General features: G+C 65.9%; 54 protein-coding genes and 1 riboswitch (1 of these 55 running past the window's edge). Of the genes, 28 read left to right on the top strand and 26 right to left on the bottom strand.

The genetic code is table 11. The features are described from left to right. The 7 genes from trkA to G474_RS0109525 all read left to right on the top strand — a co-directional run. A protein-coding gene (trkA, locus tag G474_RS0109555; RefSeq protein WP_026686772.1) for a Trk system potassium transporter TrkA crosses the window boundary here: on the top strand, positions 1-446 show its end. Its footprint begins 988 nt before the window's first position; the window shows 446 of its 1,434 coding nt (coding positions 989-1,434); its start codon lies off the left edge, out of view; it ends in the stop codon at positions 444-446. Positions 447-452: 6 nt separating this feature from the next. Next, positions 453-1,907: a TrkH family potassium uptake protein gene (locus tag G474_RS0109550; RefSeq protein WP_026686771.1), complete on the top strand. Its 1,455-nt coding sequence runs from the start codon at positions 453-455 to the stop codon at positions 1,905-1,907. Positions 1,908-2,162: 255 nt separating this feature from the next. Then, complete coding sequence (locus G474_RS0109545) at positions 2,163-2,570, top strand: bacteriohemerythrin (protein ID WP_026686770.1); 408 nt, start codon at positions 2,163-2,165, stop codon at positions 2,568-2,570. Between the two features lie 199 nt (positions 2,571-2,769). Further along, positions 2,770-6,072 (top strand): hybrid sensor histidine kinase/response regulator, encoded by a 3,303-nt coding sequence (locus G474_RS22070; RefSeq protein WP_156919219.1) that lies wholly within the window; start codon positions 2,770-2,772, stop codon positions 6,070-6,072. Then, the gene (locus tag G474_RS0109535) at positions 6,069-7,214 is read left to right on the top strand and encodes a response regulator (RefSeq protein WP_026686769.1); all 1,146 of its coding nucleotides are present in this window, start codon (positions 6,069-6,071) and stop codon (positions 7,212-7,214) included. The genes G474_RS22070 and G474_RS0109535 overlap by 4 nt, the downstream gene beginning before the upstream one ends. 132 nt (positions 7,215-7,346) lie before the next feature. Then, a complete protein-coding gene (gene hemE / locus G474_RS0109530; protein ID WP_026686768.1) occupies positions 7,347-8,402 on the top strand; it encodes a uroporphyrinogen decarboxylase in 1,056 nt (351 codons plus the stop codon). A gap of 311 nt (positions 8,403-8,713) precedes the next feature. Beyond that, on the top strand, positions 8,714-10,702 hold the full coding sequence (locus G474_RS0109525) for a primosomal protein N' (protein WP_026686767.1): 1,989 nt from the start codon (positions 8,714-8,716) through the stop codon (positions 10,700-10,702). 14 nt (positions 10,703-10,716) lie between these two features. On the opposite strand, the gene G474_RS0109520 is transcribed toward G474_RS0109525, so the two are convergent. Continuing rightward, entirely contained in the window at positions 10,717-12,348 is a 1,632-nt protein-coding gene (locus tag G474_RS0109520; RefSeq protein WP_084513693.1) for a methyl-accepting chemotaxis protein, read from the bottom strand. Between the two features lie 352 nt (positions 12,349-12,700). Between G474_RS0109520 and G474_RS0109515 the strand changes: the two genes are divergently transcribed. Beyond that, entirely contained in the window at positions 12,701-13,093 is a 393-nt protein-coding gene (locus tag G474_RS0109515; protein ID WP_026686765.1) for a VOC family protein, read from the top strand. 10 nt (positions 13,094-13,103) lie between these two features. Then, the gene (locus tag G474_RS0109510) at positions 13,104-13,850 is read left to right on the top strand and encodes a hypothetical protein (RefSeq protein WP_026686764.1); all 747 of its coding nucleotides are present in this window, start codon (positions 13,104-13,106) and stop codon (positions 13,848-13,850) included. Here G474_RS0109510 and G474_RS0109505 read toward each other — a convergent pair. Then, complete coding sequence (locus G474_RS0109505) at positions 13,847-14,752, bottom strand: ROK family protein (RefSeq protein WP_026686763.1); 906 nt, start codon at positions 14,750-14,752, stop codon at positions 13,847-13,849. The two genes, G474_RS0109510 and G474_RS0109505, sit on opposite strands and share 4 nt — an antisense overlap. A 3-nt stretch (positions 14,753-14,755) precedes the next feature. Continuing rightward, positions 14,756-15,403 carry a class I SAM-dependent methyltransferase gene (locus tag G474_RS0109500; RefSeq protein ID WP_043463931.1) on the bottom strand — a complete coding sequence of 216 codons (648 nt, stop codon included), beginning with the start codon at positions 15,401-15,403 and terminating at the stop codon, positions 14,756-14,758. A 96-nt stretch (positions 15,404-15,499) separates the two neighbouring features. On the opposite strand from G474_RS0109500, the gene G474_RS0109495 reads away from it, so the two are divergent. Beyond that, positions 15,500-15,853: a DUF1840 domain-containing protein gene (locus tag G474_RS0109495; RefSeq protein WP_026686761.1), complete on the top strand. Its 354-nt coding sequence runs from the start codon at positions 15,500-15,502 to the stop codon at positions 15,851-15,853. A 27-nt stretch (positions 15,854-15,880) separates the two neighbouring features. Here G474_RS0109495 and G474_RS0109490 read toward each other — a convergent pair whose 3' ends face one another. From G474_RS0109490 to G474_RS0109465, 6 genes are all read right to left on the bottom strand, one after another. Next, on the bottom strand, positions 15,881-16,756 hold the full coding sequence (locus tag G474_RS0109490) for an Hpt domain-containing protein (RefSeq protein WP_026686760.1): 876 nt from the start codon (positions 16,754-16,756) through the stop codon (positions 15,881-15,883). Beyond that, positions 16,753-17,877 carry a response regulator gene (locus G474_RS0109485; RefSeq protein WP_026686759.1) on the bottom strand — a complete coding sequence of 375 codons (1,125 nt, stop codon included), beginning with the start codon at positions 17,875-17,877 and terminating at the stop codon, positions 16,753-16,755. Before G474_RS0109485 ends, G474_RS0109490 begins: the two co-directional genes overlap by 4 nt. Continuing rightward, complete coding sequence (locus tag G474_RS0109480) at positions 17,874-18,245, bottom strand: cupin domain-containing protein (RefSeq protein WP_026686758.1); 372 nt, start codon at positions 18,243-18,245, stop codon at positions 17,874-17,876. Before G474_RS0109480 ends, G474_RS0109485 begins: the two co-directional genes overlap by 4 nt. Then, positions 18,242-20,002 carry a M61 family metallopeptidase gene (locus tag G474_RS0109475; RefSeq protein ID WP_051282191.1) on the bottom strand — a complete coding sequence of 587 codons (1,761 nt, stop codon included), beginning with the start codon at positions 20,000-20,002 and terminating at the stop codon, positions 18,242-18,244. Before G474_RS0109475 ends, G474_RS0109480 begins: the two co-directional genes overlap by 4 nt. A 99-nt stretch (positions 20,003-20,101) precedes the next feature. Beyond that, complete coding sequence (locus G474_RS0109470) at positions 20,102-20,749, bottom strand: hypothetical protein (protein WP_026686756.1); 648 nt, start codon at positions 20,747-20,749, stop codon at positions 20,102-20,104. Beyond that, positions 20,713-21,918, bottom strand: coding sequence for an HD-GYP domain-containing protein (locus tag G474_RS0109465; RefSeq protein WP_026686755.1), 1,206 nt, complete (start codon positions 21,916-21,918; stop codon positions 20,713-20,715). Before G474_RS0109465 ends, G474_RS0109470 begins: the two co-directional genes overlap by 37 nt. Before the next feature lie 96 nt (positions 21,919-22,014). Here G474_RS0109465 and G474_RS0109460 point away from each other — a divergent pair, with 96 nt between their 5' ends. Further along, a complete protein-coding gene (locus G474_RS0109460) occupies positions 22,015-23,928 on the top strand; it encodes an ATP-binding cassette domain-containing protein (RefSeq protein WP_026686754.1) in 1,914 nt (637 codons plus the stop codon). A gap of 34 nt (positions 23,929-23,962) precedes the next feature. Here G474_RS0109460 and G474_RS0109455 read toward each other — a convergent pair whose 3' ends face one another. Then, positions 23,963-24,193 carry a YqaE/Pmp3 family membrane protein gene (locus tag G474_RS0109455; protein ID WP_211228093.1) on the bottom strand — a complete coding sequence of 77 codons (231 nt, stop codon included), beginning with the start codon at positions 24,191-24,193 and terminating at the stop codon, positions 23,963-23,965. Positions 24,194-24,301: 108 nt separating this feature from the next. Between G474_RS0109455 and thrH the strand changes: the two genes are divergently transcribed. Both thrH and purU read left to right on the top strand, forming a co-directional pair. Then, positions 24,302-24,910: a bifunctional phosphoserine phosphatase/homoserine phosphotransferase ThrH gene (gene thrH, locus G474_RS0109450; protein ID WP_026686752.1), complete on the top strand. Its 609-nt coding sequence runs from the start codon at positions 24,302-24,304 to the stop codon at positions 24,908-24,910. A 77-nt stretch (positions 24,911-24,987) separates the two neighbouring features. Continuing rightward, positions 24,988-25,851, top strand: a complete 864-nt coding sequence (purU, locus tag G474_RS0109445; protein WP_026686751.1) for a formyltetrahydrofolate deformylase — start codon at positions 24,988-24,990, stop codon at positions 25,849-25,851. Between the two features lie 46 nt (positions 25,852-25,897). Here purU and G474_RS0109440 read toward each other — a convergent pair whose 3' ends face one another. The 3 genes from G474_RS0109440 to glnK all read right to left on the bottom strand — a co-directional run bounded on the left by G474_RS0109440 (position 25,898) and on the right by glnK (position 28,591). After that, complete coding sequence (locus G474_RS0109440) at positions 25,898-26,662, bottom strand: metallophosphoesterase (RefSeq protein ID WP_026686750.1); 765 nt, start codon at positions 26,660-26,662, stop codon at positions 25,898-25,900. A gap of 74 nt (positions 26,663-26,736) precedes the next feature. Next, a complete protein-coding gene (locus tag G474_RS0109435; RefSeq protein WP_026686749.1) occupies positions 26,737-28,239 on the bottom strand; it encodes an ammonium transporter in 1,503 nt (500 codons plus the stop codon). A 13-nt stretch (positions 28,240-28,252) separates the two neighbouring features. Next, positions 28,253-28,591, bottom strand: coding sequence for a P-II family nitrogen regulator (glnK, locus tag G474_RS0109430; protein ID WP_026686748.1), 339 nt, complete (start codon positions 28,589-28,591; stop codon positions 28,253-28,255). 345 nt (positions 28,592-28,936) lie between these two features. Between glnK and G474_RS0109425 the strand changes: the two genes are divergently transcribed. Genes G474_RS0109425 through G474_RS0109415 form a run of 3 tightly spaced genes read left to right on the top strand, consistent with a single transcriptional unit; the run spans position 28,937 to position 31,896 of the window. Further along, entirely contained in the window at positions 28,937-29,179 is a 243-nt protein-coding gene (locus G474_RS0109425; protein WP_026686747.1) for an accessory factor UbiK family protein, read from the top strand. A gap of 6 nt (positions 29,180-29,185) precedes the next feature. Next, positions 29,186-30,694, top strand: a complete 1,509-nt coding sequence (locus G474_RS0109420; protein ID WP_026686746.1) for a YifB family Mg chelatase-like AAA ATPase — start codon at positions 29,186-29,188, stop codon at positions 30,692-30,694. Continuing rightward, positions 30,691-31,896 carry a multidrug effflux MFS transporter gene (locus G474_RS0109415; RefSeq protein ID WP_043463928.1) on the top strand — a complete coding sequence of 402 codons (1,206 nt, stop codon included), beginning with the start codon at positions 30,691-30,693 and terminating at the stop codon, positions 31,894-31,896. Before G474_RS0109420 ends, G474_RS0109415 begins: the two co-directional genes overlap by 4 nt. A 13-nt stretch (positions 31,897-31,909) precedes the next feature. Here G474_RS0109415 and G474_RS0109410 read toward each other — a convergent pair whose 3' ends face one another. Further along, complete coding sequence (locus G474_RS0109410) at positions 31,910-32,302, bottom strand: rhodanese-like domain-containing protein (RefSeq protein ID WP_026686744.1); 393 nt, start codon at positions 32,300-32,302, stop codon at positions 31,910-31,912. Positions 32,303-32,443: 141 nt separating this feature from the next. After that, positions 32,444-32,524, top strand: a riboswitch (S-adenosyl-L-homocysteine riboswitch). 70 nt (positions 32,525-32,594) lie between these two features. Here G474_RS0109410 and metH point away from each other — a divergent pair. Then, on the top strand, positions 32,595-36,272 hold the full coding sequence (metH, locus tag G474_RS0109405) for a methionine synthase (protein ID WP_026686743.1): 3,678 nt from the start codon (positions 32,595-32,597) through the stop codon (positions 36,270-36,272). Positions 36,273-36,351: 79 nt separating this feature from the next. Here metH and G474_RS0109400 read toward each other — a convergent pair whose 3' ends face one another. Beyond that, positions 36,352-37,227: a pirin family protein gene (locus G474_RS0109400; RefSeq protein ID WP_026686742.1), complete on the bottom strand. Its 876-nt coding sequence runs from the start codon at positions 37,225-37,227 to the stop codon at positions 36,352-36,354. Positions 37,228-37,248: 21 nt separating this feature from the next. After that, positions 37,249-37,845 (bottom strand): FMN-dependent NADH-azoreductase, encoded by a 597-nt coding sequence (locus G474_RS0109395; protein WP_026686741.1) that lies wholly within the window; start codon positions 37,843-37,845, stop codon positions 37,249-37,251. 93 nt (positions 37,846-37,938) lie between these two features. Here G474_RS0109395 and G474_RS0109390 point away from each other — a divergent pair, with 93 nt between their 5' ends. Continuing rightward, positions 37,939-38,862, top strand: coding sequence for a LysR family transcriptional regulator (locus G474_RS0109390; RefSeq protein ID WP_026686740.1), 924 nt, complete (start codon positions 37,939-37,941; stop codon positions 38,860-38,862). 93 nt (positions 38,863-38,955) lie between these two features. Here the strand turns inward: G474_RS0109390 and G474_RS22065 are convergent, their stop codons facing one another. Further along, positions 38,956-40,572: a methyl-accepting chemotaxis protein gene (locus G474_RS22065; protein ID WP_169729514.1), complete on the bottom strand. Its 1,617-nt coding sequence runs from the start codon at positions 40,570-40,572 to the stop codon at positions 38,956-38,958. Positions 40,573-40,808: 236 nt separating this feature from the next. After that, positions 40,809-41,195, bottom strand: coding sequence for a DUF2721 domain-containing protein (locus tag G474_RS0109380; protein ID WP_026686738.1), 387 nt, complete (start codon positions 41,193-41,195; stop codon positions 40,809-40,811). Positions 41,196-41,342: 147 nt separating this feature from the next. Between G474_RS0109380 and argC the strand changes: the two genes are divergently transcribed. Both argC and G474_RS0109370 read left to right on the top strand, forming a co-directional pair. Continuing rightward, on the top strand, positions 41,343-42,302 hold the full coding sequence (gene argC, locus G474_RS0109375; RefSeq protein ID WP_026686737.1) for an N-acetyl-gamma-glutamyl-phosphate reductase: 960 nt from the start codon (positions 41,343-41,345) through the stop codon (positions 42,300-42,302). 245 nt (positions 42,303-42,547) lie between these two features. Further along, entirely contained in the window at positions 42,548-42,907 is a 360-nt protein-coding gene (locus tag G474_RS0109370; protein WP_043463925.1) for a hypothetical protein, read from the top strand. A 268-nt stretch (positions 42,908-43,175) separates the two neighbouring features. On the opposite strand, the gene G474_RS0109365 is transcribed toward G474_RS0109370, so the two are convergent. The 4 genes from G474_RS0109365 to G474_RS0109350 are packed head-to-tail and all read right to left on the bottom strand — an operon-like array spanning position 43,176 to position 46,601. Beyond that, positions 43,176-44,384, bottom strand: coding sequence for an exo-beta-N-acetylmuramidase NamZ family protein (locus G474_RS0109365; protein WP_026686735.1), 1,209 nt, complete (start codon positions 44,382-44,384; stop codon positions 43,176-43,178). 22 nt (positions 44,385-44,406) lie between these two features. Beyond that, positions 44,407-44,994, bottom strand: coding sequence for a DOMON-like domain-containing protein (locus G474_RS0109360; protein ID WP_051282190.1), 588 nt, complete (start codon positions 44,992-44,994; stop codon positions 44,407-44,409). 9 nt (positions 44,995-45,003) lie between these two features. Continuing rightward, positions 45,004-46,011 (bottom strand): LLM class flavin-dependent oxidoreductase, encoded by a 1,008-nt coding sequence (locus G474_RS0109355; protein ID WP_043463922.1) that lies wholly within the window; start codon positions 46,009-46,011, stop codon positions 45,004-45,006. Then, a complete protein-coding gene (locus tag G474_RS0109350) occupies positions 46,008-46,601 on the bottom strand; it encodes a class I SAM-dependent methyltransferase (RefSeq protein ID WP_211228092.1) in 594 nt (197 codons plus the stop codon). The genes G474_RS0109355 and G474_RS0109350 overlap by 4 nt, the downstream gene beginning before the upstream one ends. A gap of 354 nt (positions 46,602-46,955) precedes the next feature. On the opposite strand from G474_RS0109350, the gene G474_RS20320 reads away from it, so the two are divergent. From G474_RS20320 to murB, 4 genes are read left to right on the top strand one after another with little or no spacing between them, the layout of a single operon-like run. Beyond that, complete coding sequence (locus G474_RS20320) at positions 46,956-47,354, top strand: hypothetical protein (RefSeq protein ID WP_043463919.1); 399 nt, start codon at positions 46,956-46,958, stop codon at positions 47,352-47,354. 36 nt (positions 47,355-47,390) lie between these two features. Beyond that, positions 47,391-48,290 (top strand): radical SAM protein, encoded by a 900-nt coding sequence (locus tag G474_RS0109340; protein WP_026686731.1) that lies wholly within the window; start codon positions 47,391-47,393, stop codon positions 48,288-48,290. A 57-nt stretch (positions 48,291-48,347) separates the two neighbouring features. Further along, positions 48,348-48,788, top strand: a complete 441-nt coding sequence (locus G474_RS0109335) for a PACE efflux transporter (protein ID WP_026686730.1) — start codon at positions 48,348-48,350, stop codon at positions 48,786-48,788. A 1-nt stretch (position 48,789) separates the two neighbouring features. Continuing rightward, positions 48,790-49,824: a UDP-N-acetylmuramate dehydrogenase gene (gene murB / locus G474_RS0109330; RefSeq protein ID WP_026686729.1), complete on the top strand. Its 1,035-nt coding sequence runs from the start codon at positions 48,790-48,792 to the stop codon at positions 49,822-49,824. Here the strand turns inward: murB and G474_RS0109325 are convergent. Continuing rightward, a complete protein-coding gene (locus G474_RS0109325) occupies positions 49,821-50,396 on the bottom strand; it encodes a hypothetical protein (RefSeq protein ID WP_026686728.1) in 576 nt (191 codons plus the stop codon). The two genes, murB and G474_RS0109325, sit on opposite strands and share 4 nt — an antisense overlap. 179 nt (positions 50,397-50,575) lie before the next feature. On the opposite strand from G474_RS0109325, the gene G474_RS23350 reads away from it, so the two are divergent. Then, on the top strand, positions 50,576-50,746 hold the full coding sequence (locus tag G474_RS23350; RefSeq protein ID WP_156919218.1) for a hypothetical protein: 171 nt from the start codon (positions 50,576-50,578) through the stop codon (positions 50,744-50,746). A gap of 136 nt (positions 50,747-50,882) precedes the next feature. Here the strand turns inward: G474_RS23350 and G474_RS0109315 are convergent, their stop codons facing one another. The 3 genes from G474_RS0109315 to G474_RS23915 all read right to left on the bottom strand — a co-directional run bounded on the left by G474_RS0109315 (position 50,883) and on the right by G474_RS23915 (position 52,550). Further along, complete coding sequence (locus tag G474_RS0109315) at positions 50,883-51,422, bottom strand: GNAT family N-acetyltransferase (RefSeq protein ID WP_026686727.1); 540 nt, start codon at positions 51,420-51,422, stop codon at positions 50,883-50,885. Between the two features lie 161 nt (positions 51,423-51,583). After that, a complete protein-coding gene (locus tag G474_RS24580) occupies positions 51,584-51,793 on the bottom strand; it encodes a tyrosine-type recombinase/integrase (protein WP_211228099.1) in 210 nt (69 codons plus the stop codon). A gap of 25 nt (positions 51,794-51,818) precedes the next feature. Beyond that, positions 51,819-52,550: an integron integrase gene (locus tag G474_RS23915; protein WP_211228091.1), complete on the bottom strand. Its 732-nt coding sequence runs from the start codon at positions 52,548-52,550 to the stop codon at positions 51,819-51,821. A 333-nt stretch (positions 52,551-52,883) separates the two neighbouring features. On the opposite strand from G474_RS23915, the gene G474_RS0109305 reads away from it, so the two are divergent. The 3 genes from G474_RS0109305 to G474_RS0109295 all read left to right on the top strand — a co-directional run bounded on the left by G474_RS0109305 (position 52,884) and on the right by G474_RS0109295 (position 55,046). Beyond that, entirely contained in the window at positions 52,884-54,068 is a 1,185-nt protein-coding gene (locus tag G474_RS0109305; protein ID WP_026686726.1) for a hypothetical protein, read from the top strand. A 104-nt stretch (positions 54,069-54,172) separates the two neighbouring features. Continuing rightward, positions 54,173-54,529, top strand: coding sequence for a hypothetical protein (locus G474_RS0109300; protein ID WP_026686725.1), 357 nt, complete (start codon positions 54,173-54,175; stop codon positions 54,527-54,529). A gap of 145 nt (positions 54,530-54,674) precedes the next feature. Next, entirely contained in the window at positions 54,675-55,046 is a 372-nt protein-coding gene (locus tag G474_RS0109295; protein WP_026686724.1) for a DUF6869 domain-containing protein, read from the top strand. Positions 55,047-55,364 lie beyond the last annotated feature (318 nt).

The following is a 55,364-nucleotide window of genomic DNA, read 5'->3' as shown; positions in this document are numbered from 1 at the left end:
TCAACCGGCGCGCCTACGCCGACATGGTGCAGGGCGGCCCCATCGACATCGGCATCTCCCCCGCCCACGTCTCCATCGGCACCCTGCTGGCCCATGTGCGCCGGGGCGACGTGGCCGCCGTGCACTCCCTGCGCCGAGGGGCCGCCGAGGCCCTGGAACTGGTGGCCCACGGCGATGCCGGCAGCTCCAAGGTGGTGGGCAAACGCATTGCCGACATTCCCTGGCCCAAGGGGGTCACCGTGGCCGCCCTGGTGCGGGATTTCGATTTCGTCGAGTCGGTGCACGTGCGCGACGACGGCACCGTGGACCGGCGCTCGGGACGGGTGGAAATCGCCCACGGGGATTCGGTAATCCAGTCCGGCGACCACGTGGTGGTGTTCTGCGTCCAGAAAAAACTGGTGCGCAAGGTGGAACAGCTGTTCCAGGTCGGCTTCCACTTCTTCTGAGTTCCCATGGACCGTTTCCTTCCCGTCTTCCGGGCCCTGGGGATGCTGCTCTCCCTGTTCTCCCTGACCCTCCTGGTGCCCCTGACCTACTCCCACCTGATCGGCGACGGGGCGGAGGCCGCCTATGACCTGGCCTTCTTCGCCACCCTGGGCAGCGGCGCCCTGCTCTGGGGCCTGACCCACAGCTACAAGCGGGAACTGCACGTGCGGGACGGCTTCCTGCTGGTGGTGCTGGCCTGGTCGGTGCTGCCCGTGTACGCCAGCATCCCCCTCTACACCCAGCTCGACATCGGCTTCACCCAGGCCTATTTCGAGGCGGTATCCGGCCTCACGGCCACCGGGGCCACGGTCCTCGCCAACCTGGACAGCCTGCCCCAGTCCATCAACCTGTGGCGCCACCTGATCATCTGGCTGGGGGGCATGGGCCTGATCGTGCTGGCGGTGGCCATTCTCCCCATGCTGGGCATCGGCGGCCGGCAGATGTTCAAGGCCGAGATTCCCAGCCCCATGAAGGACACCAAGCTCACCCCCCGCATCGCCCAGACCGCCAAGGGCCTGTGGCTGGTCTACGTGGGCATCACCAGCACCTGCGCCCTGGCCTACCGCTGGGCCGGCATGAGCGGCTTCGACGCCATCTGCCACGCCTTTTCCACCGTGGCCCTGGGAGGCTTCTCCACCCACGACGCCAGCTTCGCCTACTGGAACTCGCCCCTAATCGAGGGCATCGCCATCTTCTTCATGCTGGTGGCCGGCATGAACTTCGCCACCCATTACGTGGCCATCACCGGCCGGGACCTGCGCACCTACCTGCGCGACCCGGAAATCCTCTGGTTCCTGGTGGTGCTGCTGGGCAGCGTGCTGCTGCTCACCTTCTTCCTCTGGGGCCACCACGCCTACCCCAGCTCCAGCGAAGCCCTGCGCCACGCCGCCTTCAACACCATCTCCGTCGCCACCACGGCGGGGTTCGCCACCACCGATTACAGCCTCTGGCCCTTCTTCGCCCCCCTGTGGATGCTGTTCCTGTGCAGCTTCATCTCCTGCTCCGGCTCCACCGGCGGCGGCATCAAGATGATGCGCGCCGTGCTGCTCTACAAGCAGGTGTACCGGGAACTGCTGCGGGCCATGCATCCCAATGCCGTGTACCCGGTCAAACTGGGCGGCCATTCAGTGCCCCAGAACATGCTGTTCGCGGTGCTGGCCTTCGGCTTCATCTACATGGTCACCCTGGTCACCCTGACCCTGGTGCTCAGCTTTTCCGGCCTGGAAATCATCACCGCCTTCTCCGCCGCCGTGGCCTCCCTCAACAACACCGGCCCCGGCCTGGGCAGCGTCGGCCCCGCCGGCAACTACGCCGGCCTCAACAATTTCCAGACCTGGGCCTGCACCTTCGCCATGCTCCTGGGCCGCCTGGAAATCTTCACCCTGCTGGTGGTCCTCACCCCGGCGTTCTGGAAGAAATAGCCTCCCCTCCCGGCCGCTCCCCGGCCAGCTGCTGAAGCGGCCGCTCCCTGCGGCGGCAGGCCGGGCCTTCCCGACGCACGCACCTGCCACCCGCAAACTTGCCATTTGCATATTCAAACGGAATCAACTAGGCTGCGCAGGCTGCGTTGCCGGCCCCTGCCCATCGGGTGCCGGGTCGGCACCGGCAATCCTCCCCGCCCATGACGGAGATGTGGCGGGTCATCTGTGCAACATACGTTCAAAAAAGGAAAATTCATGTCCCTGATCACCTGGACCCAAGAGAAATTCGGTACGTCCGTCAGCAAGCATGACGAGGAACACCAGCACCTCTTCAACCTGCTCAACAAGCTGCACGAAAGTGTCGGCCAGGGCGAACGCGGCACCATCGGCAAGAACCTGGACAGCCTGATTGCCTTCGTGGCCGAGCATTTCGCTTCCGAAGAAAAGAACATGAGTGCCGTGGGCTACCCCTCCCTGGCCCAGCACAAGCAGGAACATGACACCCTGGTGCAGACCTGCGTGGACCTGCAGAAGAAGTTCCATGCCGGCAGCGCCGAGATCACCGAACAGACCACCGCCTTCCTGCGCGACTGGCTGATCAAGCACATTCCCCAGATCGACTTCATGTACGCCCCCGCCCTCAAGGCCGGCGGCATCCAGTAAGACCCGGCAAGCCGGCCGGCCGTCCCCGGGGCGGCCGGCCAGGAGACCAGACAGCTCGGATAAAGCCGGGCGTCCGCCCCCCTTCCACTCCACCGGCCAAAGCCGGGCATATCGTTGTTTTCCCAGTTACTTTACGTTAAGGTTGATCGGGTTCAGGGCCGGTATCCCGCCGCTCCTGCCGGACGAGGACGAGCATGCCATGAGCCCGGAGCTTCCCAAGCCTGCGCCACGGGGAACCCCCTTCCGGCTCGCTGAACTGGCGAGTCTGGTGGGCATGCTGGGCTTTGCCCTGGTGGTGAGCTACAGCCTGCTGCAGGAAAAGCACAGCCTGGAAACCCACGCCCGGGTGGAGACCGATAACATGGCCCGCGTCATGGAGGCCCATGCCCTGGCTACCGTTGCCAAAGTGGACCTGCTGCTGCAGGACGTACAAGGGCATGTGCAGGGAACGGAACAGGGAAAAAAGCCAGCGGCAACGGCGCTGGATGCACTGCTGGCGGCGCGCCTGCCCAGGGTGCCGGAGGCTTCAGCCCTGTACATCGTGGATAGGGGCGGCCATGTCCTGCACAGCAGCGTAAGCCCGGAGCTGCCCCCAGGATTACAGGTGCCGCAGGAGGCCCCGGAACAGCTGCCCGGGCTGAGTATTTCCGAACCCCGGCAGGCCGGACCGGCGGGAGGCTGGGTCATCACCCTGAGCCGCCCGGTATTCCACCGCGATGGGCGCTGGGCTGGGCAGGTCCTGGCCGTGGTCCGGCTGGAAGTGTTCGACCGCTTCTACGCCACCTTGAATCTGGGACCCCACGGCGCCGTGCTGCTGCGCGACGAAAAAATGCGCCTGCTGGCCCGCTATCCCCGTCTGGAAACCAACATGGGGGTGGCCCTGCCCCAGCATCCGGTACTAAAGCGGATGGCTGCGGGAGAGCAGCAGGGCAGTTACAACGAAGTGAGCCCGGCGGACCAGACCAAACGCATCTACAGCTTTCGCCGGGTGGGGCAGCTGCCCCTGTTCGTACTGGCCGCCATCGCGGAACAGGACTACCTGAGCGACTGGCATCGACACATCCGCTGGTACGGACTGTCCGGGCTCGGAATCGGCGGCATCCTCCTGGGCATAGCCGCCGTTTCCCGCCAGCGGCTGCGCCGGCAGCTGCAGGCGGAGGAGGACCTGGCCCGCTACCACGACCATCTGGAGCACCTGGTCCAGGAGCGCACCCGGGAGCTGGAGCAGGCCCGCCAGGTGGCCGATGCCGCGAATCAGGCCAAGAGCGCCTTCCTGGCCAACATGAGCCACGAGATCCGCACCCCCATGAATGCGGTCATCGGACTGACCCGCCTAGCCCTGGACACCCCCCTCAGTGAACAGCAGCGGGACTACCTGGATAAGGTGCTGGGCTCATCCCGGGCGCTGCTGGCCCTGTTGAACGACATCCTGGACTACTCGAAAGTGGAAGCCGGCCGGATGTATCTCGAACAGACCGAGTTCGTCCTGGAGGACGTGCTGCGCGCCACCGCCGACCTGTTTTCCGCCCGCGCCGACGAGAAGGGCCTGGAGCTCTTTGTGGACCTGGACCCCCAGGTGCCGGCGGTATTGACCGGGGACCCGCTGCGCCTGGGCCAGGTGATCAACAACCTGGTGGGCAATGCGCTCAAGTTCACCCAGCAGGGAGAGGTGCACGTGCGGGCAGAGCTGCTGGAGCAGAGCGGGCAGAGCGTGTGCCTGCGGGTCTCGGTACGGGACACCGGGGTGGGCATGACCCCGGAACAGCAGGAGCGCCTGTTCCAGCCCTTCGTGCAAGGGGATGCCAGCATCACCCGCAAGTTCGGCGGCACCGGCCTGGGCCTGACCATCAGCAAACATCTGGTGGACCTGATGGGGGGCGAAATAAGCGTACACAGCCAGGCCGGGACAGGCAGCACCTTTGCGTTCACCGCCTGCCTGGGGCTGCCGGCGGCAGAGCACACCCGGGCCAGGCCCAGCCTGCCGAAGCCGGAGGTGATGCGGGCCCTGGTGATCGACGATCAGGAAACCTCCCTCAACATCCTGCGCCATCTGCTGGAGAACTGGCACCTGGAAGTCAGCACGGCCAGCTCCGGGGCCCAGGGCATCGCCCGTTTCAACGGGGCGCTGGCCGCCGGCGCCCCCTTCAACCTAGTGCTGGTGGACTGGCGCATGCCGGGCATGAGCGGGGTAGAGACGGCCCAGGCCATGCAGCAGGCCGCCATGGCCATGGCCTTGCCGCTGACGGTGATCATGGTCAGCGCCAGTGCCCGGGAGGAGGTGCTGAAAGCCGCCCGGGGACTGCAGCTGAGCGCCATCCTGACCAAACCCGTGACCCCCTCCGCCCTGCTCGACACCCTGGTTCAGGCCCAGGGCCAGGGGCCCCGGCTCACCGCACCGCTGCTGCACCCCCTGGATGCCTGCTGGAACGCCTTGCAGCAGCTGCGGGGCGCCCATGTCCTGCTGGTGGAGGACAACGAGCTCAACCAGCAGGTGGCCCGGGAATTCCTCACCAAAGGCGGCCTCACGGTCAGCGTGGCCCAGAACGGGCAGGAGGCCGTGGACCAGGTGCGCCAGCATCACTTCGATGCAGTACTGATGGACATGCACATGCCGGTGATGGACGGCCTGGAAGCCACGCGCCAGATCCGGGCCCTGCCTGATGGCGGCGCTATTCCCATCATCGCCATGACCGCCGCCGCCATGGAAATGGACAAGGCTTCCTGCGCGGCGGCAGGCATGAATGCCCACATTGCCAAGCCCATCGACCCCCTGGCCCTGGCCGACACCCTGCGCCAGTGGATTCAAGCCCGGGAAGAGCCTGGCCATGCGGCCGATCTTCCCAACCCCGCCCTGCAGCCCCTTGATGATCAGGCGCTCGCACAGCTGGCATTGGCCCTGCCCGGTGTGGACGTGGGCGGCGCCCTGGTCCGGGTGATGGGCAACCTGCCCCTGTACCGTAAGCTGCTGGCGGCTTTTGCCCAACGGCACCAGGGCAGTTCCGCGCTGCTGCAGAACCTCTGGCAATCCGGCGAGCGGGAGGCCCTGTACATGGAGGCCCACAACCTCAAGGGCGAGGCGAACAACCTGGGTTGCACGGCCCTGGCCCTGGCCGCCGAAGCCCTCTGCCAGGCCGCGCGCAGCCAGGACCCCGGGCTTCTGCCCGAAACCCTTGGCGCTCTGGACCAGGAACTTTCGACTATGCTGAATTTACTAGGCAGACTGGAGCCCGAGCCGCCGGCAACTCCAGTCGAGCAAAGCGCAGCAGGGCCCGCAGCACTGGATCTGACCCGGCTGCTGCCCTTGCTGGATACGCTGGAAGCGCAACTGCAGGCCAGAAGTTTTGCGGCAAGAAGGCTGGTCCAGGATATTCAGTTGCTGCTCCAGGGCAGCCCCGGAGCCCGGACTTTTGCGATCGTGGCCGATGCCACCCAACAACTGCGCTTTGACCAGGCGCTGGCAGCTCTCCAGGAGCTGAGGGAAGAACAGAGGTGGAACCCATGAGCACTGAGCGCAAAGAAAAAGTGCTGGTGGTGGATGATTCACTGACCAACATCGAAATGCTGGCCGCCGTTCTGGAATCGGAGTACGACCTCTGTTTCGCCACCAGCGGCGCCGAGGCCCTGAGCCTGATGCGCAGCTATCCCATCAGCCTGATCCTGCTGGATGTGGTCATGCCCGGCATAGACGGCTTCGAGGTCTGCCGGCAGCTCAAGGCCAGCCCGGCCACCCGGGACGTGCCGGTGATCTTCCTCACCAGCCTGGAAAGCGCGATAGACGAAGAGCGGGGCCTGTCCCTGGGGGCCGAGGATTTTGTGCACAAGCCCGTATCGCCGCCCGTAGTCCTGGCCCGGGTGCGCACCCATCTGCAGCTTGCCAATGCAAAACGGGAGTTGCGCCGTCACAACGAGGAGCTGGAGGCCCTGGTCGAGGAGCGCACCCGGGAGCTCAGCCGTCGGGACCAGAAGCTGATTGCCTCCCAGAGCGCCACCATCGCCGCCTTCTGCGCCCTGGCCGAAGCCCGGGACAACGAGACCGGCAACCACATCCGCCGCACCCAGAACTACGTGCGGATACTGGCCGAAGAACTCCGGGACCATCCCCGTTTCCGCCACGCGCTGACCCCGGCCTTCATCCAGATCATGTTCAAGTCGGCCCCCCTGCACGACGTGGGCAAGGTCGCCATTCCCGACTCCATCCTGCTCAAGCCCGGCAAGCTCACCCCCGAGGAATGGGTGGTCATGAAACGCCACTGCGAATACGGTCACCGCGCCATCGTCGCCGCGGCCCGGGAGCTCATCGACGACGACGGCTCGTTTCTCGGATGCGCGGCCGACATCGCCTACGGACACCACGAGCGCTGGGACGGGCGGGGCTATCCCCGGGGTGTGACGGGGGATGACATCCCCATCAGCGCCCGGCTGATGGCAGTGGCCGATGTCTATGACGCCCTGACCACCCGGCGGGTCTACAAGCAGGCCTTCGATCATGACGAATCCCTCCAGTCCATGCTGGCCGAGCGGGCCACCCATTTCGATCCGGACGTGATCGACGCCCTGAGTGGGGTGGCCGACGAATTTGCCGGCATCGCCCAGCACTATGCCGACGGGGCCAGGGAAGGCGAGGCATTGACCCCCCATACCTGAGAACCCGGCCGCCCGTATTTCCCCCTGCCCTCCTGGCCATCTCCCGATGCGCCGGACTTCCTCCGTCCCGCCCTCGACGCCCGCCCCTCCGGTCGGGGATAATCCCGGCTTTGTCCTTTCCGGAGCGCCCTCGTGACCCGACCCAAGAACGACAACTTCCTCAGGGCCCTGCTCAAGGAACCCACCGACCGTACCCCCCTGTGGCTGATGCGCCAGGCGGGCCGCTACCTGCCCGAGTACTGCGAAACCCGCAAGCGGGCCGGGGACTTCCTTTCCCTGTGCAAGGCCCCCGACCTGGCCTGCGAAGTCACCCTGCAGCCCCTGGCCCGTTACGATCTGGACGCGGCCATCCTGTTCTCCGACATCCTCACGGTGCCCGACGCCATGGGCCTGGGCCTCTATTTCGAAGCCGGCGAAGGCCCCCGCTTCGAACGCCCCCTGCGGGAGGAATGGGCCATCAACAACCTGACGGCGCCGGACCCCCATGAACACCTGGGCTACGTGATGGACGCGGTGCGCACGATCAGGAAGGCCCTGGACAATTCCGTGCCCCTGATCGGCTTCTCCGGCAGCCCCTACACCCTGGCCTGCTACATGGTGGAAGGCGGCGGCTCCAAGGATTTCCGCCACATCAAGGCCATGCTCTACAGCCGGCCCGACCTGCTGCACCGCATCCTCTCGGTCACCGCCGATGCCGTCACCGCCTACCTGAACGCCCAGATCGAGTGCGGCGCCCAGGCCGTGATGATTTTCGACACCTGGGGCGGCTCCCTCTCCAACGCCGCCTACCAGGAATTCTCCCTGGCCTACATGCAAAAGATCGTGGCCGGCCTGCACCAGACCTGGGAAGGGCAGAAGATTCCCTCCATCGTGTTCACCAAGGGCGGCGGCCTGTGGCTGGAAAAGATCGCCGCCATCGGCTGTGACGGGGTGGGCCTGGACTGGACCGTGGACATCGGCGACGCCCGCCGCCGGGTGGGTGACCAGGTGGCTCTGCAAGGCAACCTGGACCCCAACGTGCTGTTCGCCACGCCGGAGAAAATTGCAGCGGAAGCCACCAAGGTGCTGGACGCCTACGGGCCCGGCAACACCGGCCATGTGTTCAACCTGGGCCACGGCATTTCCCAGTTCACGCCCCCCGAGCACGTGGTGGCCCTGGTGGAAACGGTGCACGGCTACCGCCGCTGAACGCCCGAAAAGAGTGCATAAGTCGGGTATCAGACTTGACTTATGCACAACTTGCAGGGTGGAGCGAAAAAACGCCCGCCACCCTCTTGACAGTCTGTAACATCACTCATGTTGTTGTTTTAAAAGGATTTTGCCTAAGCCCTGTTTTTAGGCAGGGCAAGAAAAGTCCTTACGGGCGGGGCATTTAGCGTTTTCCTCCAGCCTCTATCCACAAAGTTATCCACAGCTTTTGGGGACAACTCAAAAAGTCCTGATACCCCCGATAGTTACAGGGGTTTTCCAAGAAGCCACTGGAAAGAAATTCGCTAAGCATGGCTATTGCCCGCGTCGCCCTGGACCTGCCCCTGCACCGCCTGTTCGACTACCTGGTCGAGGACGGGGAGCCCCTGGAGCCGGGCCTGCGCCTTCGGGTCCCCTTCGGCCGGGGCGAGAAGATCGGCATCCTGGTGGCCCTGCCGGACAGCAGCGAACTGCCTCCGGAGCAGTTGAAACCCGCCCTGGAGGTACTGCGCGACACCCCGCCCCTGCCCCCGGAGTTCTTCCGCCTGTGCGAGTTCGCCAGCAATTACTACCAGGCCCCCCAGGGGGAAGTGATGCTGCAGGCCCTGCCGCCCGGCCTGAAGAAACCCCGGGCCGCCAGGCGGCGCCAGCTGAAACCGAAAACCGGCAAGCCCGCCGCCGCACCGGCGCTGCCCGCGCTCAACCCGGAACAGGCCCAGGCCGTCGCCGCCGTATGCGCCAGCCAGGGTTACGCCCCCTTCCTGCTGCACGGGGTCACCGGCAGCGGCAAGACCGAGGTCTATCTGCGCCTCATCGCCGCCGCCCTGGAACAGGGGCGCCAGGCCCTGCTGCTGGTGCCGGAAATCAACCTCACCCCGCAGCTGGAAGCCCGCATCCGCAACCGTTTTCCCGGAGTGGCCGTGGCCATGCTGCACAGCGAGCTGGCCGAGGCGGCCCGGGAGCGGGAATGGAAGGCCGCCTTCCTGGGAGAAGCACGGATCGTGGTGGGCACCCGCCTGGCGGTGTTCACTCCCCTGCCGGAGCTGGGCCTGATCGTCATCGACGAGGAACACGACCCCTCCTACAAGCAGCAGGACGGCATGCGCTATTCGGCCCGGGACCTGGCCATCTACCGGGCCAGCAGCAGCCGCCTGCCCATCGTCCTGGGCTCCGCCACCCCCAGCCTGGAATCCTGGGCCCACGCCCAGAGCGGCCGCTACACCCTGCTGCGCCTGCAGGAGCGGGCCGTGACGGCCGCCCGCCTGCCCACCATCCGGCTGGTGGATACCCGGCGCATGAACCTGGACGGGGGGCTCAGCCCGCAACTGCTGGAAGCCATCAGGAAACGCCTGGAAGCCGGCGAACAGAGCCTGATCTTCCTCAACCGGCGGGGCTATGCCCCGGTGCTCTCCTGCACCGCCTGCGGCTGGGTCTCCCGTTGCAGCCGCTGCGCCGCCAACATGGTGGTGCACCTCAAGGACCAGCGCCTGCGCTGCCACCACTGCGGCTTCGAAGTCCGCATTCCCCGGGCCTGCCCCACCTGCGGCAACCAGGACATCCACCCCTTCGGCCGGGGCACCCAGCGCCTGGAAGCCTGGCTGGCGGAAACCTTTCCCCAGGCCCGCATCCTGCGGGTGGACCGGGACTCGGCCAAGAGCAGGAAGCAGTGGGAAGCCCTGCTGGAACAGATCCACGGGGGCGCGGCCGACATCCTGGTGGGCACCCAGATGCTGGCCAAGGGCCACGATTTTCCCCGGCTCACCCTGGTGGGTGCCGTGGGCGCCGACGCCGCCCTGTTCGCCGCCGACTGGCGCGCGCCGGAACGGCTGTTCGCCCAGCTGATGCAGGTGGCCGGCCGGGCCGGCCGGGCCGACCTGCCCGGGGAAGTGATCATCCAGACCGAATACCCGGACCAGCCCCTCTACGGCGCCCTGCAGGCCCACGACTACCCCCGCTACGCCGCCACCCTGCTCGAACAGCGGCGCCAGGCCGGCTTTCCCCCCTACACCTTCCAGGCCATGCTGCGTGCCGAAGCCCCCCACATGGCAGACGCCATCGCCTTCCTCCAGGCCGCCAGCGGACTCCTGCCCCCGGAACACTACCCGGATGTGCTGCTCTACGACCCGGTGCCCATGCGCCTGTCCCGCCTGTGGAGCCTGGAACGGGCCCAACTGCTGGTGGAATCCCCGGCCCGGCCCCAGCTGCAGGCCTTCCTCAGTGCCTGGCGCCCGGGCCTGGAAAGCATCAAGGGCCCCAGCCGCCTGCGCTGGCACCTGGAAGTGGACCCGCTGGAGTTCTGAGGGGGAAACCTCCCTCAGCAGCGGAAACGGCGCACCATGGCGCTCAGCTCCGCCGAAATCTTTTCCAGCTCCGTGGCCGTATCGGCGGTGGACTGCATGGCCGCGGTGGTTTCATCCACCATCGTGGCAATCGCCTCGACCTCCTGGGCGATGGCGTTGCTGGACTGGCTCTGCTCGGTCGTGGCCTCGGCCACTTCCCGCACACTGAGCAGCGTCGATTGGGCGCCATCCTTGATCTGCTGCAGGGACTCGGCAGCCTCCCCGGCGGCACGCACCCCAGCCTCGATCTGGGGCAGGACCGCGCCCATGACCCCCACCACCTCCACCGTGTCGTTCTGGATGCCGGTAATCATCTGCTCGATCTCTATCGTCGCCGCCGAGGTCCGCTCGGCCAGCTTGCGCACTTCATCCGCCACCACCGCAAAACCCCGGCCCTGCTCACCGGCCCGCGCCGCCTCGATGGCCGCATTGAGGGCCAGCAGATTGGTCTGGCCGGCGATGTCCTTGATCACGCTGGCGATGGAAGAGATCCGGTTGGCCCCATCCTCCAGTTTTCCGATCCGGTCCGAGGCATCGCTGACGGTCCGGGCGATGGCGTTGATTCCCTGACTGGCCGCCTGAATCCGGGCAAAGCCCTCCTCCGACAAGGCGACCGAGCTGGAGGAACTGGCCTGGGTATCCCGGGCACGATCGGAAATGTGATTGATGCTGACGGTCATCTCTTCAATCGCGGCCGCCATCGACGAGGTGGCTTCAGACTGCCGCTGGGAGGCGATGGCCACCTCCCGGGAGGCATTGCCGATCTGTTCCGCCCCCGAGGCAAGCCGCAGCGAGCCCTGGCCGATTTCCCCCACCATCTGCCGGATCGAGCCGAGCATGGCTGCGGCGGAATCCATGATGCTGCCCTTGGCCGTGGATTGCACATCCACGGTCAGGTCCCCGGCAGCGGCCCGGGACATGAGCGCTATGGCCGTGGCCGGCTCGCCCCCCAGCTGCATGACGATGCTGCGCGACACCATGACCAGAACCGCCGCCACCACCGCCAGTATCAGGAACGACAGCAAGCCGTAGCGTAGTGCGGCCTGCTTCACCATCTCATCAACGTCATCGACGTAAACCCCGGTGCCGATGATCCATTGCCACTCGGGAACGCTCAGGAGATAGGCCCGCTTCGGCTTGGGCTCGGTCTGCCCGGCCCGGGGAAACCAGTAATCCGTGTAGCCCTGGCCCGGCCCCTTGCCGATCTCGACAAACCGGTCCCAGAGCTTGAAGCCCTTCTTGTCGGTATTGCCGAGCATCACCTGGCCTTCGATCTTGGGCGCCCCCGCCACCATCAGGGCCCGCCCCTCGTAGTCGTAGATGAAGAAGTAGTCATCCGCCCCGAAGCGGGGGCTGCGCAGCGCCTCCCGGGCCTGGAGCTGGGCTTCTTCCCGGGAGAGCTTCTGCCCGGCTTCCAGTTTCTGATAGTGGGCGACGATGCCTCTGGAGACCTCGACGAGGTTCCTGATCCGCACATCATGGGCCGCCAGTGCATCCGTGCGGATCTGCCACAGGGTGTAGCCGGCACTCAAGACCAGCCCTAGAAGAACGATGAGTCCTGACACCACCAGCCTGGTACGGACCCGCATCTGAGCAAAAGAGGGCATCGTCAATCTCCTGAAAAACGGACTTTTCCTTGGAAGGCGAAGGGCACGGACGAGAAAATATCCTGCTGCGGCGGCAGCCAGAAATATTCTATTGGCAAGTTTAGGACCGAAGCGCCGGAATTGGTATCAGGGAATCCTGATTTGCAGCTGGACGGCAGACAGACCCGGCCCCCACTGACCCCACTGGCAGGCGCCTCAATCCCCAACCCCGAGCGCCTGCGCCAGGAAGGAGCAGCGCAGAAACGCTGGCGGAACCGCCCCGGCGGACCGGCCCGATACAGGCCCGATGCCAGCTTGATATGCCCCACGATACGCGGCAGGATGCCAGTCTCCATCACCCGCGGCTGACACCATGCAATTCGGTTACACCATCATCTACGTGGAGGATGTCCGGGAATCCCTGGCGTTCTTCGAACAGGCCTTCGGCCTGCAGGCCAGGTTCATCGACCCCACCGGCTGTTACGGCGAGCTGGATACCGGCGCCACCGCCCTGGCCTTTGCCGCCCACTCCCTGATGGCGGACCTGCTTCCAGAAGGCTATCGCGCCGCTCGGGAAGGGTCGCAACCCCTGGGTGTGGAAATCGGTCTGTTCACCGACGATGTGGAAGGGGCCTACCGCCGGGCCCTGGCCTGCGGCGCCATCGGGCTGACCGCCCCCCGGGACACGCCCTGGGGCCAGCGGGTCTCCTTCATCCGCTGCCCGGATGGCACCCTGGTAGAAATCTGCACCACCACCAAACGCTGAGTTCCCCACCATGCCTGCGTTCAATAGCAAATCCCGGCCGCGCCGCCTGCTTTCCCTCCTGATCCTGGCCGTCGGCCTGCTGGGCCTGAACGGCCCGGGCCTGGCCCGGGAAGAGCTGCAACAGGTGGGGGAATGGATGGCCCATTACTACGAGCACCCGGACCCCGGGAAGCTGCCCGCCTGGGTGAAGGACGCGGCGGCAGCAGGCGCCTTCGACAAGCCCTCGGCCCGCTTCCCGCTGATGATCTTCATCTCCCGCCTGATCCAGGACAACCCGGAGCGGGGTCTGCCCTGGTGCCGGGAGCTGTCTGCCCTGCCCTCCGCCCACAAGGCCTACCTGGGCTGGGCCTTCCGCAACGCCGGGAGCCCGGTCCAGGAGGAATGCATAGGGAAGATCCTGGGCCTGGACGAAGCGGACAGGCAGAAGGTCCTGGGCGCCAGGCTCCATGATCCCCTGGCCCGCAACCCCGAGCACCCGGGCGACCTGGACATGCTCTGGGCCACCTTCATGGCCACCGGTGCCGAGCTGCCGGTCGAACGCATCATCGGAGTCCTGGGCCTGCCCGACCCGGAGCGGGGGGCCCCGGATAGCGTCCGCATCCTGCTGTTGAAGGGCGCCGCCAGGTGGTCCCTGAGCGCCAACATCCGCCAGCATCGGCGCGTGGCCGAGATCGCCGAGGCCCGCCGGACACAGGCTTCGGGGCAGCTGCGCCAGACGCTGGACGAAATCCTGGCCGAAACCGGGAACCCGCCCTAGCCGGCCCCCCCAGGCCCGTCAGGCCCCCACAGCCAGGCGGCGCCCCGGACCCCGGAGGAATCCCCGTGCCGGGGCGGCACCAGACGGGTGCTGACGCTGTCGGAAAAGACCGCCGCCCCCCACAGACGGGGCACCCGTTCGTAGAGCCGGGCCAGCCGGGAGAGGCCGCCGCCCAGGACGATCACGTCCGGGTCCACGATGTTGATGACCCCGGCCAGGGCCCGGGCCAGACGCGCCTCGTAGCGCTGCAGGGTGGCTTCGCAGGCCGGGTGGCCCGCGGCGGCACCGGCCACGATCTGCTCCGGGCTCAGGGCTGGATTGCCGGCCCGCTGATGGTCCGCCGCCAGACCGGGGCCGCTCAGCCAGGTTTCGACGCAGCCCCGGCGGCCGCAGTAGCAGGGCGGCGCCTCCGTTTCCCCCGGCAGGGGGTTGTGCCCCCACTCGCCGGCAATGGCGTTGGCACCCGGCCAGACTTGCCCGTTCCAGACCAGGCCGCCCCCGACGCCGGTGCCCAGGATCACCCCGAACACCAGCCGCGCTCCCGCCGCCGCCCCATCTGCGGCTTCGGACAGGGTGAAGCAGTTGGCGTCGTTGGCCAGCCGCACGGGGCGCTCCAGGCAGTTTTCCAGGTCCTGCTGCAGGGGCTTGCCGATCAGGCAGACGGAGTTGGCATTCTTGACGAGGCCGGTGGCCAGTGACAGGGCGCCGGGTATGCCCACCCCCACCGAACCCCGGCAGCCCAGCTCCCCTTCCGCCTGCCGCACCAGGGTGGTGATGGCGCCCAGGGTGGCCGGGTAATCCCCCTGGGGGGTGGCGATCCGGCGGCGCAGCAGCTCCCTGCCGTCGGCGCCCAGGGCCAGCACCTCGATCTTGGTGCCGCCCAGGTCTATGCCCAGGCGCATGGTTCAGACCCGCACGGCCACGCTCTTGACGGTGCCGTGGGTGGAGGTGAAGCTGCGCAGCACGCTGCCGCCGGCTTCGAACAGCAGGGTCACCAGGTTGCGTTCGGTATAGAGACAGACGGGGCCGTCGATGTTGTAACAGCGGGCCTGGGCCGGTGCCAGATGGGCGAAGCGCTGCTCCACCTCCTGCTCGTAGTCCGCGTAGCCCTCGCCCAGGGCGGAGTGCAGGCCGTAGGCGGAGATGAAGAGCTTGCCGCCGATGCGCAGGGAACGGAGCAGGGCGCGCACCACCTGGCGGGCTTCCGGGTAGGGCAGGCGGTGAATACCGTGATGGCAGAACACCAGGTCGAAGGGTCCTTCCGGCAGACGCCCGCCGCCCAGTTCGCAGGCCAGGAAATCCACCTGGTCTGCCAGCCCCTCGGCCAGGGCCCGGCCGCGCACGCTGGCCTCCCGCCCGGCCTGATCCGCAGCCAGCACCTGGGCCCCCAGGCGGGCCATGGCCGCCGCGTGGCGGCCATCCCCGGCGGGCAGGTCCAGGACCTGCGGCGCAGCACTGACCCGCACCCGCCGGGCAATCTCCTGCAGGATCAATTGCTCCAGCTCATCGGCGACCACGGGTACGAAATTATTATTGAAATGTGGATCCATCATGCCTCCCCCCAAGCATAGTGGGCCATTCTGCATCAGGGTCCGGCAAGCTTCAAGGGAATCACCTACACTCACATGCTTACTTCAGGAGGGCAGACCATGTTGGTGAAATTCATATCCAGCGAGACCGGGGAAATGGTGATGATGGCCGACGTGGCCCGTCCCCTGCTCCAGGCCATGGGCAAGGAATGCCTGGCCCGGGGCGTGATCACCCAGGGGGAAATGCTGCTGGCGGCACAAGCCCTGGAACGTCACGTGGAACAGGGCAGCGCCGGGGAACAGCTGCCCGATGAGGAAGAAGAAGCGGAGATTCCGCCCATGGCCCGCCCGGTGGGCCTGAAGCAGCGGGCCTGGCCCCTGATCAACATGCTGCGGCGCACGGCCGCCGCCCGGAAGGAAAGCCGCATCCTCTGGGAAGCCGCCGCCGATTTCGCAACCGATCCCCGGGCCTGAACGGCGGCAAACCCCGCCAGGCCAGACTCAGAACAGTTCCACCTCGGCCCGGCCGTCGTTGCCGGTCCGGGTCAGCACGGTGTCCTTGTAGTGGGCCACGGCCTCGGCCACGGACATGCCCCCCATCACCGAAGCGAACATGATGCGCTCCTCCTCGGTGGTGTAACGGCTGCGGATTTCCTCCTGCAGCGCCTCCCAGGCCTGGAGCGCACCCCGCTGCCCGGCATCGGCCAACAGGGCCGCCAGGTGGTCCAGGCCGTGTTCCACGTGTTCCAGCCGCTGCGCCAGGCGGTCGTAGAACTGCAGGGCCACCAGGGCTTCGTCCATGGCGCTGCTCACCTGATGCATTTCCGCCCCCAGGGCCTCGTCCCCGGCACTGGCCTGGAGCCGGGATTCCAGCCGCTGCAGCCGCTCCGCCATGGTGCCGAAGGCCCCCATCAGGGCTTCCACGGACAGGTTGCTGTCACGCATGGCCACATGTATCTGGGCTGCCGCCAGTTCCAGCATCTGCACGGTCTGACGCACCTGGCACCAGGGTTCCCCGGTGCAGCAGGGCGCCAGCTGCCGGCCCAGATGGGCGTCGATGGCGGCAAAGGTCTGCTCCAGGGTCTGGACGAAGGCCGCCAGGGGCGCCTCGCCCGGGTCTCCCGCGCCAGCCAGCTGCTCCAGCTCCCGGGCCGCGGCGGCCAACCGTACGGCCCCCAGGGAAGCCGCCACGCCGGCCAGCCGGTGCCCGATCTGGAGCAGTCCGGGCCAGTCGGCCTCCGCCCGGGCCGTCAGGGCCAGGGTGCCGGCCTGGCGATGGGGCTCGGCCTGCTCCAGCAGGCGGCGGTACAGGTCGGTCTTGCCGCGAATGCGGCCCAGGGCGGCTTCCGTATCCAGCAGGGGCAGGGCTTCGTTCATGGGGCGCTCCGGGCCAGGGTTTCCAGTTTTTCCACCACATCGGACAGGTCCGCCTCAATGTCCTCGGCTTCGTCGAACAGTTCCAGGGCCTCGCTGGTGGCCAGCTGCACCTTCTCGGCGATCATGGCCTCCTGCTCCGGGGTCAGGCCCAGGACCGCAAAGGCGTGTTCCAGCTGGGCCATGAGATCGAGCATGATGCTGCGGGTCTGTTCCCGGTTGCGGCCGAGAAAGCGGGTGAGCTGCTGGGCCGAGTCGCGGATGCCCCCCAGCACGTGCTCGATGCCATGCTGCTGCCGGTTGAGGGTCGCCGCAGCATCGAGGCCGGCCACCCGGGCATCGGCCGCTTCCACCAGCAGAGCCAGGTGGTCGCGCAGGCGCCCCACCTTGTCCGGGTCGTCCAGGGGCAGGTTCTGCACCAGCAGGGAGGCATGTTCGTAGTTGAGCACGGCCCGGGAGCGGAACTCCACGATGCGGCCCATGTGGCGCATGTTTTCCAGGATGGAGACTTCCAGGGGCCGCCCGGGCTCCCCGTCGTTGGTGAGGCTGACGCAGCCCGCCGCCCCCCGCACCTGCACGCCGCCCCGCAGGCCGTAGGCCCCCATGGACTGGATCAGGGCCCGGGCCAGGCTGTCATAGTCGTTGCAGGCAAAGCTGGCGCGCATGAATTCCAGCACCGCGCCCAGCTCCCCCATGGTGGACATGGCGGAAAAGGCGGCTTGCTGGGCAGCGCTGGACATGGCCGCCAGGTCCTGCTGACGCCGCTGCTGGCGCAGGATCAGCTCCACCTTGTGACGCAGCTCGTCATCGGCCACCGGCTTCAACAGAAAATCGTCGCCCCCGGCCTTGTAGGCGGCAATGCGGGCTTCCGGGGTGTCGTGGATGGAGACGAACATCACCGGCACGTCGGCGTGCTCGAACCCGGCCCGCAGGCGGCGGCAGGTCTCGTAGCCATCCAGTCCCGGCATCTCGATGTCGAGCAGCACCAGATCCCAGGGCCCCGGGGCTGCCAGGAAGGCTTCACCGTCGGCAAACAGGGCCGGGGCATGGGATTCCGCCAGCAGTTCCTGGAGCAGGAGCCCCAGGACGGGATCGTCTTCCACTATGGCGATGCGGGCCGTCATTGCGCGTCTCCCAGTTCGAATACCACGTAGTGCTTGCGCACTGCCTCGTGCACGGTGAATACCCCGGTGAAGCCGGCGGGTATCACCCCGCCCTCCCCGGCCCGGAAATGCACGGCCAGGCCGGATTCATCCGCTATGCTCAGCCGTCCTTCCAGGACATGGAAATATTCCGCCTTGCCGGCGGCAAAGGCAATACGCCAGCGCCCGGGTTCGCAGCACCACTCCCCGGCACTCAGGGCGCCGCTGGCGTGGGTGTAGAAATTGCGGGTCAGGCGGGCCGGGTTGTGGGCCGAGAGCAGCCGCTCCGGGCGGGGATGGTCCAGGCTGGCTTCGGCCTGGGCCGTGGAGAAATGGATGATGGCCGTCATGCCGGGCTCCCCAGCCAGGCCCGGCGCCGGGCGGCACCGCCCCGGAGCGGCGTCAGCACGGCTTTTTCCGCCGGCGGCGCCTGGGGCACCAGGGGGGTGACGGCGAGCAGGTCGTGGCGGAAGTAGTGGCAGCTGACCGGCTCCCCGGGCGTCAGGCCCGCCAGCAGGGTGTCCAGGTTCTGCCGGGTGACCCGGCCGCCGCCCAGGGCCACCAGGATGTCCCCCGCCGCCAGCCCGGCCTGCTCGGCGGGGGAGCCGGACAGCACATGGCTCACCCGGGCTTCGCCGGTTTCGCTGCCCAGGCGCAGCCCCAGCCAGGGCAGGCGGGTTTCCGCCTCCCAGTCTAGGCGGACGCCGAAGCGGCCCAGGTGCCGGGCCAGGGGCAGCTCTTCGGTACCGCTCACCGCAGCCCGCAGCCAGCGCCCCAGGGCCGGGCCGCCCAGGGCCGCCACCCGGGCAAAGATTTCCTCCTCCTCCAGACCCCGGCCGGCGCCGCAATCCCGCCACAGTTCCTGCATCAGGGTGTCCAGACTGCAGGTCCCGCCGCTGCCGTGGCGCAGGGCCAGGTCCAGGCACAGGGCCACCAGGGCGCCCTTGGTGTAGTAGCTGACCACGGCATTGGGGGTGTTCTCGTCCTGGCGGTAGTACTTGATCCAGGCGTCGAAGGAAGAGTCGGCCAGGCTCTGGACCCGGCGCCCGGGCCCCTTCTGGACCTGGGTCAGGGTCTTGCCCAGCAGGCCCAGGTAGGCGGTTTCGGAAATCACCCCGGACCGCACCAAGCACAGGTCGTCGTAGTAGGAAGTGAAGCCTTCGAACAGCCACAGCAGCCGGGTATAGGCCTCGCTGCCCAGGTCCTGGTCCAGGAAGGCCGCCGGACGGATGCGCTTCACGTTCCAGCGGTGGAAATACTCATGGCTGCACAGCCCCAGGAAGCGCACGTAGCCTTCCGGGTAGTCCCCGTCGGCCAGCCCCGGCGGCGGCAGGTCGCTGCGGTCGCAGATCAGGGCGGTGGAACTGCGGTGCTCCAGCCCCCCGTAGCCGGAGCCCACGGCCATGACCAGGAACAGGTAGGGCTCCTCCAGCCGGGGCGGACCGTACAGTTCCATCTGCCAGCAGCACAGGGTTTCCAGGTCCCGGGCCAGGCGCTCCCGGTGGAAACGGGACTGGCCGGTGAGCACCAGATGGTGGGGTACGCCACAGACGCTGAAATCCACCCGCTCGAAGCGGCCCATCTCCATGGGGTGATCCACCAGGTCCTCGTAGCTGTCGGCCCGGTAGCGGCCGAATCCCCAGGGGGCAGCCCCGTCCCGGGGCAGGGAGGTGGCCAGCTGCCAGTCCTGGTAGTCCTCCCCCGGCGGCGGTTCGATGTGCACCTGGCAGGGCAGCTGTTCCAGCCCCCGGGGGCGCAGGAACAGGCTGGTGCCGTTGCAGAAGGCGTGGCTGCGGTCCAGATGGGCGGCCCGCACCGAGAGATCCCAGGCATAGACCTGGTAGCTCACGGTCAGGGGGCCCTGACAGGGGGCGGCCCGCCAGCTGGCCTTGTCCAGTTTTTCCAGAGTCACGGGCCGGCCGTTGGCTTCGGCCCGGATGCTGACGATGTGGCGGGCGAACTCCCGGATCATGTAGCTGCCGGGAATCCAGGCAGGCAGGGTGAACACCTGCCCCTCCGGGTGCGGCTGCCTGACCTCGCAACACACGTCGAACAGATGGGCTTCGGGGTGCCGGGGGCAGAGATGGTAGGCAACGGAGGACGACATGGGGCGCAGAAAGTCCGAAAGAGAAGGGTCGAGGATATGCGTGCCTGAGGGGCTGGCCGGCGCGGCGCCGGCGGGAAGGCCCGATTTTACCCGGGGCCCTCAGGGCTGACGCGGGTCTGCGGGTAAGGGCGGGGCGTCCGCCCCAGGGGCGGCGGGGGCCGGCGTCTTGCTCGAGCGGGGGCCCCGGGCTTCCTTCTCCGCCACCCGGCGGGCGTGGTCGGCCTGTTTCTTTTCCTGCCGGGCGCGCCGTTCGGCCGCCTTGCGCTCCCCTTCGGCCGCCTTGGCTTCCTTTTCCGCCAGACGCCGCTGGCGCAGGGCTTCCCGTTCCTGCTGCTCCGCATCCCGCAGCTTCTGGCGCCGGGCCAGCTCCTCGGCCTGGCTGGCCGCATCCGCATCCCGCTGCTGCTGTTTCAGGTCCCGTTCCTCGACCCGGGCCTGGTATTCCAGCTCCCGGCCTTCGGCGTCCAGGCGCCGGGCTTCCTGCACCTGCTCCAGGTGCCGGGCCTTGGCCTGGTTGCGACAGTCATTGACCAGCAGCCGGCTGGCGCAGGCCTGCTCTTCCTCGGCCAGAATCCGGTCGGCCTGCTGCCGCAGTTCGGCAGCCTGCTGCTGCAGGGCCTGGCCCCGGGCCAGGGTGGCGGCGCCTTCCGGTCCGAGCCGGGATGCGTCGGCCAGGGCAAGCTGGGGCAGGAGCAGCCCGAGCAGAAGGCTCAGGGGGATAGCCAGGGTCTTGGGTCGATGTTCCATTTGCTGAAATCCTCGTGGCCCACCACCCGGTCCTGGCTTCTGGCCAGATCGACGGTTTCCGGGGGCAGGTAATGGTGCTGGCCCCCATGGTAAATCACCTGCACCACCGGATGCAGCAGATCATGCTCGTTCTGCTCCCGCACCACGGCCAGACGGCCGCTCTCCAGACGCACCAGGGAACCGGTGGGGTAGATGCCGATGGCGCGGATGAAGTTGTGCACCAGCCGGGGCTCGAAGTGGTGGCTGCTCCACTCCAGGAGCTTCTTCAGGGCTTCCGAGGGCGGCATGCCCTTGTGGTACACCCGGTCCGAAGAGATGGCGTCGTAGACATCCACGATGGCAGCCATCTGGCCGTAGAGGGAGATGCCATCCCCCAGGAGGCCGTTGGGGTAGCCGCTGCCATCGTAGCGCTCATGGTGCTGGCCGGCCACCTGCAGGGCCGTGGGGGAAACCCCCTCCGTGTGCTGCAGCAGGATGATGCTCTGCACCACATGGTTCTTCATCTGGGTGAACTCGGCTTCGGTGAGCCGGGCCGGCTTGTTGAGGATGGCTTCCGGCACCCTGGCCTTGCCCACGTCGTGTAGCAGGGCCCCCAGAGCGATTTCCCGGATCGTCTCGCGGGGCAGCTCCAACCCCCGGGAAAAGGCCACCATCAGGGCGCAGACGCTGACCGAGTGTTCGAAGGTGTAGCTGTCATGCTGCTTCAGGCCGGCCAGGGGCAGGAGGGCGTTCTGGTTGGCGAAGATGGAATCCACCATGGTTTCCACCAGGGGTTCCACTTTATCCAGCTCGATCTGGGCCCCCAGGCGGATGTCGCTGAGCAGGTGGCGGACGATGCGGTTGGCTTCCGTATGCAGCTTGCGGGCCCGGGGCGCCTCCTCCGCCAGGGCCGTCTGGCGGGGCTTTTCCGGCTGTCGGGTGGCGATGTCCACCATGCGCTGCTGCAATTCCGCCTGGACCTCCTCCCGGGTGGGGGCGTGGGCCACGTCCAGCCCCCGCTCCGTGTCGATGTAGAGCTCCCGGATGCCCTGGGCGCGGATCTTCGCCACCTTCTCCTCGTCCTCGACGGCGAAGCTGTTGGTCAGGAAGGGATGATCCATCCAGCCGCAGTTGAGATCGTGGATGTACATGCCGGGAATCAGGTCTGCGACGGATATCTTCTTGATCATCGGGGAAGGCCTGGGGCGCTGGGCGTCGATACCGGAGTCCTATGATAGCCCATGGCCGGACTATAATCCGCCGCTTCCCCCCGCACCCGTTCGACCATGATCGCCCTGAAACAACTGACCCTCGCCCGCGCCGGCAACCCCCTGATCGAAGGGGCGGACCTGCAGATCCACCCGGGCTGGCGGGTAGGCCTGGTGGGTGCCAACGGCGCCGGCAAATCCAGCCTGTTCGCCCTGCTGGCCGGGGAGCTGCACGCGGAAAACGGCGACCTGTTCATGCCCCCCAACTGGTCCCTGGCCCGGGTCAGCCAGGAGACGCCGGCCCTGCCCGACGGGGCCCTGGATTTCGTCCTGGACGGGGATACGGAGCTGCGCCGCCTGGAGCGGGAAATCGCCGCCGCCGAAGCCGCCGGGGACGGGGAACTGATCGGCCAGCTGCATGCCCGCTACGGGGACATCGGCGGCTACGCGGCCAAGGCCCGGGCTGCCGAGGTGCTGCACGGCCTGGGCTTTGCGGACGCGGATTTCCACAGGCCCGTGGCGGAATTTTCCGGCGGCTGGCGGGTGCGCCTCAACCTGGCCCGGGCCCTGTCCTGCCGGGCCGACCTGCTGCTCCTGGACGAACCTACCAACCACCTGGACCTGGATGCGGTGCTGTGGCTGGAGGCCTGGCTCAAGAACACCCCCAGCACCCTGATCCTGATTTCCCACGACCGGGATTTCCTGGACGCGGTGGTGGGCCACATCATGGCCATCGAACAGCAGCGCCTGACCCTGTACACGGGCGGCTATTCCGACTACGAAAACGCCCGGGCCGCCCGCCTGGCGGTGCAGCAATCCACCTTCGAAGCCCAGCAGCGCCAGATCGCCCACCTGCAGAAGTTCATCGACCGCTTCAAGGCCAAGGCCACCAAGGCCCGCCAGGCCCAGAGCCGGGTCAAGGCCCTGGCCCGGATGGAGGTGGTGGCCGCCGCCCACGTGGATTCCCCCTTCAATTTCAGTTTCCGCACCCCGGCCAACCTGCCCGACCCCCTGCTGGTGGTGCACCAGGGCGAGGCCGGCTACAACGGCCGGCCCCTGCTGCAGAAGCTGGAAATGACTCTGCGTCCCGGCTGCCGCATCGGCCTCCTGGGGCGTAACGGCGCGGGCAAATCCACCCTGATCAAGCTCCTGGCCGGGGAAATTCCCCTCCTGGCGGGGGAGCGCAAGGAAGCCAAGGCCCTCGCCATCGGCTACTTCGCCCAGCACCAGCTGGAACAGCTGCGTCCGGACGAATCACCCCTGCAGCACCTGCAGCGCCAGGAACCGGAAACCCCGGAACAGGCCCTGCGCGACTACCTGGGCGGTTTCGATTTCCGCGGCGACATGGCCACCCGGCCCGTGGGCCCCTTCTCCGGCGGCGAGAAATCCCGCCTGGCCCTGGCCCTCCTGATCCGCCACCAGCCCAACCTGCTGCTCCTGGACGAGCCCACCAACCACCTGGACCTGGAGATGCGCGAGGCCATCTGTTTCGCCCTGCAGGAATACGAAGGCGGCGTGGTGCTGGTCTCCCACGACCGGCACCTGCTGCGCACCGTGGCCGACGAGCTGTGGCTGGTCAATGACGGCCGGGCCAGCCTGTTCGACGGGGACCTGGACGATTACGCCGGCTGGCTGGCCGCCTGCCGGGCCGCCGAAAAGGTACCGGAAGCCTCGGTCCAGGAACAGAAGGCCGAGCGCAAGCAGAAGCGGGAGGAGGAAGCCGCCGCCCGCCAGGAACTGCTGCGCCAGCGCCGCCCCCTGGTGAAGGAGCTGGAGCAGCTGGACAAGCAGCTGGCGGTGCTGGGGGAGGAAGCGGAAACCCTGGAAACCACCCTGGCCGACCCGGCCCTCTACGCCCCGGGCGCCGACCGGCAGCGCCTGGAACAGCTCACCCGGCGCCAGAGCGAGCTGCGGGAAACCCTGGAAGCGGCCGAACTGCGCTGGCTGGAAGTGCACGAAGCCCTGGAGGCCCTGCCAGCGCCGGAACGCTGAAATGCACTACCAGGGCTAAAGCCCGAGAAAGCTGCTAGCGAGCTGCCAGAGCCTTTTCAATTTTCTTATCGGTCTTGTACTGCCCCAGGGAGTACACCGCCCAAATGGCTGCAGGCAACCAGCCTATCAAGGTGAGCTGCAAAATCAGGCAGAAAATGCCTGCAACTGGCCGGCCAATGGTGAAAAACGCCATGAAGGGAAGAAAGATGGCGAGCAGAAGGCGCATGACCCATTCCTTTTGAGCAAAAAAATAGTCGTTCAGCATAAAGCACTTTGCAAAAACTAGCCATGGCATGTGATCCCCATAGTCCCGGAATTTCGTGCAAATCGGGTAGAATCCCGCCTTTATTTGTCTGATTACAGGGAGTTTGTCGTGCGTATCGTCTGTCTTGACCTGGAAGGTGTGCTGGTACCGGAAATCTGGATCGAATTCGCCGAGCGCACCGGTATTCCGGAACTGCGCCGCACCACCCGGGATGAGCCCGATTACGACAAGCTCATGACCTTCCGCCTCAACCTGCTGCGGGAAAAGAAGCTGGGCCTGCCCGACATCCAGAAAGTGATCGCCGAGATGGGACCCATGCCCGGTGCCCGGGAGTTCGTGGACGGTCTGCGGGAAACCTACCAGGTAATCATCCTCTCCGACACCTTCTACGAATTCGCCCATCCCCTGATGCGCCAGCTGGGCTGGCCCACCCTGTTCTGCCACAGTCTGGAAGCCGATGCCCAGGGCTTCCTGGTCAATTACCACCTGCGCATGTCGAACCAGAAGCAGGAAGCCGTGCAACGCTTCAAGGAACTGAACTTCAAGGTGGTGGCTGCTGGCGATTCCTACAACGATACCGCCATGCTGGGCGAAGCCCACGGGGGCATCTTGTTCCACCCCCCCGAGAACGTGATCCGGGAATTCCCCCAGTTCCCGGTCACCCGGGACTACGCCGCCCTGCGCGCCGAAATCGACAAGGCCTTCGCCAAAGCCTGATGGGCTTTGGCCGTCGAGGGCGAGGCTCCGCGTCCCCCGCTCTCGACTCCCCACTCTCCACTCTCGACTGACCCTAAATGCACCGCAGCCGCTTCTATACCCTTTCCGCCTCCTGCCCAGACCAGGTGGGGATCATCGCCAAGGTCTCCGGTTTCATTGCCGAGCACGGGGGCTGGATTCTCGAATCCAGCTACCACGCCGATGCCGTCACCGGGCAGTACTTCATGCGTCTGGAGATCAAGGCCGATTCCCTGCCCTTCCTGCTGGCCGAGTTCCGGGAGCGTTTCCGCAGCGCCATCGCCGAACCCCTGCAGATGGACTGGCAGATCAACGACAGCGCCGTGAAGAAGCGGGTGGTGGTCCTGGTCTCCAAGCAGGAACACTGCCTCTACGACCTGCTGGCCCGCTGGCAGTCCAAGGAACTGGACATCGAGATTCCCTGCGTCATTTCCAACCACGACACCTTCCGGGGCTTCGTGGAATGGCACGGCATTCCCTTCCACCACGTGCCGGTGACGGCGGACAACAAGAGCGCCGCCTACGCGGAAGTGCAGCGCATCTTCGAGGACGTGCGCGGCGACTGCATGGTGCTGGCCCGCTACATGCAGATCCTGTCGCCGGAACTGTGCGCTGCCTACCCGCGCCGCATCCTCAACATCCACCACAGCTTCCTGCCCAGCTTCGTCGGCGCCAAGCCCTATCACCAGGCCTACGAACGGGGCGTGAAGCTGATCGGCGCCACCTGCCACTACGTCACCGCCGACCTGGATCAGGGGCCCATCATCGACCAGGACGTGATCCGCATCGACCACTCGGACTCCCCCGAGGACATGGTGCGCTACGGCAAGGACATCGAGAAGACCGTGCTGGCCCGGGGCCTGCGCTACCACCTGGAAGACCGGGTGCTGGTGCATGGCAACAAGACCGTGGTGTTCCGCTGAGGCCCCGGCCTCCCGCCAGACAACGCCGGGCCTGACCCGGCGTTTTTCATTCCGGGTAGAAATGTAGCGGCGCGGCCTGGACCGGCAGCCAGTGGGTGAGCAGATGCCGGCCGGGCTGCCAGTCGTGCAGCAGGAACCCGCCGGGCTCCAGGGTATAGGCCAGGGCTCTGGGCCCCAGGGCAATCTGATGGGCCGGCGAAGGTGCCACCCGGGCCGGCACACCGTGAAACTGGGTCGCCACCTGGCGGTGCACATGCCCGCAGAGCAGGCCTTCGGCGGCGCCGGCCAGCCACTGGCCGAAGGCTTCCAGGCTGCCCCGGCAGGCGATGGCATCCATGCCGGGAATCCCCACGGGAAAGGGCGGATGGTGCATGGCTACCAGGAGCGGCCCGCCGGCAGCAGCCTCCAAGGCAGCAAGGGTGGAAGCATCCACCTGGCCCCACTCCCGCCCGGGCACCGAGCTGTCGAGCAGCAGCAGAGAACCCTGGGACAGGGGCAGCCGCAGCACCGGACCCTGCCAGGCGGCGAACTGCTCGGGAAACCCCCGGCCCAGGGTGGCACGGCAATCATGGTTGCCCGGCAGCAGCGCCACCGGCACCGGCAGATCCGCCAGGGCCTGGCGCAGGAAAAGATAGGCCTCCGCCTCGCCCCCCTCGGCCAGATCGCCGCTGATCAGCAGCAGTTCCACGGACAGGGGCAGGTCCCGCAGCCGGGCCAGGGCGGCCAGGAAGGCGGCACGGGTATCCACCTGCCCGTACAGGGCCTGGCCCTCCCGGGTCAGGTGCAGGTCGGAAAAATGAGCGATCCACATGCCGCCATCTTAACCCGGCAGTGGACAAAAAAAGGGCGCCACAAGGGCGCCCAAAGGAGAGAGAAGATTGTGGCTTAGTGGTGGTAGGCGGTTTCGCCGTGGGAGGTGACGTCCAGACCTTCCCGTTCTTCTTCTTCCGGCACCCGCAGGCCCACGAACAGATCCACCAGCTTGAAGGCCACGACGGCGACCACGGCAGACCAGACGATCGTCAGGCCCACACCGGTGAGCTGCACCATGACCTGGGCACCGATGGAGTAGCCGTCGGCAACCTTGTTGGCCACGTAGTCCCAGACACCGGAGCCACCCAGAGCGGGGTCGGCGAACACGCCGGTCAGGACGGCACCCAGGATGCCCCCCACGCCATGCACACCGAACACGTCCAGGGAGTCATCGGCACCCAGCATCCGCTTCAGGCCATTGACGCCCCACAGGCAGACCACGCCAGCCAGCAGGCCGATCACGATGGCACCGATCACACCCACGAAACCGGCAGCGGGGGTGATGGCCACCAGGCCGGCCACGGCGCCGGAAGCGGCACCCAGCATGGAGGGCTTACCCTTCAGCATCCATTCGGCCAGCATCCAGGAGAGGGTGGCGCAGGCAGTGGCAACCCAGGTGGTGACCATGGCGCTGGCGGCCACGCCGTTGGCTTCCAGGGAGGAGCCGGCGTTGAAACCGAACCAGCCGAACCACAGCAGGGAAGCACCGATCATGGTGAAGGTCAGGCTGTGGGGGGCCATGGATTCACGGCCGTAACCGATACGCTTGCCCACCAGGAAGGCACCCACCAGACCGGCAACAGCGGCGTTGATGTGCACCACGGTGCCACCGGCGAAGTCCAGGGCGCCCTTCTGGAACAGGAAGCCAGCAGTCGCACCAGCAGCTTCGGCGGCGGCGGCATCCACATAGGCATCAGGACCGGCCCAGTACCAGACCATGTGTGCCATGGGCAGGTAGGAGAAGGTGAACCAGATCACCATGAACAGCAGCACGGCGGAGAAGCGGATGCGTTCGGCAAAGGCCCCCACGATCAGGCCGCAGGTAATGGCCGCGAAAGCGCCCTGGAAGATCACGAAGGCGAACTCGGAGGTGTAGATGCCCTTGGAGAAGGTGGCCCCCAGGGAATCGACCGTCACGCCTTTGAGGAACAGCTTGTCCAGGGTCCCGAAGAAGGCGTTGCCTTCCGTGAAGGCCATGGAGTAGCCGTAGACCACCCAGAGCACGCTGATCAGGCTGAAGGTCACGAAGACCTGCATGAGCACCGACAGCATGTTCTTGGAACGGACCAGGCCGCCGTAGAACAGGGCCAGGCCGGGGATGGACATCAGGATCACCAGGGCGGCGCAGACCATCACCCAGGCGTTATCCACCTTGCTCAGCACGGGGGCCGGGGCGGCCGCAGCAGGAGTCTCGGCGGCGGCAGGAGCGGCAACTTCGGGAGCCGCAACCGGGGCGGCAGCGGGGGCCGCCGCAGCTTCGACAACAGGCTCGGCCGGCTTGGCTTCTTCAGCCCAGGCGGGGGCGCCCAGGGTGACGGCGCCCAGGAGCGCGAGGAGTGCAAACAGTCGTTTCATGATGGGACTCTCCTTAGAGGGCGTCTTCACCGGTTTCACCGGTGCGGATACGGATGACCTGTTCCAGATCGGAGACGAAGATCTTGCCGTCGCCGATCTTGCCGGTGCTGGCGGACTTTTCGATGGCCTCGATGACCTGGTCCAGCAGCTCGTTCTTGATGGCAGCCTCGATTTTCACCTTGGGCAGAAAATCGACCACGTACTCGGCGCCGCGATACAGCTCCGTGTGCCCCTTTTGCCGGCCGAAGCCCTTAACCTCGGTAACGGTGATGCCTTGCACGCCGATGGCGGACAGGGCTTCACGCACTTCGTCAAGCTTGAACGGCTTGATGATGGCGGTTACGAATTTCATGGGTAGTTTCCTCGCTAAAAAATTGCTTTTTCCTTTCGCCCCCTCCGGCCGGAACGGAAGCGAAACTGCTGTAAAGCATTGAAAAGAATCTTGCAGCACAGCAATAGCAGAGACTGTGCCAGAAGCAGAAACCGCTTTTAATCATAGGTTTAGCAGATAGGTCGGGAACCCGCAAAAGGGCTTTGCACCACTGCGGTGCGCCCCTCCGGGGTGGCGCACCATATCGAACGGCCGGCACCCTCCGGTGCAGCCGGCACGGATCAGGCCAGGCCCGCATCCGCTTCCCCACGCCCCAGGCCCGACTTTCACGGTAAACTCGGGCCTGATTAGAGGAGGGCAGACCCCATGTTCGATCCCAAGGTTCTCGAAGACTTCAGCAACAAGATCAGCGCCCTGATCGCCGCCAGCCCGGCCAAGGATGTGGAAAAGAATGTGCGGGCCCTGATGGGCAGCTTCTTTACCAAGATGGATCTGGTGACCCGGGAAGAGTTCGACATCCAGGCCCAGGTCCTGGCCCGCACCCGGGAAAAACTCCAGGCCCTGGAAGCACGGCTGGAAACCCTGGAAAAGGCCCAGCGGGAAGACTGACCTTCCATGGCCCTGGCCAGCCTCTGGTGTCGCGGCCTGGACGGGCTGCAGGCACCGCGGGTGCAGGTGGAAGTGCACCTGGCGGCCGGCTTGCCCAGCTTCACCCTGGTGGGCCTGCCGGATACGGAGGTCAAGGAAGCCCGGGACCGGGTCCGGGCCGCCATCGTCAATTCCGGCTTCGAATTTCCCCAGCGCCGCATCACCGTCAACCTGGCCCCGGCCGACCTGCCCAAGGAATCGGGCCGCTACGACCTGCCCATGGCCCTGGGCATCCTGGCCGCCTCCGGGCAGATTCCCGCCCAGGCGCTCCCGGCCCATGAATTCGCCGGGGAGCTTTCCCTCTCCGGCGCCCTGCAGCCCCTGCGGGGGGCCTTCGCCATGGTGCTGGCCGCCACCTCCGGCCCCCAGGCCGCCAGCAGTTTCATCCTGCCCCAGGCCAGTGTCGACGAAGCCGCCCTGACGGGCCAGGGCCAGGTGCTTGGCGCCCGTTCCCTGCTGGAAGTCTGCGCCTGGCTGCGAGGCCAGGGGGAACTCCAGGAGGGCACGCCCCTGCCCCTGAGCCCGGCCACCACCCCACCGGATCTGGCCGACGTCAAAGGCCAGGCCCAGGCCCGGCGGGTGCTGGAAATCGCGGCGGCAGGGGGCCACTCCCTGCTGCTCTACGGCCCGCCGGGTTCCGGCAAGTCCATGCTCGCCGCCCGCCTGCCCGGCCTGCTGCCGCCCCTGGACGATGCAGCTGCCCGGGAATCGGCCGCCGTGCTCTCCCTGGCCGGGCGCTTCGACCCCGGCTGCTTCCGCCAGCGGCCCTACCGGGCCCCCCACGCCACCGCTTCGGCCGTGGCCCTGGTAGGTGGCGGCAGTCCGCCCCGGCCCGGGGAAATCAGCCTCGCCACCCAGGGCATCCTGTTCCTGGACGAATTTCCCGAATTTGACCGCAAGGTCCTGGAGAGCCTGCGGGAGCCCCTGGAACGGGGGGAAATCCACATCGCCCGGGCCGCCCGCCATGCCACCTTTCCCGCCCGCTTCCAGCTGGTGGCGGCCATGAACCCCTGCCCCTGCGGCTGGCAGGGCCATCCCAACGGCCGCTGCCGCTGTACCCCGGACCAGATCCGCCGCTACCGGAGCCGCATCTCCGGGCCCATCCTGGACCGCATGGACCTGCTCATCGAGGTGCCGGCCCTGGACGCGGACACCCTGGCCCGGGCCGGGGGCGGCGAGAGCTCGGCCAGCGTCCGGCCCCGGGTGGAAGCAGCCCTGGCCCTGCAGCAGCAGCGCCAGGGCTGCTGCAATGCCCGCCTGGAGCCAGGCCAGGTGGAATCCCGGGCCGAGGCCACGGGGGAAGCCCTGGGCCTGCTGCAGCAGGCGGCGGCCCGCCTGGATCTCTCGGCCCGCTCCTGGCACCGGGTCCTCAAGGTGGCGCGCACCATTGCCGACCTGGCCGGCAGCCCCCGGGTGGAAAAACTGCATCTGGCGGAAGCCCTCCAGTACCGCCGCCCCTTCAACGAAAATCCATGAATCCCCAAACGCCCCATCCGCCCCGGGCCAGCCTGGGCCTCACCATGCTGCTCGCGGCCCTGGCCGCCGTGGGCCCGTTCAGCATCGACACCTATCTGCCGGCCTTTCCGGAAATGGGCGCCGCCCTGGGGGCGGACAGCCTGCAGATCCAGCAGACCCTGTCCGTCTACCTGTTCACCTTCGGGCTCATGACCCTGTGGCACGGGGCCCTGTCCGACAGCTTCGGCCGGCGCCGGGTGATCCTGGCCGGCCTCGCCGTCTACGCCCTGGCCTCCCTGGGCTGCGCCCTGGCCGGCAGCATCGAGGTACTCTGGCTGATGCGCTGCCTGCAGGGGCTGTCGGCCGGGGCCGGCATGGTGGTGAGCCGGGCCATGGTGCGGGATCTTTACCAGGGGCCGGCAGCCCAGCGCCTGATCTCCCACATCGCCATCATGTTCGCCGTGGCCCCGGCCGTCGCCCCCATGATAGGCGGCTGGCTCCTGGGCCTGGCCGGCTGGCGCGCCATCTTCGCCTTTCTCGCCCTGGGCGCCCTGCTGCTGGCCGGCCTGTGCTGGCGCCATCTGCCCGAAAGTCTGGCCCCGGAACGACGGCAACCCCTGGCCCCCCTGCCCCTGCTGCGCAATTACCTGCGGGTCCTGGGACATGGGGGTTTCGTGGCCGCTTCGGCCGGCATAGGCACCTTCTTCGGGGGATTCTTCGTCTATGTGCTGTCGGCCCCGGTCTTCATCCGGGAACACCTGGGGCTGGCCGCCACCGAATTCCACTGGCTGTTCCTGCCCGCCATGGCCGGCATGATGAGCGGCGCCTGGCTCTCGGGCCGGGTGGCCGGCCGCTGGAGCCAGCCCCGCACCCTGCTCACCGCCTTTTGCCTGATGGCCCTGGCGGCCCTGGGCAATCTGCTGGTGTCCGGCTTCCTGCCCGGCGCGCGCCTGGCTGCCGTGCTGCCCCTGGCCGGCTACACCCTGGGCATGTCACTGGCCATGCCCACCATCACCCTGCGGGCCCTGGACCTGTTTCCGGACAACCGGGGCATGGCAGCTTCCTGCCAGAGTTTTCTGCAGACCCTGGTGAGCGCCTGTATCGCCGCCTTCGTGGCCCCGGCCCTGTGGCACAGCCGCCTGGGGCTGGCCCTGGGCATGGCGGGACTGGGTTCCCTGGGCGCCTTGATGATCTGGACGCACCTGCGCCAGGAACGGCGCTGATCTCAAGTCCGGCTCAGGACTGTTCCCAGGGCAGACCGTCAAAGCGCCAGCCGGAACGGCTGCTGCGGTGGTGCTGTTCGTCCAGCTCCCCTTCGAAGCCATGCACCACGTTCACCACTTCCACGAAGCCAGCGGCTTCCAGGGCCTCCCCGGCCAGGAAGGAGCGCTGGCCGCTGCGGCAGATCACCACCACCGGCCGCTCCAGGCCGTTACCCGCCAATTTCTTCACGTCGGCCACGAAATGGGGATTCACCTCCCAGTCGGGCCCGTCATTCCAGGGTACATGGGTGGCCCCCTGGGGGTGACCGACAAAAAGGAATTCCATCTCGCTGCGGCAGTCGATGAACAGGGCTTCGGGGTTGTCCTTCAGGTAGGCGTGGGCCTCCCGGGGCTGTAATTGTTTCATGATGGGCAATACGTCCGGCGTTGGGGTGTTGCAGCATATTACAGAATACTTACACGAAGCTTTTCCGGAAAATGGACGGAAGCGCCTGTTTTATATAACTTTGGACTTGGCAGTTCCGCCACCTGAAAGTAAACTTGCGCCCCTGCCGAGGAGCGCTGCGACCCGTCCGGTTTTTCCGGTACGCGGGCCAGGCTCGGCAATCATCAACGGCGCTCGCGAACCCCCGGGTTTGTGGCGCCGTTCGCTTTTTTGCGGCGCCCCGGCCCTGTACTGACATTCGCCGAGGTAGTCCATGCAGCCCGATCGCACATCCGAACTCCAGTCCCTGCTCCAGCAGCGCCTCCTGATCCTGGACGGCGCCATGGGCACCATGATCCAGCGCTACGGGCTGAACGAAGCCGACTACCGGGGCGAGCGCTTCCACGATCATCCCCACGACCTGAAAGGCAACAACGACCTGTTGCTGCTCACCCGGCCCGAGGTGATCCGGGAAATCCACAGCCAGTACCTGGCGGCCGGCGCCGACATCCTGGAAACCAACACCTTCAACGCCACAGCCATTTCCCAGGCCGACTACAACCTGACGGAAGTGGTCTATGAGCTGAACTTCGAGGGCGCCCGCCTGGCCCGTCTGGCCTGCGACGAATTCACCGCCCGGAACCCGGCCAAGCCCCGCTTCGTGGCCGGGGTGCTCGGCCCCACCAGCCGCACCGCCTCCATCTCCCCGGACGTGAATGATCCCAGCTACCGGAACGTCACTTTCGACGCCCTGGTGGCCACCTATTTCGAAGCCATCACCGGCCTGGTGGAAGGCGGCGCCGACATCCTGCTGGTGGAGACGGTGTTCGACACCTTGAACGCCAAGGCCGCCCTGTTCGCCATCGAGACCTTCTTTGACCGGGCCGGCCGCCGCTGGCCGGTGATGATCTCCGGCACCATCACCGACGCCTCCGGCCGCACCCTCTCGGGCCAGACCGCCGAGGCCTTCTGGAACTCGCTGAACCACATCAAGCCCCTCTCCTTCGGCCTCAACTGTGCCCTCGGCGCCAAGGAACTGCGCCAGTACGTGGAGGAGCTGTCCCGGGTGTGCGACTGCTTCGTCTCCGCCCACCCCAACGCCGGCCTGCCCAACGCCTTCGGCGGCTACGACGAGACCCCGGAGCAGCTGGCCGAGGAAATCGCCGACTGGGCCAGGCACGGCTTCGTGAACATCGTCGGCGGCTGCTGCGGCACCTCGCCGGACCACATCGCCGCCATCGCCAAGATGGTGGCCGGCATCGCCCCCCGGGCCATTCCGGCGATCGAGCCCCAGCTGCGCCTCTCCGGCCTGGAACCCTTCAACGTGGGCCCCGACAGCCTCTATGTGAACGTGGGCGAGCGCACCAACGTCACCGGCTCCAAGGCCTTCGCCCGCATGATCCTGGAAGGGCGCTACGACGACGCCCTGGCCGTGGCCCGGCAGCAGGTGGAAAACGGCGCCCAGGTCATCGACATCAACATGGACGAGGCCATGCTGGATTCCGTGGCCGCCATGGAGAAGTTCCTCAAGCTGATCGCCTCGGAACCGGATATTTCCCGGGTGCCCATCATGCTCGACTCCTCCAAGTGGGAGGTGATCGAGACCGGCCTCAAGTGCATCCAGGGCAAGGGCATCGTGAACTCCATTTCCATGAAGGAAGGGGAGGCCAAGTTCCTGGAGCAGGCCAAGCTGGCCCGCCGCTACGGCGCCGCCGTCATCGTCATGGCCTTCGACGAGAAGGGCCAGGCCGACACCTACGCGCGCAAGACCGAGATCTGCAAGCGGGCCTACGACCTGCTGGTCGGTATCGGTTTCCCGGCCCAGGACATCATTTTCGACCCCAACATCTTCGCCATCGCCACGGGCATCGAGGAGCACGACAACTACGCGGTGGACTTCATCAACGCCACCCGCTGGATTCGTGAAAATCTGCCCCACGCCCAGATTTCCGGTGGCGTCTCCAACGTCTCCTTCTCCTTCCGCGGCAACGACCCGGTGCGGGAAGCCATCCACACCGTCTTCCTCTACCACGCCATCCAGGCCGGCATGACCATGGGCATCGTCAATGCCGGCATGCTCGGCGTGTACGACGACCTGGAACCGAAACTGCGGCAGAAGGTGGAAGACGTGGTGCTGAACCGTCATCCGGGTGCGGGCGAGGCATTAGTTGAGTTCGCCCAGACGGTGAAGGAAGGCAAGGCCAAGGACACAGGCCCCGACCTTTCCTGGCGGCAGCTGCCGGTGGACAAGCGCCTGGAGCACGCCCTGGTCAAGGGCATCACCGAATTCGTGGTGGCCGACACCGAGGAAGTGCGGGCCGCCCTGGCTGCCGCCGGCAAGCCGCCCCTGGCCGTCATCGAAGGCCCCCTGATGAACGGCATGAACACCGTGGGCGACCTCTTCGGCGCCGGCAAGATGTTCCTGCCCCAGGTGGTGAAGTCCGCCCGGGTGATGAAGCAGGCCGTGGCCCACCTCATTCCCTACATCGAGGAAGAGAAGGCGCGTACCGGCGCCTCCTCCAAGGGCAAGATCGTCATTGCCACGGTCAAGGGCGACGTGCACGACATCGGCAAGAACATCGTCGGCGTGGTGCTGGGCTGCAACGGCTACGACGTGGTGGACCTGGGGGTGATGGTGCCCACCGAAAAGATCCTGCATGCCGCCAAGGAACACGGCGCCCAGGCCATCGGCCTCTCCGGCCTGATCACCCCTTCCCTGGAAGAAATGAGCCACGTGGCGGCGGAGATGCAGCGCCAGGGCTTCAACGTGCCCCTGCTCATCGGCGGCGCCACCACCAGCCGGGCCCATACCGCCATCAAGATTGCCCCCAACTATGAGGGCACCGTGGTCTATGTGCCCGACGCCTCCCGGGCCGTGGGCGTGGTCACCCGCCTGCTCTCGGAAGACCAGCAAGTCGCCTACCGGGAAGAACTGGCCAGCGAGTACGAAGCCGTGCGCCAGGAGCATGCGGGCCGCAAGGGCGCCACCCTGGTCAGCCTGGCTGAAGCCCGGGCCAACGGTTTCACGTGGAACACGGAGTTCCATCCCCAGGCCCCCCGGGAGCCGGGCCTCCATGAAATCCGCTTCGATCTGGCCCAGCTGGCCGAGGTGTTCGACTGGAGCCCCTTCTTCCAGAGCTGGGACCTGGCCGGCCGCTTCCCGGCCATCCTGGATAACGACGTGGTGGGGGAAACCGCCCGCCAGCTTTACGCGGATGCCCGGGCCATGCTGGAGAAGATCGTCAGCGAGAACTGGCTGGAAGCCCGGGGCGTCTTTGCCCTCTGGCCCGCCGCCCGGGACGGGGACGATCTGGTGTTCTACACCGATGCAAGCCGCAGTCAGGAGAAGGGCCGCTGGCTCGGTCTGCGTCAGCAGCACAAACAGCCCCAGGGTCGCCAGAACCTGGCCCTGGCGGATTTCGTGGCGAGCCGGGAAAGCGGCATTGCCGACTGGGCCGGCGCCTTTGCCGTCACGGCCGGGCTGGGCATAGAAGGGCGGGTCAAGGCTTTCGAGGCCGCCCATGACGACTACAACGCCATCATGCTGAAGGCCCTGGCCGACCGCTTCGCCGAGGCCGCCGCCGAATGGCTGCACCGGGAAGTGCGGCGCCGCTACTGGGGTTATGCGAACGCTGAAGCCCTGGACAACGAGGCCCTGATCGCCGAGCGCTACGCCGGCATCCGCCCGGCCCCGGGTTATCCGGCCTGCCCGGACCACACGGCCAAACGGGAGCTGTTCCGTTTGCTGGAAGCCGAGCCCCGCATCGGCATGGGGCTGACCGAATCCTGCGCCATGACCCCTGCCGCTTCCGTGGCCGGCTTCTACATCGGCCACCCGGAAGCAAAATACTTCGCCATTCCCAAGATCGGCGAGGACCAGCTGGAGGACTGGGCCCGGCGCTCGGCCATGTCCCTGGACGAAGCCCGGCGCTGGCTGGCTCCCCTGCTCTGATGAGCAGGACCTGAGCACTCGGGAACATGCACAGGGCCCCGTCTCCGGACGGGGCCCTGGCACATCAGGACGCTGGCTTTCAGGCCAGCCGCCCTTCCCGATAATCCTGCAGGGTCTGGTAGATCTCCTGCTCGGTGTTCATCACGAAGGGCCCGTACTGGGCGATGGGCTCGCCCAGGGGCTGGCCGGCCACCAGCAGCACCCGGGCGCCTGCCGCACCCGCCTGCAGGGAAACCCCGTCGGCCTCGTCCCCGGCGCCCAGTATGCCCATATGCCGGACAGGCAGTTCCTCTCCGGCCACCGTCACCGTCCCCCGGTAGACATAGAGGAAGGCATTGTGACCGGCGGGCAGGGACTGGGAGAACCCGGCCCCCGGCGGCAGATGCAGATCCAGATACAGGGGCGCCGTGGCTTCGCGCCGCACCACGCCATCCACCCCGTGGCTGGAGCCGGCGATCACCGTCACTTCCACCCCCTGGGCCGTGCTGAAGCGCGGCAGGCTGGCGGCCGGGAAATCCTGGTACCAGGGTGCCGCCAGCTTGTCCCGGGCCGGCAGGTTGAGCCAGAGCTGAAAGCCTTCCATGCGCCCTTCCTCCTGCTCGGGAATCTCCGAATGGATGATGCCCCGCCCCGCCGTCATCCACTGGACACCACCGTTTTCCAGCAGACCTTCGTGACCAGCGCTGTCCCGGTGTCGCATGCGGCCGCTGATCATGTAGGTCACCGTCTCGAAGCCCCGGTGCGGATGGTCGGGAAAGCCGGCGATGTAGTCGTCGGGCTTGTCGCTGCCGAAGGCGTCCAGCATCAGGTAAGGGTCCAGGCGCCGCTGCAGGGCCTGGCCCAGGACCCGGGTCAGACGGACCCCGGCTCCATCGGCAGTCTCCCTGCCGCTGACCCGCTGTTCCAGGCGGCGGCTGAAGGTGACCCGTTCTTCCTTGAGAGCAATGGCATTCATGGCTGACTCCTTTTTCCAGTTTCAGGCCAGGGCGGCCTCGATGTCCTGCTCGGCCCGGGCAAACGCCTGCTGCACGGCTGCCTCACCCATGGCCAGACCTTCGGCATGGATGAAGCGCACATCGCTCATTCCGAGAAAACCCAGGATGGTCTTCAGGAAGGGCACGATGCTGTCCCGGTCACTGTCCTTATGCATGCCCCCGGCGGCCAGGGCCACATAGACGGTCTTGCCCCGGAGCAGCCCCTCGGGGCCATTCTCCGTGTACTGGAAGGTGACCCGGGCCCGGGAAATGGCGTCGATCCAGCTCTTGAACTGCACCGACACCCCGAAGTTGTACATGGGCACCCCCAGCACCACCAGATCGGCGGCCTGGATTTCGGCAATCAGGGCATCATCCAGGGCCACCCGGGCAGCCTGCTCCGGGGTGCGTTGTTCGGCCGGGGTGAACAGGGCCCCCAGGGCAGCCTCGTCGAGCAGGGGATGAGGCTGGACAGCCAGGTCCCGCCGGGTCAGCCGGGCTTCCGGATGGCGGGCCCGCAGCCGCTCCACGATGCTGTTGGCCAGATGGGTGGATTGACCGTCCCGACGGGCGCTGGCATTGACTTGCAGAATGTTCATGGCGATGACTCCTGATAAAAGTGGGTACGGCCTCACTTTATTCGTCAGCACTGCGCTACAGAAGCCCATGAAATGGATAAGATTGGTGCAACGATGGAACAGTTAGACGCCAACGACCTGCTCATCTTCGCCCGGGTAGCCAGCCTGGGCAGTTTCAGCCGCGCCGCCGACCAGCTTGCCCTGCCCCGCTCCACCGTTTCCCGCCGCATCACCCAGCTGGAAGAACGCCTGGGGGAGCGCTTGATGCTGCGCACCACCCGGCGCCTGCGGCTCACGGAATTCGGCGAGCACCTGCTGCAGCACGCGCTCCAGGTGGCCGCCGAGGTGGATGCCGTGGCCGCCCTGAGCGAACACCGGCAGGCCCGCCCCACGGGACGGCTGCGGGTCTCCATGCCCAGCGACATCGCCAACCTGCTGCTGGCGGACAGCCTGGCCGCCTTTGCGGCCCTGCATCCGGGGGTGCAACTGGAACTGGACCTGTCGCCCCGGCGGGTGGACCTGCTCGGGGAGAACTTCGATCTGGCCGTGCGCATGGGCGAGCTGCCCGACGACAATCTGCTGGTGGCGCGGCGTCTGGCCTGCTTCAGCGTCAGCCTCTACGCCGCCCCGGCCTATCTGGCAGAACGGGGCGATCCGCCAACACCGGACGCCCTGATGACCCATGAAGCCCTGTATCTACTGCGCCGGGATGGGGAATACCCGGGCTGGCGGCTGACCAACCAGGCCCAGAGCTGGGAAGGACGGCCACCCGGGCGCATTGCCGCCAACTCCCCGGAAACCCTGATCCACCTGGCCCGGGCCGGCGCCGGCATCGCTGCCGTGCCCGACGCCCTGGCCAGCCCGGCCCTGCGGCGGGGCGAGCTGCGCCGGGTGCTGCCCGGCTGGCAACTGCCCTCCCCCACGGCCTGGGCCGTCTACCCCGGCCGCCGCCTGCTGCCGGCCAAGACCCGGGCCTTTCTCGAAATGCTGGAAACCGCAGCGGCCCACCTGGAATCTTCCCCCGGCATCCGGAGCTGAAATCCTGGTACCGGCCCAAGCCGGGGAAGAAGGGAAGAACTCAGGCTTTGGCACCGGGGACCCCCGCCGATGCGGCCGGGCCCCCGGAAAAACTCAGACCCGGTAGAGGGAAGCGGTGGCGCGCAGGCGCTCGGTGAGGCTGGCCAGTTCCCGGGACAACTCGGCGGCCTCCTCGGCACTGCGGCAATTGGCCTCGCTGATCTGGGCCACCTTTTCCACCCGGCCGGCAATCTCGTTACTGGCAATGCCCTGCTCCCGGAGCGCATCGGAGATGGCTTCCACATCCGACTCCACCCGCGCCACGCCGGCCTTGATCCGGCCCACCGCCGCCACAGCGTCATCCACCCCGGACATGCCCGTGGCCACCTGTGCCACCGACTGCTGCATCTGCACGCCGGCGCCGTCGGAACCCCGCTGGATGGCGTCAATCTTGGCGGAAATATCCTGAGTGGCCAGGGCGGTACGTTCCGCCAACTTCCTCACCTCGTCGGCCACCACGGCAAAGCCCCGGCCCTGCTCCCCGGCCCGAGCAGCCTCGATGGCGGCGTTGAGGGCCAGCAGATTGGTCTGGTCGGCCACCTCCCGGATCACCTGCACGATGGAGGTGATTTCCCGGGAAGCGCTGCCCAGGGCCTCGATGGACTGGGCGGTTTCCTGGATACGGCCGCCGATCTCGCGGATCTGGTTGATGGTGCTGACCATTACCTCCCCCCCTTCGACGGCGGCCCCATCCGAATCCCGGGCCGCGCTGGCCAGACTCTGGGCATTGTCCGCCACCTGGTTGATGCTGACCGTCAGCTGTTCCACCGAAGCCGCCATGGCAGAGGCCGTTTCCGACTGCTCGGCGGAACTGCCCGAGACCTGCCGGGCTGCCACCGCCAGACGAGCCGCCATGTCCGAAACCTGCTGGATGGCGCCCAGGAACTCCCGCAAGGTGTCGCCCATGGCGGCACTGAGCCGGTTCACCGCCGCCGCGGTTTCCGCCACCTCGTCGTGCCCCTTCAGGATGATGGGGCGGGTGAAGTCCCGGGTCTCGACAATCTGCTGCATGCCATCGCGCATCTGCCGCAGGGGAGGCACCACGGCCCGGTAAAGCAGCAGCCCCATGCCCAGGCCCAGCAGCACCGACAGCACCAGGGCCAGGAGCAGGCCAACCCGGGCCATGTGCTGCACCGAAAGGGCCTCGCTGCGCAGCTGATCACTGCTGCTCACCCCATCCTCGACAATCCGGTCCACCACCGGCAGCAGGGTCCGGAAAGCCTGGCGCTGCTCGGCGCGGAAATAGGCCAGGGCCGCCTCCATGTTTCCGGCCCGGACCAGTTCCACCAGCCGGTCATGGGTTTTCATGTAGGCGTCCAGCTGCTGCCGGTATTCGGCGATTAACTGCCGCTGGGACTCCCGGGTGATGAGCTTCTCGTACTCCGCCAGGAACTTGCGCAGATCGTCGGCATTCTTCTGCTGCCGCCCCAGGGTTTCGTCGATTTCGGCAGCGGAACGCACCACCAGAAGCTGGGTCTCGCGGTTGCGGAAGTCGATGAGCTCGGCCCGCATGGCCCCCGAATAGCGCACCGAAGGCAGCTCCTGCTCGCCCATGCGCCCCGCGATCTGGCTCACATGATCAAGCTGGACCAGGGCCACGATGCCCGTGGTGGCGATCAGGCCAAGAAAGGTCAGGATCGCCAGGACAAGTTTGCGTGAAATGGTCATCATCAATTCCTCTGGTGTAGGCCTCCCGGCCTCCATGGCCCTACGGGCAGGTTGATTGATCCTTAAAGCCTCATTTGAGCCCCGGAGCATACAAAAGCCAGCCCTCGCGCTCCTTGTATCACCCCACTGCCACAGCTTTGGGGTTGTACAAGACAAGCGGATAAAGCCTTCCTTTCTCAGTGCCTCAGTGCCTCAGTGCCTCTGTGCTAAGGAATTCAGCTTGATTGTACCCATATTATTCACCTGGGCTGTTCCAGATCCTCCACCACCACGGCCAGGGCGTTGGTGGAAATCAGCACCTCCACCAGGGACAGGATCAGGGACAGGGCCAGGACCAGGATGCTGCAGCCGAACAGGAACTTGCCCGGCGTTTCCCCATGCACGAACAGGGCGAACATGGAGAGGGCGCAGAGCAGGAAGCTGAGCACCCCGAAACCCTGCATGTACTGGATCAGGATGATGCGTCGCTTGAGGCCGGGGATCTGGCGCTGCACCAGGGCGGCCCCGGGATCGGCGGAAGCATGGAGTTGCCGGATCACCTGGGCCAGGGTCAGGAAGCGGTTGGTATAGGCCAGCAGCAAGAGGGAAATGGCAGGAAACAGCAGGGCGGGAGTAGTCAGGTCCATGGGGCGGAAACAATGAAAGGCCGTGCAGCCGATATCCGGATTCTATCCCCTCCCGGCCTCCCATCCGGGAACGTAAATCCGTCATCAAGAAATCCCCCCAACACCCCTACAATACGGCTTTACGTAACGCGCCTTCCCGGAGCATCCATGACTTTCAAGGTATTCATCGACGGCCGCCACGGCACCACCGGTCTCAAGATCGACGAGCGGCTCTCCATCCGCCCGGAAATCGAAATCCTCACCATCCCTGAAGAGAAGCGCAAGGACCCGGCGGTCAAGGCCGAGTACATCAACAGCGCCGACGTGGTCTTCCTCTGCCTGCCCGATGCCGCCTCCCGGGAATCCGTGGCCCTGCTGGCCCCGGGCAACACCAGGACCCGCTTCCTCGACGCCTCCACCGCCCACCGCACCAACCCGGACTGGGTGTACGGTCTGCCCGAACTCAACGGCGGCCAGCGCCAGCGCGTCGCCCAGGCCCAGAAGGTGGCCGTGCCCGGCTGCCACGCCAGCGGCTTCATCATGCTCATGGCCCCCCTGGTGGCCGGCGGCATCGTGCCCAAGGACTACCCGGTCAGCACCTACTCCATCACCGGCTACAGCGGCGGCGGCAAGGAAATGATCGCCAGCTACGAGGAGCCCGCCAGCCTGCCGGACGCCATGAAGAGCCCGCGCTTCTACGCCCTCGGCCTCACCCACAAGCACCTGCCGGAAATGCAGATGCAGACCGGCCTGGCGCACCAGCCCCTGTTCACCCCCATCGTCGGCAACTTCGCCCAGGGCATGGTGGTGGCGGTGCCCCTGCTGCCCCGGATGCTCGGCAAGAAGGTCATCCCGGCCGACCTGCAGGCCTTCTACAGCGAGTACTACGCCGGCGAAGTGTTCGTGCAGGTGATGCCCCTGGATGCCGCCCCGGTGCTGGACAACGGCTTCCTGCCGGCCACCGCCTGCAACGACACCAACCGGGCCGAGATTTTCGTCTTCGGCCACGGCGAGCAGATTCTGGTGGCCTCCCGCTTCGACAACCTGGGCAAGGGCGCCTCCGGCGCCGCCATCCAGTGCATGAACCTGATGCTGGGGGTGGACGAGGCGACCGGCCTGGCCCTCTGAATTCAGGGAGAGGGAAAATTGACGGGACCGGGGAACCCTGGTCCCGTTTTTTGTTACTCAAGCGAGCCATCGCTGGAGCCCGATGATCCGGAAACGCTTACCAGGGGAAGGAAATGCGGCCAGATTGATGCCTGCCCCTGCGTCCCGGCTTTCAGGAGACGCCCCCAGGGTACGGAGCCCGATGCGCAATTTCATCATTCCGCCGGGCTTTCCGGAGCCGCGGCAACCTTGAAGGAGCGACACCCATGAGCAAGCCCTCCAGCATCCTGCGTTCCGGCCTCGTGGCCAGCCTCGTCAGCGCCACCCTGGCCCTGGCGGCCTTTTCCCCGGCCCAGGCGGAAGAGAACCTCTATTTCTACGTGAAAAACCGGGCCGACTCCCGGATCGTCAAACTCCAGGTCTCGGAAAACCGGAAGAACTGGGGCGACTTCGACATCGGCCGGGGCATCAGCCCGGGTCAGAAAGTCAAGCTGATCTGGGACCCCAGCACCGACGATGAAAACTGCAAGCAGTGGATCCGGGCCAAGTTCGCCGACGGCAGCACCAGCGACCCTTCCAAGTTTGATTTCTGCGACGACTTCGACGATCCCATCGAGTTCTGGTGATTCCCCAGCGGACCGGCGCCATCCCCCTCCGGTCCTCCCTCGCTGGCAACAGCCCTAGCCCGGGGCAGGAAAGCCTCCGCTCCCCTGCCCTGTTACTGTTCAACCTTAAAACCTCAGTTAAACCACAGAGGCACAGAGACGCCGAGGAAAAACAAAGACTTGCCCTGGAAGGCCAGGTCACTTTCTAGGTGAGCGCAGAAGATAATGCAAGCCATTGTTTTTTTGAACTTCTCTGTGTCTTTGTGTCTCTGTGGTGAGGTTTTTAGGATCAATACAGCAGGAACTCCCGGCGCTGGGCCTCCCAGGCCTGCTCGTCGGGAAGGGCCAGGGCCTCCAGATCGGCCGCTGCCGCCGCCGGATCATCCACCCATTCCCTTAGCAGCGGACTGCCGTTGATCAGGTCTATGGCCAGCCGCTCGAATTCGTACTCATAGGCGAACTCCCGCCAGAGGGGGTAGTCAGGCTGCAGCCGGCGCAGGGCCTTGAAGGCCAGGGCCTGCAGGCGCCAGGGCTTGAAGGCCTGGTGGTCGTAGCCGTCGCTTTGTTCCACGTGAAACTGCACCCCGTTGCAGAGCTTGCCCCCGTGCTTGTGGAAGGTGGGTTCGAACCAGACCTCGCGCAGGATGCAGCCCCGCAGCCAGGCCGGAGCCAGGGCCTGCATTTCCCGGATGATGGCCCGGGCATCGATGTCCGGGGCCCCGAACAGTTCCAGGGGCCGGGTGGTGCCCCGGCCTTCGGAAAGGGTGGTGCCCTCCAGCATCACGGTGCCGGCATAGGCCCGGGCCATGGAAAGATTGGGGGCATTGGGGCTAGGATTCACCCAGCTGCGCTCTCCCAGGGGCCAGCCGTACCCGGGGGCGTCATCGGGCTGCCAGCCCTCCATGGGAATCACCTGGCAATCCACATCCAGCTTCAGGGTGGCGATGAACCAGCGGGCCAGCTCGCCCATGGTGAGTCCATGGCGCATGGGCATGGGACCCGCCCCCACGAAGCTTTCCCAGCCAGGGCGCAGGCTCAGGCCCTCCACCGGCCGGCCAGCGGGATTGGGGCGGTCCAGCACCCAGACCGACTTGCCATGTTGTGCCGCAGCTTCGAGCACGTAACGCAGGGTCGTGATGAAGGTGTAGATGCGGCAGCCCAGGTCCTGCAGATCCACCAGCAGCACATCGAAGCTCTGCATCATGGCGTCCGTGGGCCGACGCACTTCCCCGTACAGGCTGAAGATCGGGATGCCATGCCGGGGATCCAGGAAATCCGGGGATTCCACCATGTTGTCCTGCTTGTCCCCCCGCAGGCCGTGCTGGGGACCAAAGGCGGCACTGAGGCGGATGTCGGGCAGGGCGGCCAGGGCATCCAGGGAATGGGTCAGATCCCGGGTCACGGAAGCCGGATGGGCCAGGAGGGCCACCCGCTTGCCGGCCAGGGGCCGGCGCAATTGGGGATCGGCGAGGAATCGATCAAGTCCGAAAAGGGTCATGGCAATCCAGGAAAAAAGGGGTTCAGCCGGGTCCCGGGCGCAGGGAAAAACCGGCCCGGTGATGAAAATCCGGTCGGCCAGGGGGATGCTGCAGGGCCCAGTAAGAAAGGCTGCCATCGGCCAGCTGCAGCACCATGGTCAAGGCCAGACACAGCTCATCATCTCCGGGGGGCAGGGCCGCCATGGGCAGGTCCACATCCAGGGACAGGCAGCGGGCATCCTGGCGCCAGCGCATCTCCGGCGCCGGCAGACGCAGCCCGCCCATCCGCTCCCGGTAATCGCTGAAGCCATAACCGGCCCACTGGCCCGAAGGGGAAAAGTTGTACTCCCGATAAGCCCGCTCCCCGTCACGGGCCAGGAACAGCTCGCAACAGCTATGGGCCCAGAGCTGGTCCGGCTCCAGTTGCTGGCCCGGCCGGGGCAGGCGCAGGGAGCCCAGATCCCCCTCGAGCCGATACTCCAGGTGCAAGCCATTGGCCAGACGCCCCTGGACTTGGAGCGACTCGATCCCGACCGCCGGAAACTGGGGGTGACACTGGAGGGAGACAGCAAAGGTATCCATGACCATCCGGCGCAGGCAGTCGGCCTCGCCCGCAGACAAAGCGGGCATTTTACCGCCTCAGGATGTCAGGCGTGGCCGGACCTGCTCGGCAAACAGGGTGAGGGAGCGGCGGTTGATTTCCGGGTCGTAGGAAGCCGGCTTGAGCAGCAGCACGCAGTCCCCCACCACCGCCTTCAGGGCCAGGCATTGTTCGACACAGGCAGCCGGGTCCCCGACGATGGCATTGGCCAGGATCTGGGCCTCGGCAAATGCGGACTCGGGCTGGGAAAAGGGCTGTACCGGCGCGGCCGAGGCAATGCCCTTGATGGCTGCACGCATGTTGCTGCCAAAATCCCGGATGAAGGGCATGGCGTCCTCCCGGGCGCGCCGGCCGTCCTCATGGCAGGAAAGATAGCGGGCCAGCACCAGGGGACGCTCCGGGTTGCCGCCCAGGGCGCGCCAGCGTTCCATCACGGCGGCGATCCGGCTGGCAGGTGCCGCCGAAGGCGCCATCAGGCCATAACCCCGGCGGGCGGCCAGCTCCACCCCCGCATCGCTCATGCTGGCCAGCCAGATCGGCGGCAACCCTGGGCGCATGGGGCGGGGATAAACGGACAGATCCTCGTAGTGATGGAATGTCCCCTGGTACCGCACCTGGGTTCCCTCCAGGAGCTTTTCCAGCACCGCCATGCCCTCGAACATCCGGGCCCGGCTTTCGTCGTGACTGACGCCGAAGTGACGGAACTGCTCCGGAAACGGCCCGCCCCGCCCTATGCCCAGCAGCAGGCGCCCGCCCGACAGGGCATCCAGGGTGGCAATTTCCTCCGCCACCCGGAACGGCTCATGGAAAGGCAGCAGCAGGGCACCGGCCCCGAGCCCTATGCTGCGGGTCCGCGCCGCCAGATAGGAGAGCAGGGAAAACAGGGCGGCGCTGACGCTGAAAGGGTTGAAGTGGTGCTCGGTGAGCCACACCTCCTCATAGCCCAGGGCCTCGGCATGGCAGACGGTATGAACGGACTCCAGCAGGGCCCGCCGGGTATCTCCCATGGGATTCTCGAAATTGGCGAACAGGGCGAAGCGCTTCATGGGGTCCCCTCTCCCGGCTTGCGGAAAGTGATCCAGATACCGGCCTCCTGCTGCAGCACTTCTCCGACAATACCGGCTGCGTCAAGCAAGCGCTGGAAATGCTCGGGGGGATTCCGGCGCCCCCGCTCGCGCATGGCCCCCAGCCACTCCTCGTCCCCGGCCTTGAGGGCCATGATCTCCTCGCGCAGGAGCCGGGTGCCGAAGCCACCACCGATATAGGCCCAGCCGCCGGGGCGCAGCACCCGCCAGACCTCCCGCAGGCCCGCCTGCTGATCCTCCCAGAAATAGATGGAGCCCCGGCTCACCACCAGGTCCATGCAAGCCTCGGGGAAATCCAGCTGCTCGGCCCGGCCCAGGGTCGCCTCGACCTGGGCCTGCACACCATGCTCGGCAATGTTTTCCCGGGCTAGTTGCACACAATCCTCCAGGGGATCCACCACGCTCAAACGCAATTGGCTGCGCTGGGCCAAAGCCACTGCCAGCATCCCCGGGCCGCCCCCCAGGTCCATGCCCTGCCCCTGCCGCACCCCCGTATGGGCGAGAACCTGCTCGGCAATGACCGGATAGATCTTGCGGAACAGATCCTTCATCACCTTCTCATTGAACGCCCTGGCATCCATCGTAAACATCGCTACCTTCCCTCCATCACCCGCAGGGGCGCACCCACGCCGGGGCCCTGCCGTCCACACCCTCCTCACAATATGCATGCCAACATAACGAATTCCCCAACATCATGAACAAATACAATCAATTCATGATATTGCGCCTGCCGCCCGGGCCAGACCGCTCTCATTCGATGTATACATCCATACATATTGGTGTGAGATTTCCCACAACCCCCCGGACCGCTCCCGTTTCCCGGACAAGGCGTCACGCGCACTACACGTCCCGGCACGGGCTTTCAGCTACCATAGGCACTCTTCTCATACAAAAGGAGGATGTCCATGACCCCCAACAAGCTCCTGGCCGCATCCCTGCTGGCACTGACATTGCCCCTCACCGCCCTGGCCCAGGGCGAAACACCCGCCTCCCCCAGCCTCACCTGCGGCGGCATCGGCTCCGATGAATCCTCCCGGATGCTCTCCGAGAGCAAGCAGCAGTCCCTCACCATCCTGTACGTCTCCCACGACGGCCATTACATGTCCGACGTCCAGACCCGCATTGAAACCATCAAGGGCGAAGCCCTGGCTGAACAGGCCTGCGGCCCCATCGGCCAGGTGAATGTGACCGCCAAGGGCCGCTACAAGGTGGTAGCCAGCTTCGCTGGCCAGAAGCAGGAAAAGACCCTGAGCCTGAAGCCCGGCGGCGGCCAGCGTCTGGTGCTGCGCTGGAAAGCCGAATAACCCTCCCAGAACCGGGGGCTGCGGCCCCCTGCTCCCATGCTGTACGACCTCCCCATCCGCTACGTCGAGCCGGTCTATCGCCCCCCCAGTGAAGCCCAGTCCCTGATCCTGCCCGTCACCGACGGCTGCTCCTGGAACCAGTGCACCTTCTGCGAGATGTACACCGATCCGGGCAAACGCTTCCGGGCCCGGGACGAAGCCGAGGTGCTCACCGCCCTCGCCCGTCTTGGAGAACGGGGAGCCCCGGGCATCCGCCGGGTGTTCCTGGCCGACGGGGATGCCCTGGTGCTGCCCACCCGGCGCCTGCTGACCATCCTGGCCGCCATCCGGGAACATCTGCCCCAGGTGCACCGGGTATCCAGCTACTGCCTGCCCCGCAACCTGAAAAAGAAGAGCGTGGCGGAACTCGCGGAACTGGCCGAGGCCGGCCTGAAGCTCGCCTACGTGGGCGCCGAATCCGGTGACGACGAGGTGCTGGAGCGGGTGCGCAAGGGCGAGACCTTCGCCAGCACCCGGGAAGCCCTGGAAAAGCTGGGGCAAGCCGGCATCAGCCGTTCGGTGATGATCCTGAACGGCCTGGGAGGCCGGGCCCTGAGCCAGGCCCACGCAGCCCATTCGGCCGAACTGGCGAACGCCACCCAGCCGGAATTCCTGGCCACCCTGGTGGTGAGCTTTCCCCTGGGTGAAGCCCGCTACCGGGCTGCTTTTCCTGAATGGGAGCCCCTGGGCATTCCCGACCTGCTGGCCGAGATGGAGCATTTCATCAGCCGCCTGGAATTGAAACGCACGGTTTTCCGCAGCGACCACGCCTCCAACTGGCTCTCCCTGCGCGGCAACCTGCCCACGGACCAGGACAAGCTGCTGGCCCAGCTGCGCGCCGCCATCGCCGACCCGGCCCACGCCCCCCTGCGTCCCGCCTGGGCCCGGGGGCTTTGAGCCCACCTGGCCCGCATTCTCTGCCACACTCCCACCTTTGCCTGTTTTTACCGCTGCATGAATTCCCCTCCCCTGCGCTCCCTGTCGGACCGCATCCGCCAGGTGATCCTCTTCGAACTGGTGGGCGTGTTCCTCATCACCCCCCTGTTCGCCCTGGCCAGCGGCGAGCCCCTGCTGGAATCCGCCGGGCTGCTGGCCTTCATCTCCCTGATCGCCGCCCTCTGGAACGCCGCCTACTGCACCGCCTTCGACTGGCTCGAAGGCCGCCTCAGCGGCCGCCGGGCCGACCAGCGCCCCCAGCTGCTGCGTCTCGCCCACGCCCTGGGCTTCGAAGGCGGCCTGTTGATCTTCAGCCTGCCGGTGATCATGGCCTGGACCGGCATGGACTTCTGGACCGCCCTGGTGGCCGATATCGGCCTCGCCCTCACCTACGCCGGCTACGCCTACCTGTTCAACCTGGCCTATGACCGGATCTTCCCCATCCCTGCGGCAGACTGACATGCTCCCCGACTACATCCAGACCCAGGCCGACCTGGGCTCCAGCACCACCCTGGCCCTGCCCGCCCGGGCGGAATTCCTCGCCCGCATCACCCGGCCGGAACAGCTGGCCGAACTGGCCCGTCACCCGGACCTGGCCGGCCGGCGCCGCTTCGTGCTCGGCGGCGGCTCGAATCTGGTGCTCACCGGCGACTTCCCCGGCCTGATGATCGCCATGGCCATCCCGGGCCGGCAACTGGCGGGCGAAGACCCCCAGGCCTGGTACGTAAGCGCCGCCGCCGGAGAAAACTGGCACGACTTCGTGCAATGGACCCTGGCCCAAGGCTGGCCGGGGCTGGAAAACCTCTCCCTGATTCCCGGCAGCGTCGGCGCTGCGCCGATCCAGAACATCGGCGCCTACGGCCTGGAAGCCGGAGAACTCATCGACCACCTGGAAGCCACGGACCTGAACAGCGGCAAGAGCATCCGCTTTTCCGCCGCCGACTGCGCCTTCGCCTACCGGGACAGCCTGTTCAAGCGGGAAGGCTGGCATCTCTCCGGCCGCTACGCCATCACCCGGGTCTGCTTCCGCCTGCCCAAGGCCTGGCGGCCTCGTACCGGCTACGGCGAAGTGGCCGCCGAACTGGCCCGCGGCGGCATAGACAACCCCACGCCCCTGCAGCTGGCCCAGGCCGTCATCACCATCCGCCAGAAGAAACTGCCGGACCCGGCCGTGCTGCCCAACAGCGGCAGCTTCTTCCAGAACCCCCTGGTCAGCGCCGAACTGGCCGCAGCCCTGGCCAGCGCCCATCCCAGCCTGCCCCGCTATCCCCAGCCCGACGGCCAGGTCAAGCTGGCCGCCGGCTGGCTCATCGAACAGGCCGGCTGGAAGGGGCGCAACCTGGGCCCGGTAGGCATGTACGAGCAGCAGGCCCTGGTACTGGTGAACCGGGGCGGTGCCAAAAGCCGCGACGTGCAGGCCCTGACCCGGGCCGTGCGCGAAGCCGTGCTGGCCCGCTTCGGGGTGAACCTCAGCCCGGAACCCGTGTTCCTCTAGTCGTCATCCCGGTACTGGCGGCGCAAGCGCTCCACCCCCTGGCGGAAAGCCTCCGCATCACCGTAATCGAAGAACTGGGGATAACGCCCGTGGGCCCCCCGGATACGCCGGGCGTGCTTGATCGGGCACCAGTACTGCTCGGTACGCGCCGCCACCTCCCGGACATAAGCCGCCACCCCGTTGCCGTAGGAGCAGTAAAAACAGTTGAACTTCTCCACCAGGTTCAGATAGGGCAGCTCGCCCCGGTCCAGCACCACGTAATCGGAACGCTTCACCCGGGGAATCCGGTAAATGGGGAAGCAGATGTACTGGTACAGGGTCACGAACAGATCCATCAGCAGGAAGGGAATCCAGCCGGCGTAGATCACCGGCGCCGTCAGCACCACCAGGAAGCGGCTGCGCACCAGGAAACGGAACAGCCCCATCTTGTAGCGCCGCTGGGTGCGCAGGAACTCCTCCGCCAGCTGGGCCCGCTTCTCGTCCAGGTCCTCCCGCCGCTTGCGGTACTCCTCTTCCAGCTCCTCCTGCAGGGACTGAATGCGCTGCAACAGCTCGTCGATATGCTTTTTCATGGCGACCCATCAATACATGACCGGGAACAGCATACCCGAAGCCGCCTCACGGCCTTTACCACCTTTGTTGTAGGGTTATTCCTACCCCTGATTCAGCTTCGCCCCGATAGCCCAAGCCCCTCCATGCTCTCAGAATGGAACCGTCCCAAACGAAAAACCCCCACCCGGGAACAGCGATCATGGAAACCCACAACACCATTCCCCAGGACGTCCTCTCCCACTACATCCACAACGTCCGGCAGGTAGCCCGCAAACTCCAGGCCGTCCAGCAGAAGCAGCGGCAAAGCATAGAAGAACTGCTGCAGCTCAAGAGCCGCTGCCAGCAAATCCGCCAGAGCCTCGGGGCCTGAACCTCCCATCAAGCCGGATCAGCCCAGAACCAAGAGCCCGGAAAGGCAAGCCTTCCGGGCTCTTGCATTTGGGGCAGGTCAGGATACGAGCAGAAGGGTGACTTCGCCGCCCCCCGTTTTCCAGGTAGAGCCCCCGTTACCGCAGCCTCGCATACATCCAGCAGTCGCGCGGCTCGGGTGACAGGTTGGGATGCACCGTATAGCGCGCGAGCCGACCCTCCCTGACAAAACCGCTTTTCTCGAGAACACGGGCTGATGGATGGTTTTCCACATCGCAGGTGGCTTCGATGCGAAACACCGTTGGCCGCGACAGCGCGATTTCAGCAAGCCCCCGAACGGCCTCGGGCACATGACCCTGACCCCAGTGCTCCCGCGCCAGGACATAGCCGATGTTCAATCCATGGTCCGTGGCGCGGGCGTCGAGCATCCCCAGGACTTGAGCATCGCTCTTGCGGACTAGCATGTATGGAAACACAGAACCGCTATCCCATGCGCCCATGCACCAGCCGATGAACTGGCGGGTTACTTCAACAGACGCATGGGGAACCCAGACCATGTAGCGACAAACCAGAGGATCCTGGCAGTACGCGGCAAAAATGATCTCGGCATCTTGCGGCACAGGCGGACGCAAAATCAGCCGCGTGGTTTCAATACGTTCAGGAAGAAGAGGATCCATTTGTGTGGTCTACCTTTCGCAATCAATGGCGCTACGCGGCTCTATCGCCTAGCGGCCGACGGATTGATGGGCGGGGTATCGTGCCCCGGACATGGTACTAGAGGCAATCCGGAAGTCATGAACACCGGCGTGACTAAACGTCCGAGCGCGGGGAATCGGGATCAATGCACCGTATCCAGCGGCGACAATACCCCCCGCCCGCCGCGATTGAGCACATGGGTATAAATCATCGTGGTGGACACGTCCGAGTGACCCAGGAGCTCCTGAACGGTACGGATGTCGTAGCCCGACTCCAGCAGGTGGGTAGCGAAGGAATGGCGCAGCGTATGCGTCGTGGCCGGCTTGGCAATACCCGCCAGCCTGACCGCCACCTTGATCGCCCGCTGCAGCGCCTGCTCATGCGTATGGTGACGACGCTCGATGCGGATCGGTCGACAACTCGCGCGCCGGAAACACCCAGAACCAGCCCCAGGATTTGGGCGCAGCGGGGTACTTGCGCGCCAGCGCCTCCGGCATTTCCACCCCCGGCCGTCCGGCTGCCGCATCCTGCTCCCACAAATTACGCACCCGGAGCAGATGCGCCCGCAAAGACGCCATCAAGGACTTTGGCAACACCGTCAGCCTATCCTTGCCGCCCTTGCCGTGACGCACGGTCAACTCGCTGCGCTCGAAATCGACATCCTTGACCCGCAGCCGCACGCATTCCATCAAACGCATCCCGGTCCCGTAGAGAAGACGGGCCATCAGCGCATGCGTCCCGTCCATCGCCGCCAGCAGGCGCTCGACCTCGCCGCGCGACAGCACGACGGGGGTCCGCTTCGGCTTCTTTGGCCGATCCAGATTGGTCAGCCAGGGTAGATCGACGCCGAGCACATCGCGATACAGAAAAAGCAGCGCCGACAAAGCCTGCTGATGCGTCGACGCCGCCACCTGTAAATCCGCCGCCAGATGCCCGAGAAACGCCCGGACTTCATCAGCCCCCATCTCCCTGGGGTGACGCCGCCCATGAAAAGCCACGAACCGACGCACCCACTCGACATAACAGCGCTCCGTCCTTATGCTGTAGTGCTTGTAGCGGATGACTTCCCGAACCCGCCCCAGCAAGGTCGATGATTGATTCAGTTCCATGCCGTACCTGCCGATCGATGTCCACTGTATATAAAAACAGTATTCCATCTTTGCCGACATGACAAGAGACTTTGAGAGAGCCCTGTTCGCCAGCGTATGCGGCAGGAAGCCGGCATATGCGGCGGCCACGCCTGATATCCAGGTACGGCGCCATGTTCAAGCGCCGTCCATCCTGGGAAATATGTGGGGTAACTCCGCCCAAGCCCACTCTGGCCCGCCCTTCGCTACTGACACGTCGTCCAGGATAGATGGCGGCATTCCAGCATACACGGCGAATATGCCGTCCACTTCACGTTGGGCATCGACATCTACCACTGCGACTCGTAGGCGGCCTTGAAATCTCCACTTCCGACAGAACTTGAGGCGATTCGAGAGAAGGCGCTACGCGCTATTCAACCTCTCAAGCCGCTCGATTCGTCGACGGAACACGATCCCAAGACGCTATTTCTTGCACGGCGGACCAACGCTGGCCGAGATTTGCCGCCGTATTACCTCGTGTACTTCCTTCTTGTAGACTTGCTCGGCTTCCCTCACGCCGGAAAGTGGGAAAAGACCGCTTGGTCTGTTGCGGTCGATTGGAATGGTCGTGGATTTCTGATTGAACATCGAAAGATGGGTCTTGGCGTCTTCGCACAAGACGTAGAACGCGACGAGGCTGCGGCACACCAACTTGTTATCCGAATTCAAAAGGCTGTCCGTGCCGCACAGCCCTTCTTTGAATGGCTAGCTGGCGAATCCGTGTCGCGGTCGGAAGTGAACGTGGTCAACAACGCTTCTTCCCTTTATGGGAGATACGAATTCTTGCGCGACTCCTACCACGCCAAGCGCGACGAGTATGAGAGGCGTAAGACGGAGCGTGTCGTAACGCAAGGCACGACCCCCGGTGGGGGAACATGGACGCAATCATCATTCCCTGCATTTCATCTGATTGCCGAAAGTAACTGGCTAGCTATTTCCGCGGTCGAGGCATTCTTCGCCTGGACGGAACACATCTTCATTCACGTTGCTCTCATGACTGGGAGAAGATCGACAGCAACAGAGGTAACTGAAATGGCCGAAGCAGACTGGTCGGTGAAGTTTCAGTCGGCTCTAGACTTGGCCGATTCAAACGCCAAGACCCATTACGACCGCTTGGTTTCACTTCGCAAAGAATTGAGAAACTACGTCGCTCATGGTGCCTTTGGAAAGCAAGGCGAAGCCTTCTATTTCCACTCGGGCGCGGGTGCTGTACCTGTTCTACTTCCCCACAAAGTCGGCAGTCGCAAGTTCAAACTGGGCCACGGGCTGAGCTTTGATGCGTCTGCCGCTTTCATAGCGATGGAGGATTTCATTGCTTACCTCTGGTCGGGCGGGCGAGCACCTGCTGAGCGATACATACAGCAGAGTGAGCTTCCTTTGATCCTTACCTATGTGCACGACGGCACCTACTCGCGGGCGATGAATTCGGTCGAGGATATGGAGGAATTTGTACGCCATCTCTCGGGCGAGTTCGATCGCGCAGCTGACATGGACTGGTAGTCACGGCTCTCCACGCAGATGAACACCCGATGCCCAACCCATCATTCCACCGGACCTGCGCGAAAAGCCGCGCAGGCCGGTGAATTCAGACGTTAGAGCCCTTCATGCACCTCAATGCCACCGTGTCAGCATCGGCCTTTGACGAGCAATACCAGATGGCGCTGGTCTATTGCTTTGACAGGGAGAGGAACTACTGCTTCTCACTATCCAGATTCCCCGAGGAAGACGAGATTGAAGTGATGGTTCTTGACCAAATCAACCACAAGGTTGGCGACCTTTCGGTGAAACTGCGAGGCTCGACACTAAATGTCATCCTAGACAAGTCGCTTGCGGCCCACCTCGACGGCCACACGAGTTACACCATAGGTCTCCTCGGCATTGAAGGGCCAGAACGAGATAATCTTTGTGATGCTCTTCGCAAGATATTCGAGGGAAAGCATGGGCTTCAACTTGAAGACTAATGGAGGTTGCATTGTCGCCGTTCGTGGTTGCCGGCAAGCGGGCTCTAACCCGCCGCTCCAGGGGACGCCCGAGAAGCTGCGCTTCTCGGTTCCCTCCGGCCTGCGGCCTCCGGTCGCCCCTGAGCTAGCACGTTAGAGCTCAAAAATGCCCTTCACGGACGAAGAAATCATCCGCGCTTACTACCACTTCCAGCAAACCAGGGCTGATGAGGACTTTTGGGTATGGCAGGAGGTGGACTCAATGTGCCATGATTTGAATAGCGGCTTGCGAATCACGGAAAAGTTGATCGAGTCCGCACCTACGGCGTTCAGTAGAGATTGCATTGCCGCCGGCCCCTTGGAAGACCTTGTTTACCGGTTCCCCACCACAGCAGTTCCAGCCATTGCTGAAATTGCCGAGAGGTCTGAGAAAATGCGCAAAGCACTTATGGGCGTTAATGTAGATGACGATAGCCCTGCTCTAGCGCCTTGGAATGCTTTGTTAATCAAACACCATGGAACTACAGGTGAGCTCTAACAATTCGTATATGGACTCCCCCGGAAATCAAGGAAACTGAACGATAGGTTTGGCAGCTGGAAAGCGCATGCAGTCGTATATCCGGCATCTGGTGTGGGTTCTCTATGACCCGTGCCGACATGGAATCTGCTCACGGTGCGCCAATCGGTACAAGCGGCAGGCAAGCTGCCGGAAGAGTTATCGGCGTCAATCCGTGTCGGTGCGATCCGTTTAGCCATGATGGGCGATCAGTCTCAAAGCAAACGCGGGAGGGGAAACAACAGGAACATGGGGTTTCCTTTCAGCCGGCAATGGCAAAGGCGGTACGACTCAGTTTCT

This window comes from Azovibrio restrictus DSM 23866, assembly GCF_000429665.1.
Lineage (GTDB): Bacteria > Pseudomonadota > Gammaproteobacteria > Burkholderiales > Rhodocyclaceae > Azovibrio > Azovibrio restrictus.
This window is presented reverse-complemented; position numbering and strand designations above follow the sequence as displayed.

What these genes read in the sequence shown, in the direction of transcription:
- G474_RS0109550 (WP_026686771.1), top strand. Translation starts at nt 453, where the DNA reads ATGGACCGTTTCCTTCCCGTCTTCCGGGCCCTGGGGATGCTGCTCTCC.
- G474_RS0109545 (WP_026686770.1), top strand. Translation starts at nt 2,163, where the DNA reads ATGTCCCTGATCACCTGGACCCAAGAGAAATTCGGTACGTCCGTCAGC.
- G474_RS22070 (WP_156919219.1), top strand. Translation starts at nt 2,770, where the DNA reads ATGAGCCCGGAGCTTCCCAAGCCTGCGCCACGGGGAACCCCCTTCCGG.
- G474_RS0109535 (WP_026686769.1), top strand. Translation starts at nt 6,069, where the DNA reads ATGAGCACTGAGCGCAAAGAAAAAGTGCTGGTGGTGGATGATTCACTG.
- G474_RS0109525 (WP_026686767.1), top strand. Translation starts at nt 8,714, where the DNA reads ATGGCTATTGCCCGCGTCGCCCTGGACCTGCCCCTGCACCGCCTGTTC.
- G474_RS0109520 (WP_084513693.1), bottom strand. Translation starts at nt 12,348, where the DNA reads ATGCCCTCTTTTGCTCAGATGCGGGTCCGTACCAGGCTGGTGGTGTCA.
- G474_RS0109515 (WP_026686765.1), top strand. Translation starts at nt 12,701, where the DNA reads ATGCAATTCGGTTACACCATCATCTACGTGGAGGATGTCCGGGAATCC.
- G474_RS0109510 (WP_026686764.1), top strand. Translation starts at nt 13,104, where the DNA reads ATGCCTGCGTTCAATAGCAAATCCCGGCCGCGCCGCCTGCTTTCCCTC.
- G474_RS0109505 (WP_026686763.1), bottom strand. Translation starts at nt 14,752, where the DNA reads ATGCGCCTGGGCATAGACCTGGGCGGCACCAAGATCGAGGTGCTGGCC.
- G474_RS0109500 (WP_043463931.1), bottom strand. Translation starts at nt 15,403, where the DNA reads ATGATGGATCCACATTTCAATAATAATTTCGTACCCGTGGTCGCCGAT.
- G474_RS0109495 (WP_026686761.1), top strand. Translation starts at nt 15,500, where the DNA reads ATGTTGGTGAAATTCATATCCAGCGAGACCGGGGAAATGGTGATGATG.
- G474_RS0109490 (WP_026686760.1), bottom strand. Translation starts at nt 16,756, where the DNA reads ATGAACGAAGCCCTGCCCCTGCTGGATACGGAAGCCGCCCTGGGCCGC.
- G474_RS0109485 (WP_026686759.1), bottom strand. Translation starts at nt 17,877, where the DNA reads ATGACGGCCCGCATCGCCATAGTGGAAGACGATCCCGTCCTGGGGCTC.
- G474_RS0109480 (WP_026686758.1), bottom strand. Translation starts at nt 18,245, where the DNA reads ATGACGGCCATCATCCATTTCTCCACGGCCCAGGCCGAAGCCAGCCTG.
- G474_RS0109475 (WP_051282191.1), bottom strand. Translation starts at nt 20,002, where the DNA reads ATGTCGTCCTCCGTTGCCTACCATCTCTGCCCCCGGCACCCCGAAGCC.
- G474_RS0109470 (WP_026686756.1), bottom strand. Translation starts at nt 20,749, where the DNA reads ATGGAACATCGACCCAAGACCCTGGCTATCCCCCTGAGCCTTCTGCTC.
- G474_RS0109465 (WP_026686755.1), bottom strand. Translation starts at nt 21,918, where the DNA reads ATGATCAAGAAGATATCCGTCGCAGACCTGATTCCCGGCATGTACATC.
- G474_RS0109460 (WP_026686754.1), top strand. Translation starts at nt 22,015, where the DNA reads ATGATCGCCCTGAAACAACTGACCCTCGCCCGCGCCGGCAACCCCCTG.
- G474_RS0109455 (WP_211228093.1), bottom strand. Translation starts at nt 24,193, where the DNA reads ATGCTGAACGACTATTTTTTTGCTCAAAAGGAATGGGTCATGCGCCTT.
- purU (WP_026686751.1), top strand. Translation starts at nt 24,988, where the DNA reads ATGCACCGCAGCCGCTTCTATACCCTTTCCGCCTCCTGCCCAGACCAG.
- G474_RS0109440 (WP_026686750.1), bottom strand. Translation starts at nt 26,662, where the DNA reads ATGTGGATCGCTCATTTTTCCGACCTGCACCTGACCCGGGAGGGCCAG.
- G474_RS0109435 (WP_026686749.1), bottom strand. Translation starts at nt 28,239, where the DNA reads ATGAAACGACTGTTTGCACTCCTCGCGCTCCTGGGCGCCGTCACCCTG.
- glnK (WP_026686748.1), bottom strand. Translation starts at nt 28,591, where the DNA reads ATGAAATTCGTAACCGCCATCATCAAGCCGTTCAAGCTTGACGAAGTG.
- G474_RS0109425 (WP_026686747.1), top strand. Translation starts at nt 28,937, where the DNA reads ATGTTCGATCCCAAGGTTCTCGAAGACTTCAGCAACAAGATCAGCGCC.
- G474_RS0109420 (WP_026686746.1), top strand. Translation starts at nt 29,186, where the DNA reads ATGGCCCTGGCCAGCCTCTGGTGTCGCGGCCTGGACGGGCTGCAGGCA.
- G474_RS0109415 (WP_043463928.1), top strand. Translation starts at nt 30,691, where the DNA reads ATGAATCCCCAAACGCCCCATCCGCCCCGGGCCAGCCTGGGCCTCACC.
- G474_RS0109410 (WP_026686744.1), bottom strand. Translation starts at nt 32,302, where the DNA reads ATGAAACAATTACAGCCCCGGGAGGCCCACGCCTACCTGAAGGACAAC.
- metH (WP_026686743.1), top strand. Translation starts at nt 32,595, where the DNA reads ATGCAGCCCGATCGCACATCCGAACTCCAGTCCCTGCTCCAGCAGCGC.
- G474_RS0109400 (WP_026686742.1), bottom strand. Translation starts at nt 37,227, where the DNA reads ATGAATGCCATTGCTCTCAAGGAAGAACGGGTCACCTTCAGCCGCCGC.
- G474_RS0109395 (WP_026686741.1), bottom strand. Translation starts at nt 37,845, where the DNA reads ATGAACATTCTGCAAGTCAATGCCAGCGCCCGTCGGGACGGTCAATCC.
- G474_RS0109390 (WP_026686740.1), top strand. Translation starts at nt 37,939, where the DNA reads ATGGAACAGTTAGACGCCAACGACCTGCTCATCTTCGCCCGGGTAGCC.
- G474_RS22065 (WP_169729514.1), bottom strand. Translation starts at nt 40,572, where the DNA reads ATGATGACCATTTCACGCAAACTTGTCCTGGCGATCCTGACCTTTCTT.
- G474_RS0109380 (WP_026686738.1), bottom strand. Translation starts at nt 41,195, where the DNA reads ATGGACCTGACTACTCCCGCCCTGCTGTTTCCTGCCATTTCCCTCTTG.
- argC (WP_026686737.1), top strand. Translation starts at nt 41,343, where the DNA reads ATGACTTTCAAGGTATTCATCGACGGCCGCCACGGCACCACCGGTCTC.
- G474_RS0109370 (WP_043463925.1), top strand. Translation starts at nt 42,548, where the DNA reads ATGAGCAAGCCCTCCAGCATCCTGCGTTCCGGCCTCGTGGCCAGCCTC.
- G474_RS0109365 (WP_026686735.1), bottom strand. Translation starts at nt 44,384, where the DNA reads ATGACCCTTTTCGGACTTGATCGATTCCTCGCCGATCCCCAATTGCGC.
- G474_RS0109360 (WP_051282190.1), bottom strand. Translation starts at nt 44,994, where the DNA reads ATGCCCGCTTTGTCTGCGGGCGAGGCCGACTGCCTGCGCCGGATGGTC.
- G474_RS0109355 (WP_043463922.1), bottom strand. Translation starts at nt 46,011, where the DNA reads ATGAAGCGCTTCGCCCTGTTCGCCAATTTCGAGAATCCCATGGGAGAT.
- G474_RS0109350 (WP_211228092.1), bottom strand. Translation starts at nt 46,601, where the DNA reads ATGAAGGATCTGTTCCGCAAGATCTATCCGGTCATTGCCGAGCAGGTT.
- G474_RS20320 (WP_043463919.1), top strand. Translation starts at nt 46,956, where the DNA reads ATGACCCCCAACAAGCTCCTGGCCGCATCCCTGCTGGCACTGACATTG.
- G474_RS0109340 (WP_026686731.1), top strand. Translation starts at nt 47,391, where the DNA reads ATGCTGTACGACCTCCCCATCCGCTACGTCGAGCCGGTCTATCGCCCC.
- G474_RS0109335 (WP_026686730.1), top strand. Translation starts at nt 48,348, where the DNA reads ATGAATTCCCCTCCCCTGCGCTCCCTGTCGGACCGCATCCGCCAGGTG.
- murB (WP_026686729.1), top strand. Translation starts at nt 48,790, where the DNA reads ATGCTCCCCGACTACATCCAGACCCAGGCCGACCTGGGCTCCAGCACC.
- G474_RS0109325 (WP_026686728.1), bottom strand. Translation starts at nt 50,396, where the DNA reads ATGAAAAAGCATATCGACGAGCTGTTGCAGCGCATTCAGTCCCTGCAG.
- G474_RS23350 (WP_156919218.1), top strand. Translation starts at nt 50,576, where the DNA reads ATGGAAACCCACAACACCATTCCCCAGGACGTCCTCTCCCACTACATC.
- G474_RS0109315 (WP_026686727.1), bottom strand. Translation starts at nt 51,422, where the DNA reads ATGGATCCTCTTCTTCCTGAACGTATTGAAACCACGCGGCTGATTTTG.
- G474_RS23915 (WP_211228091.1), bottom strand. Translation starts at nt 52,550, where the DNA reads ATGGAACTGAATCAATCATCGACCTTGCTGGGGCGGGTTCGGGAAGTC.
- G474_RS0109300 (WP_026686725.1), top strand. Translation starts at nt 54,173, where the DNA reads ATGCACCTCAATGCCACCGTGTCAGCATCGGCCTTTGACGAGCAATAC.
- G474_RS0109295 (WP_026686724.1), top strand. Translation starts at nt 54,675, where the DNA reads ATGCCCTTCACGGACGAAGAAATCATCCGCGCTTACTACCACTTCCAG.